Raw genomic sequence first — 55,185 nt, 5'->3', positions numbered from 1 at the left:
CCTGAGCGAACAAATTCAAGGAACGACTTTATGAAATCTAAGCTTAACAGCAGGTCGACAAATGAGAATACTGTTACGCCAGTTTGTATGGCAGAGTAATCTTTATAAAAATCAGATAGGCCTGTGCCGTTTGAGTTTATTAGCTCCTGTAAATAGTCATCATTGTGAATTTTCTCGAACATCGAAGCCATTTTTAAACTAGGATCAAATGCTACATCGATATGCTGACTTGTTTCATTTGCTTTGTTTAGAACTTGTCGGCAGGATCTTTCATTGTATTGTTCTTTGCAGTGCTGAGTGATCTTATTGTGAAGTACTCTCTCGACAGAAAAAATCCAGCGGTATTGGGTTTCTATAGCAGAAACGGCGAATGGCTTTTTATACCACTCCTTAGTAGCTCTTACGTAGTCATTCAAATCGATCTCATAACCAGAGATAAGGAGGAGGCCTAGTGCTCCTGTGTAATAGTATATGTAGTCAAACTTTTTCTCTGATCCCTTCTTGATTTTGATTACTGAAAAAATACAATGCAGAATGTAAGTGGCGCTAAGGAAAAAAATAAAAATATGTACAGATATTGCACGAGAAAAAAATATTGAGACAAATGACATTATTAACAGGGCTATTGAAGCAATCAACGGTACAAATCTTAATGCAAAAAATCGGTGAAGGCTACTGTTGAATGTTATATGTAGGGGCGTGAGTATGTCAATAATTGCGTATGTTGGCAATAGTATTAGACAATAGTTAAAAATTGAGGACTCATGCAAAAAACAGCGGAGTAGGGTCAAGTTGCCTATGCTTCTGACAACTAAGTGTGCCACCAATGCAGAGACACCAAAATAGACAAAAAAGAGCAATGCAGATTTTGCCAGTTTTTTCATTGTTCCTCCGATGATTTCTTCCAATATAGTTGATTCTTGTATGTGTCAATATTATTCAATATTCAATTGTCATTTTTTTAGGGTTTTGTGTTGTTCTCTTCTTCTTCGTTGTATCCGGAGAGGTGGCGGCGGCACTACAACACCGTGCGCCCGCACTCCAGTCTGGGCAACATGCCCCCAGCGGCCTGCAAGGAAACAGCCGCGGCAGGCCAAAACCGGAGCGCCACTCTCAAGTAATCAGTGGTCCGAAGAAGGCCGGCAGATCAGCGGCGATGGCGGCGCTGATGGACGCCATGGGGTACACCAGGATACGCTTGTCTTTGCTCATGGCGGACGCTCTCTTGCTACGGAGGTATGGGTTGGTGTGGAGGGCATGCAGCCGCTGGGCCGCGTCCGCCGCCTTTTCCCCCTCCACCAGGAGCACGGCCTTGGTGTCAGGCAGGCGGTCCAGGCCTTAGAGGGGGCGCGGGGCCGGCCAGCTCTTCCACTGCCAGCGCGGAGCCCGGTTCTCCACCTCGCAAAACACCTGGGGTACAATCTGCTTGCCCTGGGCCGTGTCGAACCGCAGCACCCGCCCCAGCAGCCGGCCCAGCTGGTCCCGGTACTCCCAGGCCATGCTGCACCGGCCATGTCGGGGATGACTGTCCGGCGGCCTGGGAGCGGCGTCCGGCACCAGGGAGAGCACGCACACCTGCGCCGCAGCCTCGCCTGTGGAGGCCCCTGTGACTGATCCCGTCGCCACGGGCCGCGGGGTCCGCCCTGCCCCGCGGGACCCGCCCTGCCCCAGCTCCCGGGCCAGGGCCTTGGCCGCCGCACCCTGGGACAGCTGGTAGATGGCAGCATAGAGGGAAATCAGGTCTCCGCCGCCCTCGCCTGTGCCGAAATCCTTCCAGAATCCCTTTTCCAGGTGCACGGACAGGGAATGGCCAGGGCTGCCGGCAAGATCGCCGCAGACATAGTTTTTCCCCTGCTTCTCCCCTCCAGGCAGCCAGCCCTTGAGAATCTCCGGGCAGGCGGCCAGGGCGGCGGCGTTGATGGCGGCGAAGTCGAGGGCCATGCTCACAGCACCGCCTCGCCATAGCGCGCCAGCTCGTCTTCCGCGGCCAGGGCACGGGCGCGCCACGTGTCGCGCTCTTGAGCCAGATCATACGCGTGCGCCATGAGCTGCGGCAGATTCAGCACGCTGGCAACGATGTCCCGGGCCTCCTCCAGCTCGCGTTCCAGTTCCTGAATGCGCGTCTGAAGCTGGCTGATGGTGTCGCGCTTGGAGTCTTCCGGGCGCCACCGTGGGACCAGCCGATTGCCCCGGCCTCGCGCCCTGCAAAGGAGGCACACCGTGCCGGATTCGAGCAACGCAACTGCCTTTTCCACGGCCGTCGCGGTGGCCAGCGTGCCGAGTCCCTGGCGCAGCAACCTATAGCCCGTGGCCCTGCCAATGCCGGCGAGGTCGGACACGCCGATAAGCGGCACGCTCAGGGCCTCGATGCGATCTAAGAGCGTGGAGGAGGTCGAGGTCTGGTGTGGCATACTACACCTGTTCCGCCAGCATCTTTTCCCTGAATTTCTCCAGCGTCTCATTTATTTCCATCTGCAGTGCCTCGTACTTTTCGAGCACATCCGGGTAACTGGGCTTGGGACTGCAGATAGCCGCATGCAGGGCAGCGAGGGCCGGCAGGTCGTCCACACACTCGCCCTCGACCGTGGGCCGGTTCGGGTGCGCCGGGGCCATGTCCACCAGCCGGCAGCCCACCTGATGCACCCATCGACCGGCCACGAGACGCGCCGTGTGTAAATCGCCGGAGTTGACCAACGCCTCGACAAGGTCGTCCACGCGGGCGAACACGCCGGGGCTCCACGGGGTGTCGGGGTTATGGTTCGGCGCAGTGGTGTAGCGATAAAATTGCGCCAGGCTCTTCCCGAGGATGGCGGCGACGATCTTCGCCCCAAGGGACATGCTGACCAGCTTCATGAGTTCGTGCGCTTTCACAGAGAAACCCCGTTAGATATTCTCATTTTTATTGACTGGAAGATGATCCATGGTGAAGGCATGAAAAAGCCGACTCACTCGCCATGGTCGCGCAGGTCGTCCTCCAGGCCGTGGAGGAAGCGCAGGAAATTGCGGTGCGCGGCGCGGATAGCAAACCCGGCCGCCACAATCGCCAGGGCGAGGATGTCGAGCTCGGTCATGGCCGGGCCTCCTGGGTGGGGGGAGAGGGGGGCAGAGAGGGGCGCTTGTCGCCATAGAGGTCCGGGCGCAGCTCTTCCAACGGGATTCCTAGCCGTGCATTGTAGCGGAGTACGTATTCTGCCCCGATTGGCTTTTTTCCTTGGCAATGCTTGTGGGTATTCCCGGTGTCAGTACCCGCCATTGACGCGAGGGCCTCATAATTGAGGCCTCGTTCCCGTCGAAACTTTTCGAGTGCGTTCATAGCTTGATTTTGTCGCGAGACAAAACAAAAGTCAACAGGAATTATGGTCGCATGACAAATGCTAAACTGCTAACAGCGGCAACTATGAACGCGGACAAGGTTTTTTTGTTGGCATGGTCTGCTGTTATCGATGCGCTCAAAAAGCTCAGAGATGACGGCGAGACCCTTGCGTCAATTGGGAAAAGGCTCGGGGGGGTGAATCCAGCAACGATCAAGCGGTGGATCGACGGTGAGCGTGGCGGGCAAAAAACAGCAGCAATCGACTTGTTTCGCTATATGAACAAATTAGGGATAGACACCGTAGAGATACTAAGCGAAGGCAAAGAAATTAAAGAAAATTTTGAGTTTGTCCCAAAAGTTTTTGCTCGTCCTGTCGGGGGAGATGGTGGCCTTGAGTTTGACTCTTCATATGAAGATTTGTACGCATTCAGGAAAGACTGGTTGGTAAAAAAGGGGAATCTGGATTCTATCGTGTTGATGGATGCCCGTGGGCATTCAATGGAACCGACAATAACGAATGGCGACATGTTGTTGGTCTCGACTCGCCAAGATGAAAGGCTGTTCACAACAAGCGGGGATATTTACGCTGTGCGACATGATGGGCAACTTATGGTAAAGCGCCTTTTCCGTGAAAAGGGGCTTATTATTTTGAGGAGCGACAACCATGACAAGCAATTATATAGGGATATAGAAATAAATCCACACGATGAGTCTGTAGATTTTGAAGTGATCGGCCATGTGAAGTGGCTTGGTCGTGACCTGCAAATGCTGTGAGGTAAAAACATGGACCCCGCTACAATCGAAGCATATGGAACGACATAGGTAGAATCAAAATAAACGGAGTAAGAGGCATGAAAATTCAGATAATTATGGTGGGTATATTTGCTTTTCTTGCTGTTGCTCCGGGATGTGTTCCGCATCAGACATATGAACCGAAAGCAAAGCAGCCACCAAAAGAATATCAAGTCAAGTTTGAAGGCAACAACACGGCAGATAATAATATATTTTTTGCATCAATCGAGCCAGTTCAAGATATAAAATTTCTTCCTGCAAATGCATTCAGAATAAAAATACAAAACAAAACAAGCAGGGATATTGAGATTTTATGGGATAAGACATACTACATACATGGCGGGCAAACACAGGGAACGTTTATGTTTGACGGGATCATGTATTTGAAGAAAAACGACAGCAAGCCAAATGATGTTGTCTTCGCAAATAGTGTTCTTGATAAGGTAATATACCCATCGGCGCTTGCAACTTTCAACCGGCGCTGGTCAAACCACTCATTACCGGGTGGGGATAATGGGATTTATATAACAGTTGTTGATGGTGATATGGAAATAAAAGAAAAGATTGTTATTTTTGTTTCTCTAGACTCGGCAGCGCCCAAGAAAAGAAAACGAATAGTCCAGTAGCCCCATGCGCCCCCGCTTCCTCTTCCTCGCCATGTTTTTCATCGCCCTCCCGGCCCATGCTTGGCAGGGGAGCCTGAGCCGGTGGCGGTTCTTCGCGCCCGCCATGGGCTTGCTGGTGGGAAGAAATGGATTATCGGCAAGGGAGAGGATGGCGTCGCGGAAAGCCTGCCTGGCGTCAACGGGCAGCCGCTTCAAAGCATGCGTCGCGCTGCTCTGGATGACCAGGGAATAGCGCGTCACAGGCCCAGGGACTTGGAGAATTCGTCAGGGGTGAAGAACGTGTCTTCGCCGCGTTCGATCCGGTCTTGCGCCAGCATGACCGCAGCGATGTCCGCGGCGTCTTCCCGGTCTTTCACGTCTGCAATCGCCGCGTCGATGCGTGCGCGCAATTCAGGGTGCTGGAGGAGGTAGGCCGCGTCATAGGCGTCTTGCCATTGCCAGGAGAGGGCAAGGCATGACTTGTAGATGTAACGAAAAGGCGTAGCGTCTCGAAGCATGATGGTCATGCGGTCCATGATGTCGAGCCCGCCTCGCGCCAGCCCCAGCACGTCGTTACGCAACTCGCAACCGTGCGGATTGCGGCAGCGCTCGCACATGGCGATGGACCCTTTGAGCATGTCCAAATGGCTGGCCATTTTGTCACGCGTCGCTCGTAAATCCCTGGCGCAGCGCCACGTTTCCGGAACAATAAACCAAAAGAAGCCCCACTCCACACGAAGGCGATCCAGGCACGCCGCAATCATCGAAAGGCGGGGGGCAATGGATGGATCAAAAGTGGCAATGTGGCTGCTCATGACTATGAAATAACCGCTTGCCCTCGCTCTGGCAATATCCTCTCTTTCCCGCCCCGGCGGGGTTTTCTTTTGCCCTACCATTTCCCCGGCGCCGGGAAAATGGTTCCTCCCCCTCACGCCGCCTCGTCCCGTAGCGCGTCATACCCCTTGCAAACCAGGCCCAGGCCATACGGAATTATCGTCTGTCCGGCCTCGTAATATGCCCATTGCCGTCGGCTGACGCCCGTGACCTCGGCAGCCTAGCCCAACGTCAACCCTCTTGATTCACGCCAGCGCCTCAGCGCATCAGGGGTCAGGGGCACCCCGCGCTGTCCCTGCTCCATGAGCCACAGATGCAGCCCGTCAATGGCCGGCTCCTCTTCGCCGTCCTCGCCCCAATGAACGAACCCGCCGAACTCGCCCACCTGGACGCGGGCGAAGGTGTCGGGGGTGCGAAGCCCGGCCAAGTCTGCGTGGGCGTCGAGCCACGAGGCGAGATCGATGCGGCTGGCGCTGCCGTTTTCCCAGACAACCAGCAGCACCGTGCCGCCTTCTGCGGTCGCCTCGGCAATTCGTGCGTGGGCAGTGTCAGGATAGGCAATTCGTTTCATGGGTTCAGTTCCTCCCAAAGTTGCAACAGCGCCTGACGATTAGCCTCAACCCAGGCCAAGGCCTCGCCGCTGGCCCGGATAGCCTTGCGCGACCCAAGTACCGTCATGTCATTCAGGAACACCCGCACTGGCCCATTCGGGCCATCAATATGCACATGCGGCGGGTTATGCTCCCTGCCGCGGACATCAATCCGAATATTGCCAATGCGGTGCGCCGTGACCATGAATTGCCATAGTGCAATCATTGCACCATGGCAAGGCCAAAGCGCTTCATTGCCGACACTGGGCAGCCCGCACTCGGTCGCCACCTCTCTTCCCCTCCCCCCCAGCGGCGGGATTTTTGGGGGCCACCGCGAGGGAAGCTTTGCCCCCAACGTACGATGCCCGGCCGTGCCGGTTTTTTTTGCGCTTTTATTGTCATGAGACAATTTTACTTGCCTTTGTCTTTGTCTTGTGACAATACATTTTCACCGGCGGACGTACTGCCGAGGCGGCGGCGGGTTCGCCGCAACGGACGGAATGCAAGGAGAGGTGGTCCATGCCTGAACTGGTCTTCGCCATCTGCCTCCTCCTGGCCGCCGTCTGCATCTCCCTGCACGCCTTCACCGCGGCGGATCGTAAATTCACCCGGGACATTGCCGCCATGGACAAGCGCCTGGGCCTGCCGCCCTGTTTTTCCCTGGAAGAACGCCTCAAACACAAGGGGATCATGCCATGACCACGCCTGCCGAATCTCGTACAGACTTGGCAGTGCGCAACGACGCCGTGCCCATGCCTGCCGTCTACGCCCCGGCCTCGGCCGAGGCCATTGTCGCCCAAAAGCGCGTCATCCAGGAAGCCATGGGCCAGGTGATGCGCAAGGGCGAACATTACGACAGCATCTTCGAAGGCCGCGACGGGTCCAAGAAGCAGCGCATGGTCCTGCTCAAGGCCGGCGCCGAAGCCCTGAACCTGCTGTTCCGATTCAGCCCCAGTTTCCAGATCCAGGAACGGGACCTGGGCGGCGGGCACCGGGAATACCAGATCGTCACCACCCTGGCCTCGCCCGCGGGCGAGTTCATCGGCCAGGGCCTGGGCACCTGCTCCACCATGGAAAGCAAGTACCGCTGGCGCAAGGGCGAGCGGCAATGCCCCAAGTGCGGCGCCGCGGCCATCATCAAGGGAAGGGAAGAGTACGGCGGCGGCTGGGTCTGTTTCAAAAACAAGGGCGGCTGTGGGGCCAAGTTCCAGGACAAGGACCCGCTTATCACCGGCCAGCAGGTGGGCCGCGTGGAAAACCCGGACCCGGCCGACGTCTGGAACACCGTCCTCAAGATGGCCAAGAAGCGCTCCCTGGTGGACGCCGTGATCACGGCCACCGCGGCCAGCGACATGTTCGCCCAGGACCTGGACGAAGACCCCGAGGCCATGGGCGGGGGCCACGGGGCCTACGACGATCCCCAGCCTCCCGCGCGTCAGGGCGCGGCCCGCCAGCCCCATAGCGCCCCCGCGGGCGGCAACGCCTCCAGGGGCAGCCAGCGCCGGCAGGATCGGCAGCCGTCTCCTCGCCAGGAGGCCCGGCAGGAAGCCCGGCAGGTCGAGCCCGCGGCCAATTCCACGGCCGATCCCCTGGCCACCATCTACGACGACATCGACGCCTGCCGCACCGAATCGGACATCCTGGCCCTGTGGAAGCGGCATGGTCACTCCATCCAGGGCCATCCCGACACTTCGGCCATCTGCCGCTACTTTTCCCAGGCCCGCGCCAGGCTCCAGGCCGCCGAGGCCAAACGCACCCCAGAGCCCGGAGACGCCGGAGACCCCGAATACATCCCGCCGCCCAACACGCACCAGGAACACACCCACCACGCCGAGGAGGCCGCGTAATGCCCGAGCTGTATCGATCCACCATCAAGCACTACGTCACCGTGGACATTGAAACCATTCCCGGCCCCATCCCGCCGGTCCTGGACCTGGACAACATCAAGGTCCCCAAGACCCACAAAAAGCCCGAGGCCATTAAGGAATACATCGAATCCAAGCGCGCCGAACTGGAAGCCGGCAAGGACGACGAATGGGCCAAGCAGGCCCTGCATCTGGCCCAGGCCCAGATCGTGTGCATCGGCTGGGCGGTCAACGACGGGCCGGTCAAGACCGTGGTCGCCCCACCCCCGACGCCGGCGGACAACCCCCGCATCGACGAACGCGCCGTGCTGACCGCCTTTGTCCGGGACCTGCAGGCCATGGGCCGCTTCGAGGATCCCAAGATCATCTGGGTGGGCCACAACTTCGCCAGCTTCGACGCCCCGCGCCTGCTGCTGCGCGCCTGGAAGTACGGCCTTTACTGGCTGCCGGAACACCTGCACGCCGACCGCTACAAGAGCAACATCGACGATACCATGGAGATGGCCCGCGGCGGCGCGTGGAAGGACTTCGTCAAATTGGACGACCTGGCCGCCTTCTTCGGCCTGCCCGTCAAGACCTCCCACGGCTCCGAAGTCTGGGGCATGTGGAAGGAGGGCCGCCGGCAGGAACTGGCCGACTACTGCGCCCACGATGTGGCCCTGACCCGGGCCGTGCACAACCGCCTGAAGCCGGTCTCCCCCAGGGTGCGGCAGATGCTGGAACCCGAACATACCCCCGAAGCGGAGGAGGTGCTGTGATGTCTGCCGCTACCGCTGCTGTTCGTGTCGCTGTGCTCGTATCCGAAGTGACGGAACACAATATCCTGGCCCGCCCTGTCGAGGCTCCCGCCGACATGCCCACGGTCATCGACTTCGAAGACATCGAGGCCATCAACCCGCCCCTGGAGGTGCTGCAGACCCTGCCGCCCAACAGCCGGGCCCTGCTGACCATCCCCCAGGACCTGGCCGTCTTCGCCGGCTTCACCCTCGGCACCGACACCCCCGAACCCTTGCTGCAGGAGACACCCGACCATGCCCTTGCCGCCTCCGCCGAACACCATGCCCCCGCTCTGGAAGCTCCTCAGGATGCGCCTGCGCCGCTGGCTGTGGCTGCAGTGGATGCAGCTGCGCATGTGGCTGACCCTGGCCTTCCGGCGCTGACCGAGCACGCCCTGCAGCTGGAGGCAGCGGACGTGTCTTTGCAGGCCGAAGCCCTGCCGCCCCCCGTGGTTCACTCCCTGGACGGCCCGGCCTGGGAGGATACGGGCAATCCGGCCCCAGCCCATGATGACGCGCGCCTCCAGCCTGCAACGCACCTGGAGGGCCTCTTCATCACCACCAGAGACATGTGATCCGCTGGACCGAAGGCGAGCTGGACGAAGACGGCTTCCCGGTCGGGTATTGGGATGATCCCCAGGACGTTGCCCAGGCCGAGGAAACCCCGGCCTTCCCCGAGCTGGAGCCCCTGGCCGACGCGGAACACGCGGAACACGCGGAACACGCGGGACAGGCGGGACAGGCGGGACAGGCGGGACAGGCGGGACAGGCGAGACAGGCCGACGCCAGCGAAGCCCATGACGCGGACGGCGACGGGGAAGATGACCCCCAGCCCCACGCCGGCCCCCACACCCTGCACTTCGAAGGCACCACCGACGTGGAAGTGGAGCACATCTTCACCCGCGCCGAGCTGGAGGCCATGGGCCAGGAGCTGGCCAAGCTGGTGGTCCACATCGAAGACCTGGAGGCCGAGAAGAAGAGCCATGTGGACCACTTCAACAGCCGCATCAAGGTGGTGGAAAAGGACTCCACCACCCTGGCCCACCGCATCAGGCGCGGCAAGGAAATGCGCACCCTGCGCTGCTATGAGGTCCGGAACTTCGACCTGAACCAGAAGCAGTTCCTGGAGATTGAGACGCGTGAAGTCATCAAGCGCCGGCCCCTCACGGAAGAGGAACGCCAGTTCCCCCTGCAGTGCAAGCCCATCCCGGAAAACGGTCGCATCCCCCAGCCGGCAGGGGGCATGAAGGACGACGACGCCCCGCCCGCACCGCCAGCCATCCCGGCGCCTTCGAAAGGCCCTGGCATCCCGCCCGGATGGCGGCTTTTTGCCCTGGAGTTTGACGACGAGGCCGACGGCACCCTCTACGTCTACGACGCCGCCCAAGGCGTCCAGGCCGAAATCGCCAAGGAACAGGCCCTCGTCTTCAGCGACCTGCAGGCCCTGGAACCGGGCGATGAAATCCGCCTCGCCCTGCCCGAAGCCCTCGCCCGGGAGCTGGGCTTCCTCCTGCCCATGGAAGACCTGGACGCCCCCGAAGCCGCAGAAGCCGAAGCCCATCCCGCCGCACTCGAAACAGCCACCGCCTAGGAGCGTACACCGGGGCCTCGCGGCCCCCACCGCAGCCGCGCATGCAGCGAGGTTGCCCAGGGATCGCGAAACACCATACAGCGTGGGGACGCAACCAATTCCCCAATAGCCGCCCGCACCGTGTCCGGGCTGAGGAGCACGCCATGAACCTTCCCGCCATCTGCCGCAACAGGAAAAACGGCAAACGCTACCGTGCCTTCAACCTCGTCATCAACTGCACCAACGCCCAGGATGGGCAGCAAATGGTGCTCTACCAGGCCTGCAGCGACCCCGCAGCCGGCCCCTTTGTGCGCGAGCTGCAGGAGTTCCTGGCCAAATTTGATATCCTGCAAGAAGCCGACTCGGAGGAAGAAACCGACGCCGGAGGCGCCCGGCAATGAGCCGCCCCCTTTCCGCGCCCCAGGAAGACGTGCTGACGGGGATCGACGCGGCCGGGTGCTCGCTGGCCGAAACCCTCGCCGCCGCCCTGGGCCGCACGCCCGGTCAGGTGGAGCGCACCCTGTACGCCCTGAGTGACCGGGGACTGGTAGCGGGTGTGGCCTGCCGCGGCCGCTGCGGCTGGGTGCTCACCCCGGCCGGCACCGAGGCCGTGGACGCCATCCGCGCTGCCGGCAGTGCGACGACCCTGGCCGACAGGTGGTGCTGATGCAGGGCCCCTACCTCAACCTCAAGGAGGCCGCCGAATATTGCGGCTACTCCGAGAGCCAGTTCGGCGCCCTGCTGCGGCAATACCCCCTGCCCCGCTACGGCCCCAAGCGAACCCGCTACCGCCTGGCCGACCTGGACGCCTGGATGGAACGCCCCGAAGACTTCAAACCCACACCCACGGCCAGACGGCCGAGGGCAATGGAATGGAAGCCGGTGCAGGTGTGAGGGGTTATTTTTGGGCCTCGGCGGCCTTGGTTTTCGTCACCAGCGTTTCCAGTGCCGCAACCTGCTCCGACGTGGGGCTGCCGATGCGGTACTCGGGGAGTTCAGCGAGGTCTATGCCAATGGCAAGGGCCTCACTCAGGGCGGGGTCGTCAAAGTATGCTTTGGCTAATGCCTCACATTCGACGTTGGCGTACTTCAACAACGCATTAGTAACTATCGCATCGTGGAGGGTCGCACGGCGGAGGTCCGCACCGCTGAGGTCCGCACCGCTGAGGTCCGCACGGCCGAGGTCCGCACCGCGGAGGTCCGCACCGCTGAGGTCCGCACCGTTGAAGTTCGCACGGCGGAGGTCCGCACCGCGGAGGTCCGCAAAGCCGAGGGCCGCAAGGCCGAGGTCCGCAAGGCCGAGGGCCGCAAGGCCGAGGGCCGCACCGTTGAGGTCCGCACCGCGGAGGTCCGCACCGCTGAGGGTCGCACGGCGGAGGTCCGCACCGCGGAGGTCCGCACGGCTGAGGTCCGCATGGTTGAGGTTTTCCCCCTGTAAGTTCTGTTCCTCAAGCACCAATCCCTGCAGTAGGCGACCTGTCAAACCAGTCCCCCACACTGGCTCAAGCCATGCCAACCATGCGTGGAAGCCTTGTTCATCAGGCCATGGGAGCGCTGTCCGCTGCTGCGTCTTCGTTGCACAAGCACAATGCATGGCCAGCAACGCTATTTCTGCATTGCGAGCCTGCTGGCACTGGGCCTTGAAAGATAGGCTCTCCGGTCGAGCCCCCATGGGCATCCCATGAACCACCGTATAGCTCAAGAGCGCAGCGCACAGCTCTTGCCACTTCACCAGTGTTTTTTGAGGCTCCTCAGCGACAAGTTCCTTGACATAATCATACATATCTTGGTCCATGTTTTGGGCACAGCAAAGCCCAATCCACGTTTCCAAGGAGGCTTGAGGGTTCCACTTTGCGGAACCAAGGTTCATTTTCTCTTCATGCATCTGTCGGAACGTCCTCACAATACTTCTGGCTGTCAAATACTCCCAAAAGGTCTTGTGCGTAAATTCGATGGTGGAGGTGTCACCAAGGCCGTGCCGAAAATAGAATGCCAGCAAAATCGTCCCAAGGGACTGTTTCTTTGCCCCATCGGCAATCGTCTCCAAGGCCTTGACGCACTGGGAATTCCCGCAGACCCTTTTTTCCACGTCCTTGAGTGTCGCGATGCCTGCGCCATTGTGCCAGACGCACACGGCAACTTCCTCCAACACCTGGAAAAAAGAGTCCTTGTCCAAGGGATGCCCAGGCCCTCCCTCGTCCCAATCCCGCCTGTGGACTTCCGCAAGCAGTTTTTCGTAAATGCTGACCCGGCTTTCCTCCTGGCTGAGGGGGGTTCGGGCATGGAGGCGAGCGACCAGATAGCCAAGCAATGGCCGTCTGGTCATTTCGAAGAGCCCTTCCGTATCAAGTTCCTCAGGCATGCCAGTCGCCGCACGACCTGTGGCCTTGCCGTAGTGCTCCCACCACACCGTGCGCTGGTCTTTGCCTCGCAGGTCATCAGGATCCACTGCGTTGGGGACATCTTTGGAGGTGATTACATATGGCAAGACATGCAGCATGGACTGGTCCGTCCCCATATTCGCCTGACGCAGCTCCTGCGTTGCACCCTGAACCACCAGGTCCCGACCTGATACCAACACCTTCAGCCGTGCCCGCTGTGAGTTATATGCTTTCAAACTCTTGATGACCTTGGCAACATACAGCTTGGCAGCCTCGACCCCACGGGTGCCATCTTCCATGGCCAGCTCATCAAGCCCGTCCAGGATGACCAGCAGGGGATCGCGTGATTCGTTCAAGGGGTCGAACGGCAGCAATTCGGCTGCCTGCACATAGCCCCTGAGCGCCTTGTCAAAAGATCGTTCCAGGTTCTGCAGTCTATGCAATGGCACAAACAGCACCCGCCAGCCAGTGGTGGCATACGATGTTGCCAGACGCGCCGCCAGCATCTTGGTGAAGGAGGACTTGCCGCTTCCCGGACCGCCGCAGACGATGCGAAGGGCATCGCGTATGTTGGGAGATGCCAACCAAGCATCAATGGATTTGTCCAGCCAAACCACATGCTGCTGTTTTTGGTTATCCGTGTCATTTCCCTCGTAATAGCCCCGCAACGAAATGTAGACGGCGTCCAACCCAAAGGCTTCACCCATCATGGGCAGCCGGGGCTGCAGCTGCAGCAGGGCGTTGTACCGGTTCCACGCAAGCGCGTTCGGCGTGGCCCTGGAGGCGATGTCATTTTCTGAAACCCCGACGCCCTTGAGAATGGTCGTGTACCGCTCCAGATCCTTCGCACAGACAGCAAACCACATGGCTTCGAAGGTGACGGCAAAGCGCGTGACCGTCCACTCCGCGGCCAGTTTGTCCCCCAGACGATCATGTAGCCAAGGCTGCAAGACGGTATGCACCGCGCTGAATGGCAGATGCTCCCGCGGGGTTTCGAGAAATGCCTGGTCCACTGCAAGGGTCTGTTGTTCCGCCTCCTTGGCAATGGCTTCGGCCATGGCAGTGGCCAGGTCGCTACGGGCTTCATGGGGAGTATGTTGCAGACGAGGGGTATCAAATAGCAACTTCTGCGCCGCCATGGTTGCGGCGGAAAGGAGAAACTGGAGCAGGCACTCCCCGGCCGAATCCTTCAGGCCGAAATCTTTGAGCGCTTCCGTGCCCTGGGTGAGAATGTTTTCAGGATCCAGGCGGGCAATGTTGAATGCCCCCTTCACCACATGCTTGAGCACGACTTTCAAGTCGCCCGTGACATCCTTGCGCCAGATTGAGGCTGGGCACTTGGCTTCGAGCTGGTTCCCCATCGACATCCCTCACCTACTGCTGGTTCCCGTTTCAGAGGAAATGGCAGAAGCCGCAACAAACCGCAATCCCCAATACAGACAATCCCCAGGCAGGGCAGGCACCCCCCACGGCCCGCATTCTCATTGTCCACTCGTTCCACCTGGAGTATGCTCATCCCTATGCCCATCTACCAAACCAAGAAAGGCGTCTGGTTCGTCCAGTATTACCTGCCCGGGCAGAAGAGCCCCGAGAAGGAGTACACGGGCGTGGGCGAGGCCGGGCGCACGCGTGCCAAGGTGCGCGATGCGGAAATCCGGCTGCTCAAGGCCAAGGGCGCGCTCAAGCCCCAGCGCCGCGGACGGATGCACCTGGATGAGCTGGCCCAGCTTTACCTGGACCACGCCAAGAGCCAGGGGAAAAGCGAGCGCTGGCGCAAGGAGTTGGGGCAACTGCTCAACGGTGTGGTGTTGCCCCGCCTTGCCACGCGGCCCGTGGACGACCTTGCCTATGCGGACGTGCTGGCCCTGGTCAATGCCGCGTGGCCAGGACGCAGCCCCGCCACCATCAACCGCTATCTGAGCTACCTTCAGGCCATCTTCCGCTTTGGGATCATGCAGGAGCTGACCGGCAAATCACCGCTGGCGCACTGGAAGAAGGCCCGCGAGGACCGGCGCCCCCTGCAGCTCACGCTTGAAGACCTGGCCCGCATCAAGGAGCATGCCCCGGAGCACCTCGCGTGGGCGCTGGAAGTCATGTGGGAACTGGGCGCACGCCCGGGGGAATCCGAGCTGCTGGCCCTCAGGTGGGAGCACGTGGATTTTGTCGGGCTGACCATCCACGTCCCAGGCACGAAGACAGAAGGCGCCGACAGGGTGATGCCCATCACGGAAGACTTCCGCGCCCGGCTGCTGGTCATGCGCCAGCGGTCGAGGTGCACCCATGTCATCGAATACCAGGGCAAGCCCGTGAAGAAATTTCGCCGCAGCCTGACCTCCACCGTGGAACGGGCCGGCATCCCCTACCCTGTTCGCATGTACGACATCCGGCACCTGTTCGCCTCTGTGATGATCAAGGAAGGGGCAGACGTGGCATTGGTCTCCAAGCTGTTGGGGCATTCGACGGTTCAGACAACGCTGAAGCACTATCGCCACCTCCTGCATGGTGAACTGGCCCAGGCCATTGCCAAGAAACCGGCGCTCCCGGGCCCGAAGCAGAAGGCTGTCATCCATCGCGTGAAGTAGCTGTTTTTTCTGGATGCGCGGGTGTGGGCTGGTAGGCTGTTTGGTAGGTTGTTTCAGGCGAAAAAAAGCCCGCAGACAGCTACTCTGGCGGAAAAATATCAAGCAATTTCCATGCGTAGATGCACGACCCCATGAATGGGGTTCAGGGGGTCGGAGGTTCAAATCCTCTCATCCCGACCACAGATTTCCCCAAGAAAATGGGCCGGTTAACTGACAAGGTTGACTGGCCCATTTTTCGTTGCTGTCAACCTCCTGGTGAACCTCTGGTTGACCGGGGTGTTGGAGAGAACTGTTTAAGCAACTGTAATCACTGTGTCTGGACCTGTATGAAAGGGATGAAGGCTGCCCCCTAATTTCCCGGGTGCTTCATACATCCTTCTGCAATTACCTCAGACACCCTCAAACACCGTATGAGACTTGATGTACGGTGGGCTGTTTCATTTGGGGCGTATCTTTGAAATAAAAGGAGGGACATTGCTGCCCCTCCGTGTCCAGCTAACCCGCATATTGCACGAACGCCCTCATGTCCTTGGCGCAGACGTTCGGGCAATATGCGGGCTAGGCGGAAGCGCCCTGATTCGTTGGATACGTATCCGGCGAGAACTGGGAACACTGGCAGGAGTGGCCCGCAGAACGCGTCACAGGAACCACCATGCACGCGACATTGCACGGCAACGCGCCCCCTCTCGAAATCCGAAGCGCCATGGATGCAGACTCGCCAGCGGTGCATGCAGTCGCCCTGGCGGCGTTCGGCAAGGCGCAGGGCCCGGAAATCGTGGACCTCATCGACAGCCTGTCCAAGGATGCCAGCGCCATGCCTGTGCTGTCGTTCGTTGCCACCTGCCAGGCGCGAGTTGTCGGGCATATCCTGTTCTCGAGTGTACGGCTCACGGGCGCGCGCGAACAGGTGGCGGCGTCCATTCTGGCGCCGCTGTGTGTGCATCCGGACTTCCAGCAGCAGGGAATCGGCGGAAGCCTGATCCGTTTCGGACTCAGCCGCTTGCAGGCCATGGGCGTTGGGCTGGTATTCGTGCTGGGACATCCAGGCTATTACCCTCGCCACGGCTTTGTGCCCGCCGGCGAGCGCGGTCTGGCGGCCCCCTACCCGATTCCGCCGGAACATGCCGACGCCTGGATGGTGCAGGCACTGCGACCGGACCTGCTCGGCACCGTGACGGGAACGGTGGCCTGCGCCCAGACGCTTACCGATCCCAGGCATTGGCAGGAATGAGTCCAGGTCCATTTTACTGGGGGCAGGAGCCCGCCGACGGGGCTGCTGGCCAGGGCGGCAGGCGCTGCGCGTTCGCTTGACGGTCGGGGGCCATGCGGCTATGTTCAAAATAGGGTGAGCTGTCGCCCCCTTGCACGACCTTTCGCACCGTCCTTGAGGAACACATGCATATCCTCCTCACGCAGCCCCTGGTGTCCCTTGTGTTGGAGCCGCCGCATCTGCCCGATCTGGGCCTGGGTTATCTCGCGTCCTCCCTGCAGGCGGCCGGCCATGCGGTGCATGTGCGGGACTGGAACGCCCCCGGCGACGAGGCCTCTTTGCTGGAAGACTGCCGACGCCTCGCCCCCGGACTCGTCGGCGTCAAGGTGTTCACCAAGGATACGGCCGCCGCCATGGCCACGGTGCGCGCCATCCGCCGCGCCCTGTCGGGCACGCGCATCATCCTGGGCGGGCCGCATCCCTCCTGCGCCGAACCGGCGGAAGTGATGGCAGACTTTCCCGAGCTGGATTACGCCTTCCGCGGCGAGGCCGAAGCCGCCCTGCCAGCCCTGGCCAGCCTGCTGGAGCACGGATCTCCTGACGATGACTCCCTGGCTGCCATCCCCGGGCTGGTGTGGCGCAGCGCCGACGGCGTGCGGGCCAACCCGCCGGCCCTGACGAGGGATCTGCCCGGTCTGCCGCAGCCTGCCTGGGATCTGCTGGCTCCGGAATCCTATAATGTCCTTGGCCTGGCAGATGCGCTGGGGGGAGCTGCCGCGCCCATCATCACCACCCGGGGATGTCCGGGGGCCTGCAGCTTCTGCAGTGCCTGGATGGTCAGCGGCAAGCGCATCCGTTTCCGCGATCCCGAAGAGGTGGTGGACGAAATGCGCCGCCTGCAACGCGACCATGGCGTGAAGAGTTTCATGATCATGGACAACTGCTTCACGTCCTCCTCTGCGCATTTCACCGGCATCTGCGAAACCATGCTGCGGGAGAACATCCAGGCCACCTGGGACTGCTGCAGCTACGAGCGGCTGGATCATCTGACCGAGGAAACCGTCTCCCTCATGCACCGCGCCGGCTGCCGCATGCTGCACCTGGGCATCGAGTCCGCCGCGCCGCGCATTCGCACCGGCTTGCAAAAGCATTGCAGCCTGGAGGACTACCGCCGGGTGACGGCGCTGTGCAACGCCCACGGCATCGCCCCTGTGGGGTGGTTCATCCTTGGCTTTCCTGACGAAAGCCTGGCGGAAATGCACCAGACCCTGCGCTTTGCCTTCTCCCTGGATCTGGCCATGGCCACGGTGACGCCCTGCTACCCCCTGCCGGGCTCCCAGGTGTATCAGGCCCTCAAGGCCAAGCACGGTCTTGACCGCCTGCACTGGGACACCTTCGACACCAAGCGCTCCCCCTGGCCCATGCACCAGGGCAGCACCGCCCGGCGCAACAGGCTGCTCAAGCTGGCGCGCCTGGGCATGAAGATCATGCGCCGCTCCCCGCGCCTGGGCCGGCTTTACGGCAGGTTGATGTTCCCCGCGTAGCCTTCACTCCGGGGACAGCCGCCGCCACGGGAAGCCCCCCATCGCCCGGTGTGCGGAGCCCGACAAAGGCCGGGGGCGCGTGTGCAGAATTCCCTGCGCCACGGGCTGTCCCTGCCCTTGCCCCCTCCCCCTCCCTTCTGCTATGCCTCCTTCCACCTGATTTCCCTTTTTGTACGGAGCATCCTTCATGGCGCGCAAACCCGCCGCACCTGTCGATCCCCTGGCCGCCCGGCAGGAGGCCCTCTCCACCGCCCTGGCCACCATCGAGCGCAAATACGGGACCGGCTCGGTGATGAAACTCTCCGACGAGCATCATGTCGCCATCCCGGTCATCCCCACCGGCTCCATCGGCCTGGATCTTGCCCTGGGCGTGGGCGGCATCCCCCGCGGCCGGGTGAGCGAGATATACGGGCCGGAGTCCTCGGGCAAGACCACCATTGCCCTGCATGTCATCGCCGAATGCCAAAAGCTGGGCGGCACCGCCGCCTTCATCGACGCCGAACATGCCCTGGACGTGAACTATGCCCGCCGCCTGGGCGTGAAGACGGATGAGCTGCTCATCTCCCAACCCGATTACGGCGAGCAGGCCCTGGACATTGCCGACATGCTGGTGCGCTCCAATGCCGTGGATCTGGTGGTGGTGGACTCCGTGGCCGCCCTCATTCCCCAGGCGGAACTGGAAGGCCAGATGGGAGAAACCCAGGTGGGCGGTCAGGCGCGGCTCATGAGCCACGCCATGCGCAAGCTCACGGGCACCATCCACAAGTCCCGCACGTCCATCATCTTCATCAACCAGATCCGCATGAAGATCGGCACCATGGGCTATGGCAGCCCCGAGACCACCTCCGGCGGCAACGCCCTCAAGTTCTATGCCTCCATCCGGCTGGACATCCGCAAAATCCAGACCCTGAAGGACAAGGAAGAAGTCTACGGCTCCCGGGTGAAGGTGAAGGTGGTCAAGAACAAGGTGGCCCCCCCGTTCCGCGAGGCCATCTTCGACATCCTCTACGGCCAGGGCATCTCCCGCGAGGGCGAACTCATCGACCTGGGCGTGGAAGCCAAGATTGTGGACAAGAGCGGCGCGTGGTTCGCCTTCGGCTCGGAGCGCCTGGGCCAGGGCAAGGAGAAGGTTCGCGACTTTCTCCAAGAACATCCGGACATTCGCCAGCAGGTGGAAGAAAAGCTGCTGGCCCACTTCGGCATGGAAGGCCCGCCCAAACTCACGGGCGCCATGCCCGCCGCCGACGACGACAGCCCTTTTCCTCCGGACGCCGGCTACGACGACGACACCATGCCCGACTAGCGTCAGCCATTTTCCCCAGTATCCGAGTTCACTTTTCAGGAGCCCCACATCGTGTTCACCGCCGACGAAATCCGCCGTCGTTTTATCGACTTCTTTGCCGCCAAAGGCCATGCCCCCGTCGCCTCCTCCGGTCTGGTGCCCAAGGACGACCCCACCCTGCTCTTCACCAACGCCGGCATGGTGCAGTTCAAAAATGTCTTTCTGGGGCAGGAAGTGCGGGAGTATCGCCGCGCCGTCACCTCCCAGAAATGCCTGCGCGTGGGCGGCAAGCACAACGACCTGGAAAACGTCGGCCGCACGGCCCGGCACCACACCTTCTTTGAAATGCTGGGCAACTTCTCCTTCGGGGACTACTTCAAGCGCGAGGCCATCAGCTTTGCCTGGGAATTCCTCACCCAGGAACTCAAGCTGCCCAAGGACCGGCTGTATGTGACCATCTTCCGGGACGACGACGACGCCGGCCAGCTCTGGCAGGACGTGGCCAACGTGCCCCCAGACCGCATCTATAAGATGGGCGAGAAGGACAACTTCTGGAGCATGGGCGACACCGGCCCCTGCGGTCCCTGCTCCGAGATCCTCTTTGACCAGGGCGAGCAGATGTCCTGCGGCGAGGACTGCGGCATTGGCCTGTGCGACTGCGACCGCTTCCTCGAAATCTGGAACCTGGTGTTCATGCAGTACGACCAGCTGCCAGACGGCACCCGCATGCCCCTGCCCAAGCCCTCCATCGATACAGGCATGGGCCTGGAGCGCATCAGCGCCGTGTGCCAGGGCGTGCAGTCCAACTTCGATATCAACCTGTTCCAGGACATCATCCGCTTCGCCGCCTCCCTGGCCGACACCCGCTACGGCGCCACCGACGACGGCGACACGGCCCTGCGCGTCATCGCAGACCACGCCCGGGCCACGGCATTTCTCATCGCCGACGGCATCCTGCCCTCCAACGAGGGCCGCGGCTACGTGCTGCGCCGGCTCATCCGCCGGGCGCTGCGCTTCGGCACCCTCATCGGCCTCAAGGATCCCTTCCTGCACAAGGTCTGCGGCGAGGTGGTCCGCCTCATGGGCGTCGCCTTCCCCGAACTCCTGGACAACGCCGACTTCATGCAGCGCGTGGTCCGGGAAGAGGAAGACCGCTTCTCCCAGACCCTGGGCAAGGGGCTGATCATGCTGGAAGAGGAAATGGCCGCCCGCCGCACCGCAGGCGACATGACCATCGCCGGCGAGTTCGCCTTCAAACTGTACGACACGTTCGGCTTCCCCCTGGACATCGTCAAGGATGTGGTGGAACGCCAGGGCTTTTGTGTGGACGAAGCCGGCTTCACCGCCCACATGCAGGACCAGAAAACCCGCGCCAAGGCGGCCTGGAAAGGCTCCGGCGAGGCCGGCCTGGCCGGCCAGTTCCGGGCGCTGCTGGAACAGGGCATCTCCAGCCGCTTTGTGGGCTACGACACCCTGACGCACCAGAGCGAGATTGTCGCCCTGCTGGACGAGGCCGGGCAGCTCGTCGAATCCCTGCCGGCCGGTGCCAAGGGCTATCTGGTGGCCCGGGCCACGCCCTTCTACGGCGAATCCGGCGGCCAGTTGGGGGATGGCGGCGCGTGCGCCACCGCCACCGGCCAGGCCACGGTGACGGACACCCTCAAGCCGTCCCCGGACCTCACCGTGCATGTGGTCGAGGTGCGCCAGGGCAGTCTGGCCGTGGGCCAGGATGCAACCCTGGACGTGGCCGAGGGCAAGCGCACGGCAACCGCCCGCAACCACACCACCACGCACCTGCTGCAGGCCGCCCTGCGCAGCGTGCTGGGCGAACACGTCAAGCAGGCCGGCTCCCTCGTCGGGCCGGACCGCATGCGCTTCGACTTCACGCACATTGCCGCCCTCACGGCCGAAGAAATCGCCCGGGTGGAAGAGCAGGTCAACGCCGCCATCCTCAAAAACATCCCCGTCAGCATCTGCACCATGGACTATGAAGCGGCCGTGGCCAGGGGCGCCATGGCGCTATTCGGCGAAAAATACACCGATCAGGTGCGCGTGGTGGAAGCCCCGGGCGTGTCTGTGGAGTTGTGCGGCGGCACGCACCTGACGGCCACCGGCCAGGCCGGCAGCTTTGTTATTCTTTCGGAAACCGGCGTGGCCGCCGGGGTGCGCCGCATCGAGGCCGCCACCGGCTGGAACGCCCTGCAGCATCTCATGGCCCAGCGCCAGGAGCTGGGCGAAATCGCCGGGCAGCTCAAGGCCCAGCCGGGCGAATCGGCCCGCAAGGTCCAGCTGCTGCTGGAGGAAGTCAAGGCCCTCAAGAAAGAGAACGAAAAGCTCGCGGCCAAGGCGGCCACGGCTGCTTCCGGCGGCGGCGGGTCCATCATGGATGCGGTGGAGACCATCGGCGGCGTGCAGGTGCTGGCCGCCAAGGTGGACGCCCCCAGCGTGAAGGTGCTGCGCGACCTGATGGACGACGTGCGCTCCAAGCTGCCCTCCGGCGTGGCCCTGCTGGCCGCGGAAGCCGAAGGCAAGGCCCCGCTGATTCTGTATGTGTCCAAGGATCTGCACGGCCGCTTCACCGCGCCGTCGCTCATCAAGGATGTGGCCGCCGTGGTGGGCGGCTCCGGCGGCGGCCGGCCGGATCTGGCCCAGGCTGGCGGCACGGAGCCGGGCAAGATTGCCGAAGCCATCGCCAAACTGAAAGAGCTGGTGGCGGGATAACTCCACGCACCGCACCCTGCCACGCAATGAGCGCATGTTCCTTTTGAAAAAGGACGTTGCGAGAGGGGAGAACCTTTTTGCAAAAGGTTCTCCCCTCTCGCGCTCTCCCCTTCCAACACTTTGATAGTTCTTTGTAATTATACCAAAAAAAGTCTTTGGAAAGGGGGTTCGGGGGAAGAACCTTTCTTCAGAAAGGTTTTCCCCCGAGAACTCCTTTCAAAGATACCTTGCCCTATTCGTCCACCGGGGCAAAGCCGCGGCGCATGGTGTTTTCGGTGGTGTTCACGGGATCCACGAACTGCAGCAGGTAGTCCGGGCCGCCGGCCTTGGAGCCCACGCCGGAGAGCTTGAACCCGCCGAAGGGCTGGCGATGCACCAGCGCGCCGGTGGTACCGCGGTTGATGTACAGGTTGCCGGCTTCCATCTCCTGCTTGAAGCGCTCGATGCGCGCCGGAGAGCGGGAATACAGCCCGGCCGTAAGGGCAAACTGTGTGCTGTTGGCCCAGTCCATGGCCTGGTCAAAATCCTTGGCCCGCATGACGGACAGCACCGGGCCGAAGATTTCCTCCTGGGCCAGACGATGCTGCGGCGTGATGCCCTCCACGATGGTCAGGGGCACGTAGCACCCCTCAGCCCACAGGGGCTGCGGCGCGGTGTGCATGAGCAGCACGTTGCCTTCGGTGTGGGCCAGTTCCACGTACTGGTTGACGTTGCGCTGCTGTTTGGGATCGATGACCGGCCCCATGACATTGGACGAGTCCTCAGCCGGACCGATCTTGACGGATCGCGCCGCCGCCACCAGCCGGGGCACAAAGCGGTCGCACACGCCATCCAGCACGATGACCCGCGAGCACGCCGAGCACTTCTGCCCCTGGAAGCCGAAGGCGGAATACAGCGTGCCGGCCACGGCTTCGTCCAGCTCGGCGTCGTCGTCGATGACAATGGCGTTCTTGCCGCCCATTTCGGCGATCACCCGCTTCACATGGGCCTGACCGGGAGCCGGGACGGCAGCCGTCTTGATGATGTGCAACCCCACTTCCATGGACCCGGTGAAGGCGATGCCGTGGATGTCCTTGTGGCCCACCAGATGATCGCCCATCACGGAGCTGCGGCCGGGCAAGTAGTTGAAGACGCCGCCGGGAATGCCCGCGGCCTGGAAGACTTCCTTCAACCCGTACCCCACCACCGAAGACAGGCTGGACGGCTTGTACAGCACCGCATTGCCCGTCACCAGCGCCGCGGCGCACATGCCCACGGAGATGGCAAAGGGGAAGTTCCAGGGGGCGATGACGGCCACCAGCCCCTTGGGACGATACGCCAGACGGTTGGACTCGCCGGGCAGGGAGGCCTCGGTGCGCGGCGCGGCCAGCCGCTCGGCCTCGTTGGCGTAATAGTCCAGGAAGTCGATGGCTTCGGCCACGTCCGCATAGGCCTGGTCCCACTGCTTGCCCACTTCCAGCACCTGCCAGGCGCTCAGTTCAACGATGCGCTCGCGGCAAATGCCCGCCGCCTTGCGCAGGCAGTCCGCACGCTGGGACGCCGGCAGCCGGGCCCAGGCCTTCTGCTGCGTCCGGGCGGCGGCGATGGCCGCTTCCACCTCTTCCACGCCGGCCTGGCAGACATGGCCGATCACCTCGTCCTGTCTGGCCGGGTTGCGGGTGGCGATGGTGTCCGGCGTTTCCACGTCCTTGCCATCGATCCACAGCGGGTACGTCCGCCCCAGCCGGCTGCGGACCATGGCGATGGCCGCCGGGAAGGCCTGCCGGCTTTCCGGCACGGTGAAGTCCACCATGGCTTCGTTGTCGAACGGTTTCCTGACGCAGGCCGCAGCGGGTTCGGCAGGTTCCGGCGCAGGCAAAATCTTGGTGGCCGGGTCTGCCAGCAATTCTTCCTGGCTGGCTTCGTCCACAAAGCTCTGCCGCAAAAAGCTCTCGTTGGCCGTGTTTTCCAGCAGGCGACGCACAAGATAGGCCATGCCGGGGATGAGATCGCCATACGGGCAATACAGCCGCACGCGGCCGGCCACGTTCTTCAGGCCCTTGCGCACGGGTTCGGCCATGCCATAGAGCACCTGGAATTCGTAGCGGGACTCATCCACGCCCAGGGCCTTGGCCATCTCCATCACCGCGCTGATGGTGCGGATGTTGTGGGAGGCGCAGGCCAGGTGGCAGATGTCCGCATGCTGGAGGATCTTCCAGGCACAGCGTTCGTAGCAGGCGTCGGACTCGGGCTTCTGCAGCCAGACTGGTGCTTCCCAGCCATTCTGCCGGGCCACGACGGTCTCGTAGTCCCAGTACGCGCCCTTGACCATGCGCAGGGAGATGGGCCGGTTGTGCTGCCGGGCCCAGGCCAGCAGATCGTCCAGGTCGGCTTCGGTATCGCGCAGGTAGGTCTGGAGCACCAGACCCAGGTGCGGATAGTCCTTGAGTTCGGGATGCAGCAGCAGGCGCTTGTAGGCCTCGATGGTGATGTCCTTGACGCTGAGCTGCTCCATGTCGATGCACAAGAACCCGCCGATCTCCTTGACCTTCAGGGCCATGGGCAACAGGCGCTTGAGCATGCCCTGCACGGAGCCTTCAAAGTCCCGCGGGGTGGCCTGGGAATAGAAGGCCGTGGGCTTGACGGCCAGGTTCACCTTGGGGGCGTGGCCCCAGTCCAGCTCGTTGCCGGCGTTGCCCAGGGGCTTCCACTTTTTCTGCGCCGCGCCCAGGGCATCCAGGAGCTTGAGGTGATCTTCCAGATGCTCGTCGGCCTCCTCCTCGCTCATGGTCGCTTCGCCCAGGCTGTCGATGACAAAGGCGAAGCCGTCCTTGCGCAGCTTTTCAATGGAGCTCACGGCCTCCTTGGCGTCCTGCCCCACGATGAACTGGCGGCCCATCTTCTCGATGTTGGAACGGATGCCCTTGGCCATCAGCCCCAGGCCGAGGGACCCGGCCAGACTGGCCCCCTTGAGGCCGGCAGACATCACCGGCGGCAGCTCGCCGCAGCCGTCCTGGAAGTATTCCTTGATGTGGCGGACCAGGGAATCGGTGTCGTGGATGGCCGGGATGACGTCCACAAAGCGGAACATCTTCACCTTGAAGTCTTCGTGCTTCATGGACCAGTCCATGACCTTGCCGGTCCACCAGCCCTTATCGAAAATGGATGGGGCCTCGCCGCTGATGCTGGCGAAAAATTCCTTGCCGCGGGCAATGACGGCGGGTTCGAGGGTGCGAGGATCCATGCGGATGCTTCCTTATGCCTGGCGGCCGCCCTCCCCGGCCTCAAGGTCGGGAAGGGGCAAGGGGTTGGATTCACAAACCGTGGTCAGCACAATGGTGGTGCGGGTGTCACGCACCGTGGGCACGGCGCCAAACTGCTTGAGCAGCTGGGCCAGGGCGGTGGTATCTGCCACGCGCAACTTCACCAGGTAGCAGTCCTGGCCGGCGGTGTGGTGCACCTCCTGCACGCCGGGGAGCCGGGCCAGCTCCTCGCCGGCTTCGGTGGCGCCCACGGCCTCCTCGGTGCGCACGTTGGTGAAGGCGGTGAGCCCCCGGCCCAGGGCCGCAGGGTTGAGCTGCGCCGTGTACCCGAGGATGACCTGCCGCCGCTCCAGCTTGCGGATGCGCTCCAGCACGGCCGACGGCGCCATGCCCACCTCGCGGGCAATGGCGGCGTTGGAAATGCGGGCGTTCTCCTGCAGTAGCCGGAGTATCTGGACGTCGATTCGATCAAGATCGTATGCCATGGCCGTCAATACGTCTGCGTAATGGCAAATGTCAAGACGATCATTCGGAATCGGTCCCTGGCAACGCCAAAAAAAGCCCTCCCCGACAACGCCGGAGAGGGCAGGCAGCAACAGGACCGGACACCCCAGATGCACGGGGGGCAGGCGCACGCGCGCGTGGGCGCGTGGGACGAACTCAGCGATGCGGCAAGGTGATCAGCAGTTCCTTGGGTGAGGTCTTCTCCACCACCACCTCCTTGGGACCCGTGGTGGAGCCGCCGGCCAGTTCCACCACCACCCGCACCCGGTCCGCGTGCCGGCCCAGGCGCAGTTCGCGCACGCACAGGCCGTCGCCGCGGTCGCGGGTCATGGCGTTCACATCCCAGCTGCCCACCAGATCCAGGGCTACCCGGGGCGGATTCTCCAGCTGCAGCCATTTGTAGCGCAGCAGGGGCCTGGCCGAGGTGACGCGCAGCAGGCAACGACCTTGGACCTTCTCCACCTGGGCGGCCACCAGACTGTTCTTGTGGGCGCGCTCCTCAGCCGTGATGGGGGGATCTTTTTCCGGTGTCGAGGCGACGGCCGGAGCAGGCTTGGCCGCGCGGTCCGGGGTCGATTTTCTGGCTGGTGCGGCGGGCGGGGGCGGACTGGTGGAAACGGCTGCCAGACGGGCGGCATCCTGCAGGGCCTGCTGGACCACATCCCCGGGCTTGCCCTCGCTACGGGGTTTGCCCTCGCTGCGGGGCTGGCCAGATGCAGGACTGGGCGCAGGACTGGGCGCAGAACTGGTCGCAGAACTGGGGGACGGAGGGGCAGCAGGATTGGGGGGCGGAGGGGCAGCGGGAGGCGTTGGCGCCGCCGGCACAGGCGGCGCCGGCATGGGCGCCGTGGCGGACCGCGCCGGCACGGGCGCGAGATCCACAGCAGGCGGCAACACCGGTGGCGCTGCCGGCTGCGGCAGAATAGTTGTCTTGGATTGCCCGATGGGGGGAAAAGGCACCAGGGGCTGGCGCTCTTCGGCATCAGGCGGCGGGGAGGGGGAACGCGACGGCAGCGGCGGCAACAAATAGCTCGCCGCGCTGATCAGCAACGCCGTCACCGCCACGGTGGCGAGAATCAGATGAATCGGCTTGCTGGGGGGTGCACCGCCGGCGTGGTTGGATCTTTTGCCGCCGGAGCTTCCGGTCTGCTTTTGCGAACGCTTGATTTTCACCGGCGACGCCATTGCGTACCTCCCTGCCGTGCCCTTTCCTGCCCAGTCTTGCCCACTCCTGCCCAATCCTGACTTGTCGTGACTTGTCGTGACGGGTGCGCCGGATCTACTCCTTGGGCAACACAAGCCGCATGAGATTTTCGTACAAGTGCGTCATGTGCTGCGTGGTGTTCACGGCATAGTCTCGCACCGTGTACAAGAAACTGGTGGAATACAGATTCAAGGCAAGGGACACGGCCAGAATGACCAGCAGCCGGTTGTATCGCTTGCGGTTTTCGTTGATCAACACACGGGTCTCATCAAAGAACGTCTGCAGCTGGTACTCTGTATCTTCCTTCCACTCCTCAAGCTGCTTCGTGAGGGCGCTGAATTGTTCCGGCGTCATCTGGTTCATGGTCGTCTCCAGGAAAAAAAGCTGGACGGCAGGGCAGCGTTGGGGGGATGCGGAATCGGGCAAGGCCGCAGCTGTAACCCGCCGCAATCATTTCCACACAGCATGCGGTGCGCCCGGACTGGGCGGCCGTTTTCAAGAAATTCTATAACCAAGTCTAATTCTTGTCAAAACCAAATCAGAATCCGGCCTGCGCCGGGCGCTCGCCACACCCCGGCATTGACCATGCAAGCCCGCGGGGATATATGATGCGAAGCATTGAATGCTGCGGCGCCACCATGGCCAGCTTGCATTGGATGCCGCCAAAGCGCAACCGCTCGCACCACATTTTTGGACACGCCATGCGCATCTTCTGTGTCATCGCCTGTGTTGCATGCCTGCTGACTGCCGGCTGCGCTGCGTCGCGACAAGGGGACGACAAGGCAGCCCTGGCAGCCGCTGTGGCCGAATTTGAAGCTGTCTGCCGGCAGCAGGCCGCGCGGCATCTGGACAAGCGCCAGGCCGACAGCCTGTGTCGCTGCGTGGCCGAGAACCACCGGCTGCAACTCCATCCCGACGAACTGCGGCTGCTCATCCGTGACTACCGCGGCGAGTTTTCCGAAGACGCCCGCCTGCAGAACAACGATCTCAATCAGTTGGCCATGCACGATGCGCTGGTGGCGGAAGCCTGCCTGGAAAATCCATCCTTCCGGGCCGGCCCCCGTGCCTACGCCGCCCCCTGGGAGCGTCCAGGCCGGGCCAGGATGACCGCCAGCGCCCCCTGAAACAGGGAAGCCCGCTCCAGGACCTCGAATCCCGCCGCCTGCAGCACACCTGCCGCCGCGCCTCGGGCCAGGAAGTCCCGAAACATGGCGTAATGCCGTCGCCCGGCCAGCCGTTCCGGCAGGTGCGCGGCCAGCAGCGCCGCCCGGCCGCGCCAGTCTGCCGACTCCGGCAGGGCATAGTCCGCCGCCACCACCATCCGGCCCACACGGCCGGCTTCCGCCAGGGCTGCCTGTCGGACATGGTGGGGCATCTCGTGCAGACACAAGGAAAAGACCACGGCATCCGCGCCGGCGGCGGCCAGGGGCAGGCATACGGCGTCCCCCTGCAGCACGTCCAGCAGCGCCATGCGCCGCCCCCGGGCCACACGGAGCATGCCCGGGGAGCGATCCACCAGCAGACACGAGACCCCTGCGGCGGCCAGGGCCTGGCACTGCCGCCCCGTGCCGCCGCCCACATCCACCATGCGCGTCCAGCCCCTGGCGCGGGCCATGGCCGCCACCGCCCGCCGCAGGGGCGCAAGCAGCGGATCCAGCAAGGGATCATAGATCCCTGAAACCACCCCGTATTCGTCTTCCGTCATGCCGGATTATCCCAGAAGTCCGGCCGGATGACAGCCCGTGCGCTCCAGCCACCGGGCCAGACGCTGCAGGCCTTCCTCGATGCGTTCCAGGGACGTGGCATAGGAGAAGCGCAAGTGCCCTTCCCCGCCGGGACCGAAGTCGATGCCCGGCGTCACGCCCACATGGGCCTCTTCCAGGATGCGATTGGCCAGGGCCAGGGAATCCTGCCCCAGGGCCTCGCAAATCCGGCGCACATTGACGAACACATAGAATGCGCCGGTGGGCTCCGTGAGCAGGGAGAAGCCCATGCCGGTGAGGCGATCGATCATCAGCCGGCGGCGCTGGTCGTAGGTGGTGCGCATGGCCTCCACGTGGGACGCGCACTCCCGCAGCGCCGCCACCCCGGCCCACTGGGAGACGGTGTTGGGGGAGATGAACAGCGTCTGCGTCATGGAGGAGACGGCCCGGGCCAGCTGCGGCGGGAAAATCAGGTAGCCCAGCCGCATGCCCGTCATGGCAAAGCGTTTGGAAAAGCCGTCCAGCACCAGGGCCTGATCCGTGGCCTGCAGGGCGCTGACTTCCTGCAGCGCGGCGCCAGGGGCCGCATACACCAGGCCGTTGTAGATCTCGTCACTCACCAGACAGGGAGCGGCATCGGCCAGGGCCTGCAGGCGAGGCAGATCCAGGCACGTGCCCGTGGGGTTGCCGGGGGAGTTGACCAGCAACGCCTTGACGCCCGGTCCTCCCGACTGCATGGCGGCGCGCACGCCCGCTGGCGTGGGCTGGTAGCCTTCCTCCTCGCGCACGGGCACGAAGACCGGCTCGCCGCCGGCCAGGCGGATGAAATTGGGGTAGCAGGCGTAGTGCGGGTCAGCCAGGAGCACCTTGTCGCCGCTGTCCAGGATGGCGCAGAAGGCCAGGAGCATGGCTGGCGAGACGCCGTTGGTCACGGCGATGCGGTCCGGCGTCACTTCCACCTTGTACCGGTCGTGATACCACTGGCAGATGGCCTCGCGCAGCTCGGGCAGGCCCAGACTGTGGGTGTAGTGGGTGTGCCCGTCGCGCAGGGCTTTTTCCGCGGCATCACGAATGGGCTGCGGCGTCTCAAAATCCGGCTCGCCCACTTCCAGATGCACCACGTCGAGACCGGCGCGCTGCATGGCCTGGGCCTTCTCCAGAATCTCCATCACATAAAACGGCTTGACCAATGCGGACCGGCGGGACGGCGCCGGAGCGGAAACAGCATGCATGATGATCACCCATGACGCGCCGCGCATCGGTCCGCCGCCGGGCAAATTGCGCCCATCTGCTTGACCGACGCCCAAGGCGCGGTTACATGTTCATTGAAGAGGGAAACGCCGGCGGCTGCCCCCAATGGCCACTCGCGGAGAAATTCATCATGGCAATGAACACCGATCTTGCATGGCAATTCGTTCTGGATGGGGAACAATTCTCCAGCAACAACATCTCCCACTCGTTGCGCATGCAACACGCCACCTACGAGCAGACCAAGCATCTTGGCGAAGCGGTACCGCTGGCGGTGGAGATGGGCGAACGAAACATGAAACCCCTCATCTTCACCACAGCCGGGGAGCTGCTGGAGCAGCTTGCCGGACGGCTGATCAGCCAGCGGGCCTAAGCCCGCCGCTCAACATCGCCACTGCCGCAACGCCTGTGCGCATGCAGGCTCGGGCAGTGGCGATGTCAACAAATTCAGGACCATTTCCCGCAGCTGGCGCAAGGCTGCAGTGTCCGGCAGGGTTCCTAGCAAGGTCTGGATGTGGCCCTGCTCGCTCAGGAGCGTTCTGCTGCGGGCAAAATGCAGCTGGCCCACCCATCCACATAGCAGGATCTTGAAGTCGTTTGTCCACTGCATGGCCGTGTAATCGCCTGTTTTTCCCGAAAGAATGACTGCCAGCAGATCCGGGGAGTACTGCTCCGGATCCTCCTTGACGTGCAGCGTGACCACCGGATTGGACGTGTCCGCCGTGCTGAAATGCCCGGCCATGACCCGGATGATGTCCAGCTTGTCCGCATCGCGCACCACCTCCGCCAGACACCGCAGCGCCGGCGAGATGCCCCGGGGTAGCTCCCGACGGTTGTGCAGCATTACCGCGGCCTGCACCTGCCGGCGGGCAGCAGCCGGCATGACGGCGCAGGCCTGCTCCGTGCGCAGGTGCCGCACGCCCAGGCGGGCATGGTTTTCGGACTTGCCGTCGTGAAAGGTCCGGTAGCGCAGATATTGCGGAAACCTGCCGAAATCGTGCAACAATCCCGCGGCCAGACACAGGCGGCGCGGCACATCGGGCAGGGTCAGGGAATCGGCAATGGCGCGGGCATTGGCCATCACCAGCCAGGAATGCTCGCGCTTGAGCTCAATGTTGCGCGCATCCTCAGCCGTGCCCAGACGGTGCCGGGCCACATAGGCCTCAAACAGTTCGGGCAGCGCGCCCAGTTCCGGCTGCTGCAGCATGCTAACGCTCCGGGGTATCCGCGGCCCGGGCCTGTTCCTGCCCCTCGGGCTGGCTGCCGTCCTGCGCCTGGTCCACCACGGCCTGGCGCTCGCGTGCCTCCCGGGCCCGGGCTTCCTGGATTGTCTCCAGTCCCTCGGGGCGAAGCCGCCCGCCAGGGCCAAACAGTTTGCGCAGATACAGCACCACCCCCCCGAAAATGAGGGCCACAAAGCCAATCTTGGCCAAAAATGGCCAGAAGTTTGAGGGGTAGATGGCATCGAAGGGCCAGAACTCCCAGCCGGAGGCGGCCGCGAGGGTGAAAACGAGTGCAATATGCATGAGATATTTGCGTGAACGCACGCCGAAAATGGGTTGCGGGGCAGAAACGGTACCCCTCCTGTGCTGTAGCCCCTGGCGGCGGCAAATGCAAGCATCGCCGCAACCGGCCCCAAACAGACAACTATGCCACATTTTTACCGCGCATGGCAATTGACGCACTCCCGGATCCGTGGTTACTATTCGTTCGGCCTGATTTTTTGCACACTTCCTTACCGGAGCCGGGTGCATGAAGTTTCTGATTGTAGATGACGACTTCGACAGCCGCAAACTTTTGCAGAAGATCCTCCATCCTTTCGGCTATGTGGATATCGCCGTGGACGGGGAGGAAGGCGTGGAGGCATTCCGCGCCGCCTGCAAAGAAGGCGAGCCGTACGATCTGGTGTGTCTGGATATTCTCATGCCCAACATGGACGGGCAGAAAGCCCTGCGCGAAATCCGCGAGGTGGAGCGCGAGCTCCTGGGCGAGGCCTGCCGGCACGCCAAAGTCATCATGATCAGCGGCCTGGATGACAACCGCGAAGTGCACGACGCCTTCTTCCTGGGTGACGCAACTTCCTATATTGTTAAGCCAATCAGAAAGCAGCTATTACTTGAAGAAATCGCTGCCCTGGGCCTGACCCTCGCGCCCCTGAGCGAATAATCTGCCTGCCCTCCCCTGTGCTGACTGCGGCCATTCCTCTGCCGCGGCGACAGCGCCTTCGGGGTCGCTCCAAAAAACTTCTCAACTTGCCAGCCCAGACGGCTTGCAGTTGCGCCGCGGCGCACGTATGAAACGTCACGGGCCGGGACATCTCGCCACGGAAGACCGGGGGCGCGTTCCCCTTTTTCCTTATCTTTTAGGAGGAATGTATGATTCCTGATGATCTGCTGTATACCAAAACGCATGAATGGATCCGCATGGAAGACGACGAGGCCGTGGTGGGCATCACCCAGTTTGCCCAGTCCCAGCTTGGCGATCTCACGTTCGTGGAGCTGCCCAAGGTGGGCGACACGGTGACCGCAGGCGAGGAAATGGGATCCGTGGAGTCCGTCAAGGCAGCCAGCGAGATCTACTCCCCCGTGGATGGCGAGGTAATCGCCGTCAATGAGGAGCTGGTGGATACGCCCGAGGTCATCAACGAAGATCCGTATGGTGAAGGCTGGATGGTGCGCGTGCGTGTGACCGGGGGCCAGCCCTCCGACGGCCTGCTCACGCCCGAAGAATACGCCGACCTGCTTGAGGAATAACCAAACCCAAAGGATCGGCCACCTGCATGCCATACATCCCCCATACTCCGGAGCAGACGCAAGAGATGCTCAAGGTGGTGGGCGTTGAATCGCTGGAAGCGCTCTTCCAGGATATTCCCGCCTCCATGCGGCCCAAGTCCTTCAACCTGCCCCCTGGCATGAGCGAGCGCGCCGTGTGCGCCCGTCTGGAAGAACTGGCCCGCGCCAACAAGACGGACGTGGTCAGCTTTCTGGGTGGCGGGTTCTACGACCACCACATCCCGGCCATCGTGGATGCCCTTTCCTCCCGCGGCGAATTTCTCACCGCCTATACGCCCTACCAGGCCGAGGCCTCCCAGGGCACCTTGCAGGCCATCTTCGAATATCAGACTGCGGTCAGCCGGCTCCTGGACATGGATTGCGCCAACGCCAGCGTGTACGATGGCGGCTCAGCCCTGTTTGAGGCCTGCATGATGGCCGTGCGCGCCACCAAACGATCCCGCATTGTGGTGGATGAGAGTCTCTCGCCCATTTACCGCACCATGCTGGCCACCTACACCACCAACCTGCAATTGGAGCTGGCCACCGTGCCCCACGGCGGCGGTGTTTCCGACATGCAGGCGCTGCTGGCGGCCATTGACGACAAAACCGCCGCCGTGGTGGTGCAGAACCCCACCTTTTTCGGCACCATCCACGACTACACTGCCCTCTTCGCCCAGGCCAAGGCCAAGGGCGCCGTGAGCGTGCTGACCTGCTATCCGGTGCTGCAATCCATCCTCAAGACGCCCGGCCAGATGGGGGCCGACGTGGCCGTGGCCGAAGGCCAGAGCCTGGGGCTGCCCCTCTCCTTTGGCGGGCCGTACCTGGGCATCATGACCTGCACACGGGAGATCGTCCGCCAGATGCCCGGCCGTATCGTCGGCCGCACCGTGGACCACCAGGGCCGCACGGGCTACGTGCTCACCCTGCAGGCGCGCGAGCAGCACATCCGCCGGGCCAAGGCCACCTCGAACATCTGCTCCAACCAGGCGCTGTGCGCCTTCCGCGCATACGTCACCCTGTGCGTGCTTGGTCCCCAGGGGCTGGCCCGCATGGCCGAAGACGCCGTGGACAAGGCCCACTACGCCGCCGCCCGTCTGGCAGCCCTGCCCGGGGTGCGCCTGCTGTCCGATGCGCCCTTCGGCAACGAATTCGCCGTGGTGCTGCCCCGGAACGCCCACGAGGTGGTGGACAAATGCGCCAGCCGCGGCCTGGTGCCCGGCTTCCCCCTGGGCGGCTACTTTGCCGGGATGGACAACGTCCTGCTGGTGGCCTGCACCGAAAAGACCAGCCGGGAGCAGATTGGCCACCTGGCAGAAATGGTGGGAGGCTTGCTGTGAAAACCATCTTCGCCAAATCCATCCCCGGACGTCAGGGCCTCATGCCAGACGCGCCGGCAGCGCCGGCGGCCGCGCATCTGCCGCAGGACCTGCTGCGCCCGGCCGCACCACGGCTGCCCGAAGTCTCGGAACTGGACGTCATGCGCCACGTGAGCGAGCTTTCCCGCCGCAACTTCGGCGTGGATACCAACTTCTATCCCCTGGGCTCCTGCACCATGAAGTACAATCCGCGCTTCATGGAACACGTGGCCAGCCTGGACGGCTTCACCAAACTGCATCCCCTCATGGCCCAGCTGCGCGGGGCCGGGCACTTTACCCAGGGCGCGCTTGAGGTGATGTACGAGACCGAGCAGCTCCTGTGCGAAATCACGGGCATGGCTGCCTTCACCCTGCATCCCATGGCCGGGGCCCACGGCGAGCTTACCGGCGTCATGTGCATCGCGGCCTACCATCGGGACAAGGGCAACAAAAAAACCAAGGTCATCTGCCCGGATTCCGCCCACGGCACCAACCCCGCCACCGCCGCCCTGGCCGGCTATGATGTGGTGAACATCGCCTCCGTGGACGGCATGATCGATCCCGAGCACCTCGAAAATGCCCTGGACGACGACGTGGCCGCGGTGATGATGACCTGCCCCAACACCCTGGGGCTCTTTGAACGCCATCTGGAGCGCATCGTCGCCCTCACCCACGCCAAAGACGCCCTGCTCTATTACGACGGCGCCAACCTCAACGCCATCCTGGGCAAGATGCGCGTGGGCGACGTGGGCTTCGACGTCGTACACCTGAACCTGCACAAGACCTTCGCCACCCCCCACGGCGCCGGCGGCCCGGGCGCAGGACCGGTGGGCGTGGCCGAACGCCTGACCCCCTTCCTGCCCGTCTCCCGTGTGGTCAAACTCAAGGACGGCCGCCTGTTCCTGGACTACGACTACCCCAAGTCCATCGGATACATGGCGCCCTTTTACGGCAACTTCGGCGTGGTGCTGAAGGCGTATGCCTATATCCTGCGCCAGGGCCGCGAAGGCCTGACCCGCGTGAGCGAATATGCCGTACTGAACGCCAACTACATGCGCAAGCGTCTGGAATCCCATGTGGAGATTCCCCACGACCGCCTGTGCATGCACGAATTCGTGGCCTCGGCCGTGGCCCAGGCCAAACAGGGCGTCAAGGCCCTGGATGTGGCCAAGGCCCTGCTGGACAAAGGCCACCACGCCCCCACGGTCTACTTCCCGCTCATCGTCAAGGAATGCCTGATGTTTGAGCCCACGGAGACCGAAAGCCGCGAGACCATGGACCAGTTTGTGGATGATCTCATCGAGATCCTCTCCCTGGCCGGGACGGATCCCGCCTTCCTGCAGCACGCCCCGCACACCACCCCCGTGGGCCGCCTGGATGAAACCAAAGCCGCCCGCGACATGGTGCTGACCGACGACGCGTAGAGCACGTTGTTTTTGAAAAGAACTCTCGGGGGAAAACCTNCCTTTTTCAAAAGGGTTCCCCTCTCGCACAGATCTTTTTCAAGGGTATTCTCTACTCTCCCAGCACCTGCGCCAGGCGGGCCACCAGGGCGCGCCCGTCGGCCTCGTCGGGCTGCAGGGGCAGGTGTCCCAGGAGCCCCAGGCCCTCGGACGCCTCGTGAAACGCCTCTTCGTCCCGCGGATCCATGACCGCGGCGTTGATCAGTGCATTGATCTGCAGCAGCTTGCCGGCAAACTCCAGGGGGTTGCCGTCTGGCAGGACATGATCAAAGACGATGAGCTGCGGCGGCGTATCTGCGGCCACGGCCAGGGCGGCGGCACCGCTTTCCACGTGGCGCAGGGCCTTGCCGCTGCTGCCCAGGCCCTGAAGGAACTCGGCCAGATCCGGCAGGCGGGATGTGGCCACCAGAATTGTACTCGTCATGGGATTGGACCTCCGGGGCGCGCTGGCCTGCATGACCCCGCCCTGCCAGGAGGAGATGGCCTCCCCCAGGGTGTTCAGCGCCAGTCTGGCGCAGTGCAGATGATCCTCCGGCAGGCCGCCCAGGCTTTCATCCAGGTGTTCCGGCTCAATCCAGAGGGCTTCTTCCACGGTCTTGCCCACCACCATATCCCCCAGGGCTGTGGCGCAGGCAGTGGTATACAGGCACCCGCGGACCAGGGCCTGCATCTCTCGGATCACGTTGCCGTCCATGCGCAGTTGCACCAGCATGGAATCGCCGCAGGAGCCGGTCATCTCGGCAATGCCGTCCGGCTCGGGCAGCAACCCCATGTGGCGGCGGGAGGCGAGCTTCTCCAGCAACTGATACGGCAACGAAGCCAATTCTTCTTCACTCGGGACATCGTGGGACATGCGCGGACACTCCTTGCTCCCGCCTTGATTATCCGTGCTGAAACCTGGCGTCGGATCGTGCCGCCTCGGCTGCGTCGTGGCTTGCGGCCAGCCAGCCGATGCGCACGGCATCCACAGGCACGTCGAATGACGGGACAAAGGGTTTTATATCCAACAGGGGGGAACCGTCCAGCATATCCACATCCTCAAGCAGCAACCTGTCTTGCTCCACACCCAGCAGCCGCACCACCGAAAGGCCGATGGGATTGGGCCGGCACGGCGCGCGGGTGGCAAAGACGCCGTGGGCCTGGGAGTCCAGAAACGGCGTCACCCGCAGTTTGGCCGGGCCGACCTCGTGGAAGACATACAGCAGAATCAAATGACTGAAGCCGTCCAGATGCAGGAGCCCGTCCCCCACGTGGGGGGCAAGCAGCGCTTCTCCGCGCACGCCGCGGGCTCCTGCCGGCTGAATGGGCATGGACTCGGGCCGCAGATGCGGTGTCCTGAGCACGCCAATGGGCGAAAAGACAACCTCGTTCACGAACAGCCGCCACCGCAGGTGGCTTCCGGTGCGAATGGCCGCAGGGCTCCTTCCAGCAAGGCCTGCACCGCATGGCCCACGCTGGGTGCGCCCGCGCCGTGGAACACGGTGATGCCCACCTGCTGAAAGCCCATGAGCGGGCGCATGCCCATGCCGCCGGCAATGAGCACCTGCACGCCGTTGGAGGCGAGATGATTCACCGGCGCCATGCAGCCGCCCTGCACGTGGGGCATGTTTTCCAGCGTCTCCACGGCCTGCACGGCGCCGTCCTGGGCGGTGATGATGGTGTAGATATCGCAATGACCAAAGTGTTCGCCCACGGCGGCATCAAGGCCGCCAGGCAGGGCAGAGGGAACAGCGATGCGGATCGCGCTCATGACATACGCTCCAGAAGGCCGCCGCTGCGGGTGTTCCGGGCGGCGGGTGGCAGGGTTTTCAAAAAAGATTCCACATGTTCCCAGGCGTCCACCAGGGGCGGCGTGATGGCCGCGGCGGCGCATTCCGTCACCGCCTTGCCCTGCAGCATGGCCTGGACCACGGTTTCGTCGAAGGGCAGATGCGCCAGCACGCGATGCCCCTGCCCGCGGCACCAGGCGCCCATTTCCAGGGCAGCCTGGGGGTTCAGATCATATTTGTTGATGATGACGCCCACGGGGATGCGAAAATGCCCGCTCAGGGCGGCCACCCGCTCCAGATCGTGCCGGCCCGAGGGCGTGGGCTCGCTGACGATCACGGCCATGTCTGCCCCGGTAAGGGAACTGATGACCGGACACCCGATGCCGGGCGAGCCGTCGCTGAGGATCAGCCCGCAACAGTGCGCCGCCGCCACCTCCCGGGCCTGGGCGCGCAGCAGCGCTACCAGCCGGCCGGAATTTTCCTGCCCCGGGAACAGCCGGGCATGCACCAGCGGGCCAAACCGCGTGGAGCTCAAATGCCGCACCCCGCAGTGCCTGGGCTCGGAAATCACCGCCCCGGCCGGGCACAGGGCCAGACACACCATGCAGCCCTCGCAGCGCAGGGGATCGATGGCGAATACCCCGTCCTGCTCCGTCACCGCGTCAAAGGCGCAGCGATCCCGGCAGATGCCGCAGCCGGTACAGGCCTCGGCATCGATGCGGGCTTCCTCGCCGGAGACGAAATCCTGCGTCTCCAGGATGGACGGCTGCAGCAGGATGTGCAGATCCGGGGCATCCACATCCAGGTCGCAGAGGATGGACTTGCGGGCCAGATGGGCAAAGGCGGCGGTGATGGACGTTTTGCCCGTGCCACCCTTGCCGCTGAGAACCACGACTTCACGCACTTCGGCCATGGCTGCCTCCTTCGGACATGGGAACAAGCCGGGTGCGGATGGCGTCCCGGAGGGTGCGGAACATGGCCGCGTGCGACTCGGACAGTTCACTGACCCGGCCGCCCCGGGCGTAATGCTCGGCAATGGCCCGCTCGTGCGGGATCTCCGCCAGAATCGGCAGTCCCTGTTCCTCGCACAGGCGACGCACGGAGTCGTCCCCCAGGCCGGCGCGGTTGATCACCACGCCCATGGGCTTTTGCAACGGGGCAAAGGCTTCCAGCGCCAGGGCGAAATCGTGCACGCCAAAGGGGGTGGATTCCGCCACCAGCAGCACGGCGTCGCTGTCCATTACGGCCTGCATGGCCGGGCAGCTCACCCCGGGGGGGCCGTCGATGATGGCGTCCATGCCACTGCCGGCCAGGCTGCTGCCGTCCAGCACCTCCCGCAGCCGATGCTTCACCGCGCGCATAAGCGGTGGGCTCATGGCCTCGCCCACCCGGAGCCGACCCATGAGGAAGGGCCGGGGCTGGCCGGTCTGCTGCTCCAGATCTGCCACCCGACCCTCCTCCAGCACGCCCAGTTCCCGTTGCCCTTCCTGCAGCGCATCTGCCGGACACACGGCAAAGCAGCCGCCGCAGCCATGGCACATTTCCGGGAAGACCATCAGCGTCTGCCCCAGCAGGGCCACAGCCTTGAAGCGGCACAACTCCGCACAGGCGCCGCAGCGGGTGCAGCGGCTCATATCCGCCACGGGCACGCGCATGGGCACGGGCGTGCGCGCGGCGAGGGTCGGGTTGAGGAAGAGGTGGAGGTTTGGCTCTTCCACATCCAGATCCACGGCCGCGCAGGGCGTGTCCCATACGCTGACAAGGGAGGCGGCGACAGTGGTTTTGCCGGCGCCGCCCTTGCCGCTGGCGATGGCGAGAATCATTCGCCCCGCCCTATTTGTTGGGACCGGCAGCCATGGGGACCTGCCCGTCCAGAAAACGTTGCACGGCCTGACGCACGGTGAGGCCCTCCAGATCCTGCCCCACCTTGATGCCCGCGGCCTGCAGGGCCTGGAAGGCCTTGGGGCCCACATATCCCGTGAGCAGCACGCCCGCGCCGGACTTGGCCAGCACCTGGGCGGCGTTGATGCCTGCGCCGTGGGAAAGGGTCTGCGAGGCGCCGTTGTCCACGTATTCCGCGGCCATGGTGGCGGCGTCCACCACCACAAAGCCGGCGGCGCGGCCGAAACGGGGATCCACAAGACCATCCAGACCCGGACCCTCTGCTGTGACTGCAATGCGTTGCATATTTTGCTCCTGTGGTGCGGCATGTTCCGGAATGGTCCGGACAACCTGGGCGGCCTGGGCGGCCACGCAAGCATCGCATACCGACGCCAGTTGATATTCTCCACCCTCAATGCGCAGGGCATGCCCTTCCACCAGGGCCGTGGCCAGGGCCTTGCGGGCCTGGGCCAGGATACGGCCAAAGGTGTGCCGGGACACCTGCATTTGGGCGGCGGCCTCCTCCATGGTCAGGCCTTCGTGGTCTGCCAGACGCAGCGCCTCGAAGCATTCCACAGGGAGGTACACTTCCACCAGCTCCCGCAGGGGCGTGCCTTGCGGCTTGAAGCACACGGTCTTGGGGGCGGCCTGCACCAGCCGACATTGTCTGGGCCTGGGCATGTCTTCCTCCATTTTGCTCAAATGAGCAGATATGCCCCATTGGGGAGACTGTCAATCCCCAACCTGCAAGTTGGGGATTTTTTCCACATCCTGATCACACGAAACCGCTCAGGCCTGGGATGCGCCGCGCATGCAGGACCCATCGCGTCGGCGGCGCTGCATGCCCTGGCCGGCCTGTTGTTGGGCGGGCACCTGCTCGGCTGTCGCCGGCAGGGTCGTCTCCGGGGCGATTGGTTCCCACTGCGCCGTGCGACCCATGCCCTGGCCTCTGCCCTGTCCTTGGCCTCTGCCCTGTCCTTGGCCTCTGCCCTGTCCTTGGCCTCTGCCACACCGATTGCCGTTGCCGAATCCTTTCATGACTCCTGCTCCTCGTGTTCTGTTGGTTCGATTGGATGCAACATGGCTGCAGCCCGGGCGCAGCATGCCCGCCGCCGGCAGCCATGCGGCGGCGCTCCCGTCTCGCACGGGGACGACTCCGACATCTGCCCGTCCTGCCCGTCCTGCCCGTCTTCCTGCTCAATGCGGATGGCCCAGCCCGACGCCAGCGCCCGGGCCACCAGCCCCCGCGCCTGGGACAGCATTCGCCCCAGGGTGGGCCGGGAAACGCCCATCTGCGCCGCGGCTGTTTCCTGATCCAGGCCCAGATCGTCCACCAGGCGCATGGCCTCCAACCCCTCCAGCGGCAACACCACTCCCTTGAGCAGGCCGCCAGGCACGCCCTGGGGCTTGTACAGGGTGGCGACGGGGCGATGGCCTATGGCCTATGCGGCGACATTTTCGTGGTCTGGGCATGTGCGTGCATCCTTTATGAGCATATGTTCAAAATAAGCAGGATATGGATACTTGTCAAGCGGGGAATTCTGACAAGACGCCATCTGCGCGGCAAGGTGAGGGAACGGGCGACGAAATCAGTGCGAGGAGGAGGAAGGCGTCATGGCCGCCAGGGCGGCGGCCTGCTCGGCATGAATGTCCAGGCCTGCCAGGGCGCTGTTCAGGGCGCGGAGGACGGCCTCCCCCGCGGGCCCCTTGCGCAGGCAGACATGCAGGGTCTTTTCTTCGAGGCGTTGTTCCTGCAGCCGGAGCGTGCCGGCCAGGGGGGTGAGGGAAGGATCCAAGGCAAGCAGATAGTTGAAGACCATGACATCAATGACGGCCAGACGCAGCCGCCCCGAGGCCAGTTTGCGCAGGTTGGTGCGGTCGTCCACCACGGGTTCGGTCTGGAGCACGTTTGCGGCCACCAGGGCGTCGAACTCCCGGGAATTCACATAGCCCTGCACCACCCCCACCCGGTACGGGGCCAGCTGCTCCAGCCGTGCCCAGGGCACGGGCCGGGCTCTCTGTTCGGCAAAGGCCAGGACGCTTGCACCCATGGGCTGGGAGAACAGGAACAAATCTTCCTGGGCTTCCGTATAATATTCAGGAAAATAGCCAAGATAGGATGTGTCGGCGCGCACAGTTTCCAGCACCCTGGCCCAGGGCATGAACTCTATGTGCAGCTCCAGGCCCGCAGCGGCCAACGCCTTGCGCAGCACCATGGCGGAAGCGCCCTGGCCCGGCAACTGCTCCCCGACATACGGCGGCCACTCCAGGGAGACCAGACGCACCACCCGCGGCGAGGCATTCGCCGAAAGGGCCATTCGCAGGGTATCACCATCCATCCACCACAGACAGGCCGTCAGGCCTGCCGTGCAGAGGAGGATGCCGAGGATCCAGGAACGAGGCAGCGCCATGTGCACGCCAGTCTCCTTGCAAAATCGATCCTGTCGGCACCCGCCCGGCATGCGGGCCTCCCGGCGCGTTGTCGCCGGGAGCCGCATGCGTCGGCTCAGGCCAGACCGGAAACGTCGCGACCGGAGGGCGCAGGCGCGGCGGAAGATTTTTCACGCAGCTTTTCGAGCGCTTCCTTGTATGCCTGCTCGCCCCGATACGTCCGCACCCACGCACCGTCCGGCCCGCGTTTGACCTGATACCAGCCGTCGGTTTCGGCGTCGTATTGCTCAAACCACCCCGCGGTGCCGAATTCCGAATCAAGGGGAACCGTTTTCCGGACGCCGGGCTCCACCATGGTGAATTGCACTGCCTGGGGCAGCGTATCGAACATGGCGCAGGCGGTGGCGCACAACGCAAGCACGCCAAGGCAGGCAGCGCGCGACATCTTGCCGAAGAGCTTCACATTCCCAAGCATGGACAGACCTTGCAGAATTTAAGGTGATTGAAGAATAGCGGCAGTCTAGCCTATCCTGTCATTCTCCGCAACGAGGCGACAGGCCAGGTCAGCGGGAGAGGAGGCAACGCGCCAGGGCCTTGGCGGCGGTCCGGCATTGTGCGGCGGCCAGGGCCAGCCGGCCGCGGGCAGTACGGGCGGCCTGCAGGGTGATCGTCATGCGCGGGACGGCACCGGTCTGGTATTTGTACGGCTCGTCGCCCCACAGGAAATGGAATTCCTCGATCTCGCCCAGGGACGCTTCGATGATTTCCATCTGCAGCATGTTCCCGGCCTTGACCTTGGAGCCGGCCTCGCTGCGGCCCGACTGGAGGAAATACTGCTTGCCGGCGAAGGCAAGACCAAACTCCATGGCCTCCATCTGCCCGTCCACCAGCATGCCGAAGAGCCGCAGCCGGCCCAGGGCCATGCAGGTGGCGGCGGTGTGCTCGAAAAAGCTGCGCCGCCGGGGCTCGGCAAAGGAGCTTGTCTGCCCCAGGGCGTCCCAGCGGGCGGCATGGAGTTCGAAGAATCGCGCCAGATCCGCCGGCAGGGATTCGGCATCGGCACGGTGCATGCGCATGCCGTGCTTTTTGGCAAAGCGATCACGGTCCTTGAGGATGATCTTCTTGTACACCACGTCCGGCATGGCCCGGAAGGTCTCCACCGTGGCCGGCCGCACCGTCAGCACGGGGCAGATGTGGCAGTGGTGCAGGTGGAACGGCACGTCATTGGCGAACAGCCAGTGCCGCAGATGCGTCAGGGGCAGATCCCCGGCCGCGGCGTTGCCGTATTCCAGCAGATCCCAGTCTCCCTGCTGCCACAGGTGTTCCATGCACAGCCTGGCAAGCCGCTCCTGTCCGGGTTGGAGGATCATCCCCAGAAAATCGCCGCCGGCATCGTGATCGCCCACAAGGCACAGGGTGCGCAGGTGCATCCCGACATGCCTGCGGCGGGTGACGTACCACGGCGCAAAGCCCAGCAAATCGCCTTCTGCAGATTCCAGCACCAGCAGACGCAGGGAATCCTCCGCGCCAAAGTGCTCCCACCAGCACCGCAACCAGTCGTAGGTCATGAAGATGTGCCCGCCGGCGCGGGCCACCAGGGCATCCCAGGCGGCGGCCAGGGGTCGGGCGTCCTCGAAGGACTCCAACTGCCGGATGACTGGGGGGGCGTCTTTGGACACGAGATCAGCGTTTCACCGGGTTGAATTCCTGGACAAGCTGCCGGGCCAGGGCCACGCCGGCCACGTTCCAGCGGAGGAACTCCAGGACAGTGAGCTGCAGCGCCAGCCAGGGCTTGCGCCGGGCCGGACCGGACCAGACGGACACCACGGACGGAGCCAGCCACAGAAGCCCCAGCCAGGCCATGCCCTGCGCCGTGCCCAGCCCCAGGACGCAGGCCAGCATGACCACCAGACACCACAGATGCCCGGCCGCCATCAACGGCTGCCGCAGGGTGCGGCTGCGAAAGCGGTGCTTTCTGGCAAAGGCCAGGCTGCCGCCCTGTCGCCAGAATTCCTTGCGCACGAACTCGGACACACTTTTTTCATGGCCGGTGTGCACGAGTACGACGGCATCTGAGGAGATCGCCCCCAGGCCGGCATCTCTGGCGCGCAGGGTCAGATCTTTGTCTTCGCTGGTGTGCAGCGTCTCGTCGAACCCGCCCAGGACGGCAAAGGCGGCGCGGGGGATGTTCATGTTGCGGCCGGGCAGAAAGTCCACGTCCCGCACGCCGGCGCGACGCAGCACATAGCGTTCCCCCCAGATGCGGGCCACCCAGGGAACCGCCGCGTCCTGCGGCGTGGTTTCCACAAAGCCCAGCAGGCCAGTAAGGCCGGCGGCGTATGCGGCATCCACCGCATCCAACCAGCGAGGCGGCACCCGCATGTCTGCATCCAGAAAACACAGAATCTCCCCACAACTGGCGGCGGCGCCACGATTGCGCAGGGCGGCGATGGCCACGCGCCGGCCGTTGGTGTTCTCCAGCACCTGCACCCCCAGCTTCCGGGCAATGGCCTGGGAGCCGTCGGTGGAGCCGTTGTCCACCAGGATGATTTCCACGGCATGCCGGTCGGCCGCGGCAGCCCGGATGGAGCCCACGCAGGCGGCGAGGTTGGCGGCCTCGTTCCAGCAGGGAATGACGATGGCGAAGCGTGGCGCTGGCGGATGTTGGGCCATGGCTACACGATGCTCTTGTGCAGGAAGTATTGGTCCACCAGGTACTGATTAAGCTGGCTGATGGGCTTGTAGCGAATGATGTACACGAAGCGCAGTTCTGCATCGGGCAGCTCACGCTTGCGGACCACCTCTCCCATCACGGTGCAGCGCTTGCGTTTTTTCTTGCCCAGGCGGCGGGAGACGTTGCCCAGCCTGTAAATGCGGATGCTTTGATCTTCCAGATCCACATCCGAATAGATTTTCAGACACTCTTCGTTCATGTCCACCAGGGTGAAATCGCCCAGGCAGAGCTCGCTGGTATCGCTGAATACCCGCATGCACAGGGAGGCGTGGCGCTGGGTCACCCGTTCCAGCTCCCGGCGTTCCATGTAGTCCTTGAGCAGCCAGGCCCTGATCGCGTTGCGCCAGAAGTAGGCGCCGCCCTTGACGAACACCGAGCGGGTAAGCACCACGCCGGTGAAGACGACGATGATCAAATCCCAGATGATGCTGCGCTTGAGGTGCACATATTTGTTGTCGATGAACGCCCGGATGCGTTTGGGGCAGCTGTGCGGGGTGAACAGCTGGGCATAGCCGATGAGCCCGGGGCGAACCATGAACCGCTGTTCGTAGTTGGGAATCTGCTTGCACAGTTTGGCGTACACTTCCGGCCGCTCTGGCCGGGGGCCCACGAAATCCATGTCGCCCTTGAGCACGTTGACCAGCTGGGGCAGCTCATCAAGCCGTGTGTCGCGCAGCAGCTTGCTGAACGGGGTGGTGAGCTTGTGCTGATGGGAGAGCAACTCTCCGCCGATGAGCTTGTCCGCCCCCACAGGCAGGGTGCGGAATTTTATCATCTTGAACGGCTTGCCCCCCAGCCCCATCCGGGATCCGAAGTACAGCACCGGCCCGCCATCGCGCAGTTTGATGGCGATGGCGATGACCACCATGATGGGCAGGGCCGCCAGCAGCATGACGCTGGAAAGCACCATGTTGAACAGGGTGATGGAAAGGAAGGACCCCCGCGAATACCCGAATTGGCGCACACCCTGGGCGGTGGCGAACGGGCGGCGGGCGCTCTGCGAGACTGGTGCATACGGCTGCATGATCAATCCTTATGCAAACGTGCCGGCGCGCCCCCGGCCCCATGCCCGGAGCGCCAAACGCTGGGGCGCGCCGCACTCTCTATCACACGTTGGCCTGCGCCGTCTATTTGACATTCCAGTTTGGAATGGACATAATTGTAGGCAAATCCGCGAACTTGGCCACATCTTCCGGCTTTTTGAAGGTGTGGTCAAAGTATTCCCGCAAGAATCCGAGGCTAAATCCGGTGATGAGTCCCACCAGCGCCCCGACGAACAGCAGGTTGGACCGCGGGAACACGGGCGCGCCGGTGAAAAACGGCCGCGAGAGCACGCTGACGCTGAAGAGCGTATCCCCGCCGGAGCCGGAAATCCGCGCTTCTTCCCGACGCCGGGCAAAGGTGTCGTACGAAAGTTTGAGCAGATCTGCCTCGCGCTGCACCCGCTGGTTGGCGATGACGGTTTCCTGCAGGGTGAGGTTGCGGGTATTGATTTCCTCAAGCCGCACTTCAAGGCTCTCAATCTGGTCGCGCAGGGTGTTGAGCTGTGTTTCCTGATTGGTGGTGTAATCCACCACTTCGGACTTCAGCGCGGCATACGCCGATTTGACGTGCTCGTCCACACGGCGCACCTTCTCGCTGGTCTCGCTGTAGATGCGCAGCAGCTGCCCGCGTTCCAGCACCAGCGTCTGCACCTTTTCGCCCAGCAGTCGGATGGACTCGTTCTCGATGAAGGCATAGAACTGCACTTCCTGCGAGGCCAGCACGTCCCGGAGATGCTTGACGAACAGGTCTTTTTCTATCCACAGGCTGCGCGTGGTGTCCAACTGCTGCTCCAGCATGCGCCGGAGCTGCATGTTGCTTTCGATTTCCTGGATGGGATTGGCGGTGTTGCCATCCCTGGCGAGCTGCACCAGCAAATCTTCCTTGGCCTTGAGTTCCGTATCGAACCCTTTGGCGGTCTCGTTGAAGAACCCTTCCGCACTGGCCGGACTATAGACCCCGGTGTGGAACCCGATGTACTGGATGAAGAGATTTTCCAGAATCTTGAGGGCGCGTTGCGGATTCTTATCCATGTACCGCACCTTGAGGACGCTGGTTTCCGGCAGGATTTCCGTGGTGAGGCCGCCCTGCACTCGCCCCACCTGTTCCTTGAGGGCGTCGCCTTTGGTGTCGGCCTCGGTGAAGAAGAGCTGCTGTTCGGCCATGCGCTTGATGGTTTCCCCCACAACATCGGGCGAAAGCAGCATCTCTTTTTCCGTATTCAGCTCGCGCATGGTGATTTCCATCACCCGCGCCTGCACGTTTTCCAGGGTGCCGGGGTCCACCTGCACGCGGTTGCCCTTGACCAGCAGGGAGCCATCCGCCGCAAAGGTGGGGGGATAGAACTGCCAGATGACGGCCGCCGCCAGGGTGAACAAAATGGTGGTGCCGATGATGATCCGCTTTTGCGCAAAACAGATCTGCACGAACTCTCGCATGTAATCTTCGGTGCGTATCATACTGAAACCCGCCTGGTGTTGGAGGGGTGCATCCCGTGAATTCCTGCACGGTTTCCTGCACGCCGGGGAGGTTCGGGAGCGCTTTGCAGCGCATGCGACCTCCCCGGTGCGCAGGGGCACGTGTTACTGGTTGTTCTCCAGCTCTGCCCTGCCGTCGGGGGACTTGGAGTAGTTCTGCGACTTGCCGGGCACCAGGTCGAGGAGCGGATCGTCCAGCAGATCTGCCCCGAAACCGATGCCCCAGCCGTTGAACAGGAAGATATCCGCCACTTCCCGCATGATTTCGCCCCACTTGGCTGTTTCCCGCCGGGGGATGAAGACGATGTCGTCCGGCTTGAGCCAGAAGTGTTCGCCTGCTTCCTGGCCATGCATGGCTCGTTCCAGGTCGTAACCGCGCGCCATGAGGGTGCGGTCTGGCAGTTGTTCCTTGGGGTCCACCACGCGTGCGGGCGGTTCTTCCACATCGTTGCCCGGGCAGCAGAGCACCAGACGCTTGGGCTGCTCTGCCGGGGGCAGTTCTTCCACGCGGCGGTTGGGCAGCGGCTTGCGGAACACCACCACCTTGGAGGGCCGGGCCTGGGTGGTGAGCCCGCCGGCGCGCGCCACGGCATCCAGCACGGTAATGGGAGTGCGGATCTCCAGGGATCCGGGAGTGGTCACCGCACCCATCACGTACACCACTGCGCCGGTGGACTGCTCCAGAAAGAGGTCCACGTGCAGGCCGGTGAGGAAGTTGTCGTACATGACGTCAATTTCCTTGTGCAGCTCAGGAATGCTCTTGTTCGCGGCCGCCACGTCCCCGATAAGGGGCAAGGTGACGATGCCGTCCGGCCGGATGGTCACCAGCCGGGAAAGCCCGCGGGGAGCGGTGTGCAGGTCTGCCTTGAGTTCGCGGATATGAGAACTGAATTCCGGCACGGTGATGTAGATTTCCGGCGTGCGCAGGATGGAGGAGAACCGGCCGCGGATTTCCTGGGTCACGTCATCCACAGTGCGGCCAGCCACCTGAATTCCGCCGATATAGGGCAAATAGATGTAGCCGTTGGGGGTGACGTTCTGCTCTTCGTTGAGCTCCGGCAGGTCCACGAACTTCACCTGCACCAGATCATCCACGGTAAGGGTGAACTTGTCCTTGAGTTCCCAGGTACGAATCTGGAAGAGCACGTCCAGCACGTCGCCGGGCTTGAGTCGGTATTCCGTAAAGATGAAGTCCGGCGTGGGATAGGTGGCCTTGTCGCGCTCGAAGGTTGTAGAATTCATCACCCGTTCCTGGCCATCGCCGAGTCGAGGTCCGCATGCGGAAACACTCAACACGACAGCGGCAAGCAGGAGACAGAAAACACACAATCGGCGGTGCATGGTCATGATGTTCCTCCGTGCTGTCGCCGTTAGATTTTGCCGTACAGCGCTGCGGGAATATAGTAGCGCCGCTTGTTCAGCACCACGCCCAGCACCTTTCCATTCACCAGACGCAGGCGCTCCACAGCGCTTTGCACCACTTCCCACTTGGTTTTCTCGCACTCCACCACCAGCACGACACCGTCGAACTGGCCGGCCAGCACGTTGACCTCTGAGGAACTCATGACCGGGCCGCCGTCCATGATGATATAATCGAAGTGCTCCTGCAGCTGCGTGAGTCGCTCCTGCAGCAGATTCGCCTTGAGAATATGGCTGATTTCCAGTCCGCTGGACCCAAACGGCATGACTGCCAGATTGCGGACGTCGGTGCCGCGAATCAAATCCGCCAGTTGCACGCCGCCCTGCAGAAACTCGGTGAACCCGGGAGCCGTCTCCACCTGAAACAGCTGATGCAGCAACGGGGCAGTGGGATTGCCGTCCACCAGAAGCACTGTGGCAGAGCCGTTGATGGTGAGGCCGTAAGCCAGGGACAATGCAGCAGTGGTTTTTCCCTCACCCTTGAAGCTGCTGGTGACAAACAGTGACCGCGCGCCCTTGCCGGCGCTCAGGAGATTGCCCTCCGCCAAGGCCATTTCCCGCGTGTTTTTGACGAGCTTTGCCTTGATGGCTTCCGGAAGTCTCCCCATTGTCTGTGCCGCCATGACGTCTCCCTTCCTTCGCTCTTGCCGGAACTGCAATGAGCCTGAACGTATGCAGACCTGCCCCCCAGCAGGACTGGATCCCCCCGCTCCACCCTCTTCAGCATGTCATGATGCGATGCCGCTGTTGCAGCATGGCCGCCTGCAACGCCGGGAGTGACGCTGCAACGCAGCCCCAAGCCGTCACGGCTTGCCTGGGCAGCCAGTCGCCATCCCCCGCAGCCGTCGCCAACTCCTTGCGCGCTGCGACCCCCAACATATCCATGATCAATGATCACCGAGAGTGCTTTGTGATGGCATACCTTGACATTCACTCTTGCGTCAACACAGAAAATAAATTTTATGCGTACAAAACTGTACTTTGCAATAAAATATTTTTTTGCTACACAAAAAAACGTACTGAATAAAAATCTACCACTGCAATACTCGCCCAAACACAAGTCTATTGAATTGAGAATAAAGTCTAGAAAATTTCTAAGACACTGGTTTTTGTCCACCTTGAGGTGCTTTTACAACAGGGCAACAGAAATAATGCATCCATAAAGAGCACTACAACAGAATACAATCTACATCCATTTCCATCCACTGCGGGCTTTGCCTATCAGCACTGAAGCACCAACCATACGGAAAGATGATTTCGAAAAGTACAATGTTTTGACAATTCATTTAACACACACATTCATCGTATTGTCGCAGCAAGTGCGCCGGCATGCATCATGGCCATTCCAGATACACATGCAACGCACTTTCAAAATTTTTTCTACACGGCAGTGCATGTCAATACATCATGTAAACATTTGCCTTTCTTGCTCTGCATTCCATCCCCTGCAGCAATTTATCTGGCAACACCACGAAGCATGAAGATCAATCGCAGTCTAGAATTTGTATATTGACTAATAGCGCTTGCCAATTCGCAAAAAAATGGACATCATTGGCACCAAAAAGAGACACACTCCATGGCGTTCTTTTTGCTGCATTCGAAGGAACGCGTGAAATAAGGACGGCTGCTGCGGCACCTCGGCAGGATATTGAAGACGCCTTCCCGTGCCGGCGCATCGGATGCACCATCGCCTTGCGCCTCGCAAGGCACGCGCTGCGCACGCCAGGGGGGCGTGTCGCATCCGGGCATCCACCGGGAAACGTGCACTTGATGCAACCGTCCCTGCGACTGGAACGCCCAGCAACGGCGATTCCAGCACTCTGCGAGGGGTCACATGATGATGCGCAAATGTGTTCTGGTTCTGTCCGTCAGTCTGTTTCTCACTGCGGGATTCATCGTCTACAAGGCCTCCCTGGAGCAGGACATCACGGCGTTGCTGTTCGCCTCTGCTGCGCCGGAGGCCACCGCGGCGGCTGCGCCTGCCGCGCCTTCGGCGGCCGCGCCCCATCAGGCCGAAGCGGCTGACGAGCCGCCCCTCGACACAGACGACGTCTTTCGAAAAGTGGCTGCCTTGCAGATGCCCGCCGCCACCAAGACGCCCACCCTTTCCGACGCCACCTCTGCCCAAGGGAACCGTCACACTGGCGACTCCCCGCTGGACGAGCTGAACAGGCTGGCCGAAAAACGCAGCCTGTACGCCACGCAGATTGCCGAAATCTCCGCATCCCTGGAGGCCATCCAGACGGAACAGGCCGCCTTGAAGGCCAGGGCGGAATCCCTGCACTCCCAACGCGGCCAAACCGCCAAACTGCGTGAGCAGCTCGACGCCCTGGAGCAGGAGCGCCAGACCCTGGAAAAAGCCCTGCTGACTGTGGAAGACGAGATCATCGAACAGGAACACCTCGTCGCCGACAGCCGCAAGGCCATGGGCAGTCTGCAGATCGTGCGCGAGCGCAGTGCGGCCGTCGCCAAATCCATCGAAAAGATCAACGCGCAACAGAACCTGAGCAAGCGCCGTCTGGTGGAGCTTGATGCCGCCCTGAGCGCCAAGGATGCAGACATTGCCGGCCTGGAGGACGCCATCGCCGCCTTGCTGCGGACCGAGGAAGAATCCGCCCGCGTGGAAGCGTCTCTGGCCGGCATGCAAAGCCAGGCCTTGACGCCCGAGCTGGAGGCCCTGCGCAGGAGCATCTCCCAGACGCACAAGGCCGCCGCCGCGGCCCTGGTCCAAAAACGCGCGGCACGGGAACAGGCCGAGAAAGCCCGCGACGCCCTGCGCAAGGACAAGGCGGCCATCAACGATGCCCTGGAAGCCCAGCGCAAGGAGCTGGAGCCGCTGCGTCAGGAGGCAGAGTCGCTGCAACTGGCGAGCGGTGGCAAGCAGGTGACCAAGGAACAACTGGCCGCGATGGAAGCAACCTTGAACCAGGCCAAGCACCAACGCCAGCAGCTCGCAGACAAGCTGGCGGCCCTGGCCGAAATCAAACGCGGCATGGAAGACGCCCTGCACTCGGCAAGCAACACCCAGGCGGAGATGGATGAAATCGAGTCCGCCCTGGCCGAGTCCGAGCTGCAGATTTCCCGCTTTCTGCGTGATCGCGACACGTACCACTCCCAGCTCTCCGCCCTCGACGAACGCCTGTACTCGCTGCAGGACGATATCCGTCAGGCCCTCACCACTGCCGAGTCCACCCTGCTTGGCGGGCCGCAGCCAGACGCCCAGGGGCGGGCGCGTTCCCTGGTGGCCGCCCTTGGGGACGGCGCCTTTGCCCCTGGCAAGGCCGTGCTGCAGGACGCCGTCAAACCGCAGGTGGCCAAGGCCCTGGCCGCCCTGCTCCAGAACCAGGGCGCTCGCGTGAGTGTGGAAGGCCATACCGACGACTCCCCCCTGAGCGGCCCGGCAAAGGACCAGTACGGCGACAACATCAACCTCTCCTACCACCGGGCCAAGGCCGTTGCGGACGCCCTGGTCGAAGGCGGCCTGCCGCCCGCCGCCGTCGTCGTGGCGGCCCACGGCGCCAGCAGACCATCGCACCCCAACGATACCCTGGAGGGCCGCTCCCGCAACCGGCGCGTGGAAATCTGGCTGGTGACGCAGTAGTCCCTGCACGAATGTTCGACCGACGCCGCGTCTTGGCCAGCACGTTGCATCAAGACGGCAGGAGGGTTGCATGTATACCAATTACTTCGGGCTTTCCGCCCTGCCCTTTGAAAACTCACCAGATCCCGGCTTCTTTTTCGATCATGGCCGCCATGCGGAAGTACTGGATCTCATGCAGGATTTCGTCACCACCAGCCGCGGCTTGCTGGTGGTGGCCGGCCCCATCGGCACCGGCAAAACCACGCTGAGCCAGATGCTGGTCCGGGAACTGCCGGAACACATCAAACTCATCTGGCTGGTGGAACCGCCGGCCACGGCCAAAGACTTCGTGATGTTTGTCGCCCAGGAACTGGGCGTGGCCTACACCTATGAGACGCGGCTGTTCATCATCCGCGATCTGGTAAAACGACTGGTGGAGCTGCACGCCAGCGGCAAGCGGACGCTCATCATCGTGGATGAAGCGCACCTGATGAGCGCCGAAGTGCTGGAAGGCGTGCGCATCATGAACAACTTCGAAAAAGGCGCAGACAAGCTGGTGCATGTGGTGCTCATCGGGCAGGAAGAACTCCTGGCCACCCTGGAGGATCCGGCCATGCGTCCCCTGCGGCAGCGAATCTCCACCACCATCAACCTGGGGCGCATGTCTCCTCCCATGGTCCGGGCATACATCGAACACCGGCTGGCCCTGGCGCAGGCGCCGCAGGATCTCATGAGTCCCCTGGCCATCGATACCATCGCCCACGTGTCCGGTGGTGCGCCCAGGCTGGTGAACACCCTGTGCAACATCGCCTTCCGCAATGCGTATGTGAAAAAAACCAAAGTGGTGGATTACGAAGAAGCCTTCCGCGCCGCCGAGGAGCTGGGCCTGGGCAAGGCGGCCTTGCATCACTTGATCAACCTTTCCAGCGATGCACAGCTAGAGACCCTCAAGGCGGTGGACCTGGAGGCCTGGGCCTCACGCATCCGGGAAGAAGTGGCCCGGGAAAAGGCGGCCGCGCGGGAATCCGGCGGCGCAGTCGTGTCTGCCGCCGGCGAGGCAGGGGCCTCCTCTTCCGCCACGGCCCCTGGCAAGCTGCGCGACGCCCGTCGCCACGGAGCCGGCATGGCCCAAGCCGGCCAGTCCGGCCAGTCCGGCCAATCCGGCCGCACCACGCGCCCCTGGCTCATGCCGCTGCTCTTGCTGGGGCTGTCCCTGGCCACCCTTGCGGCCAGCGTGTATTACTATGGCCCCCGCCTGGGGCTGGACGTGACGCAGCACCTCATGGAATTCAAGCGACTGGTGAGCCTGCTGCATCCCTGACCCCATGCCCCCATGACGCGTCTCGGGGGAAGAACCTTTCTAAAGACTTTTTATTGTGATTCAAGGCCACTATGANCTCTCGCAATGTCCTTTTTCAAAAACAACGTGTTCTAAAAATAGGCTGATACGCCATCAGAAGATGCTTGGTCCCTTGTCTTCCGTGCGCTTGCGGGTCACGTCCTTGCGGCGGCCGGAGTAGTCGTCCCGCTGCCGCTCCTGCCTGGCCTTTTCCTGCAGCGTGTACATGCGCTTGTTGTATTTGAGAACGCCCTTCTCCCAGACCTGATGATAGCGGTCTCCCGTGGGGCCAATGCGCACGGCCGGACCATTCTTGAGGCCATCGCGGAATTCGCCGATATACACCGCGCCGTTTTCCAACTGCACGGTACCACGGCCGTTCATGCAGTCACCATCACGGCAGCGGCCTTCCAGGTGCGGGTCCGTATCGAACTTGAGCCCCAGGAATTCCTGACGGAAATGGTCCTCGCGCTGTGCGCAGGCCTCGCCAGACAGGCCTGGCGCCATGGTCACGGCAAGGCAGGCCAATGTCAGAATGAGTCCGGAAAACGGGAAATACATGGGCCGGATACGCATGGGCCACCTCGTCTGGCTATGGAGCGGCATCTCCAGGAGCGAGCACGCCATGTGCTACCATGGAGAACAGATAGAACAGCATACCACACCTGCCCCTGCAATGCAATGCATCACAGCGCAGCGCACACTACCACATGGCGGGCGATGCAGTATTGAACACCTCGCGCAAGGCCTGCAGCACCAGGGCGCGTTGCGCTGCGGTCAACGCATGAGGCGTGCCATTGCACACGGCATCCAGCCGCCGTTCAAACTTCAGGACAAAAAAATCCGGAACGGACAAGGTCTCCACCTCAGAGACGAGCATCAGTTGCTGCAAGGCGATTTCGTGTTCCATGACCGTGCGATTTTGTTACAATATGGTAACACCTTGGAAAGGGTCTTGCCTGGGGGCAACCTTGTGTTACCTGTGGGAAGGTCAAGGGTCAAGCCGCAATGCGCCTTGCGCGCACGGCGATGCCATGCAGTAAACATCAGACAGGAGGTCTTTTTCGGCATGGCCAATCAACTGAAAACGCTGCTGCTTCTGGGCCTGCTCTCGGGGCTCATCCTGTTCATCGGCGGCGCTGTGGGTGGCAAGGGCGGACTCATCATCGCCCTGTTCTTCGCCCTGATCATGAATGTGGGCAGTTATTGGTTTTCCGACAAGCTGGTATTGCGCATGTACCGCGCCAGGGAAGTTTCTCCCAGCGAGGCGCCGGGGCTGCACCAGATGGTGGACGAGCTGGCCCGCGAAGCCGGCATCCCCAAGCCGCGGGTGTGCATCATTCCCGGCGACGCGCCCAACGCCTTTGCCACGGGCCGCAACCCGGAAAACGGCGTGGTGGCCGTGACGGAAGGCATTGTGGGCCTGCTCTCGCGCGATGAACTCAAGGCCGTGCTGGCCCACGAAATCGGCCATATCAAAAACCGGGACATCCTGGTGCAGACCGTGGCGGGCGTGCTGGCTTCGGTGGTCATGTTTCTGGCGAACATGGCGCAGTGGGCGGCCATTTTCGGCAGTTTCGGTTCCAACAGCGACGAGGACAGCCCCAATCCCATCGCCGGCCTGCTCCTGGCCATCCTGGCGCCCATCGCCGCCACCCTCATCCAGATGGCCATCTCCCGCTCCCGGGAATACCTGGCAGACAGCACCGGCGCCCGGCTCTCGCACAACCCCCTGGCCCTGGCCCGGGCGTTGGAAAAACTTTCCGCCTACAACGCCCGCGGCGGCATGACGTCGGGCAGCGAGGCCACGGCGCACATGTTCATCGTCCACCCGTTCACCGGGTCCCGCGTGGCCTCCCTCTTCAGCACCCATCCCCCCACCGAAGAGCGGGTGCGCCGCCTCAGGGAGATGGCTGCCGGACGATAGGGCAAGTACTCTTTGAGCGGAGTTCTCGGGGGAACACCTTTCTAAAGAAAGGTTCTTCCGCCCTTCAA

At 62.8% G+C, this 55,185-nt stretch carries 60 protein-coding genes (1 of these 60 only partly in view); 25 read left to right on the top strand and 35 right to left on the bottom strand.

Annotated elements, in window-relative coordinates:
* Positions 1 to 908 carry the 5' portion of a hypothetical protein gene (locus DGI_RS18375; protein ID WP_144284156.1) on the bottom strand. It extends 115 nt beyond the left edge of the window, so only the first 908 of its 1,023 coding nucleotides appear in the window; its start codon is at positions 906 to 908; the stop codon falls past the left edge of the window.
* A gap of 63 nt (positions 909 to 971) precedes the next feature.
* On the opposite strand from DGI_RS18375, the gene DGI_RS19575 reads away from it, so the two are divergent.
* Positions 972 to 1,121, top strand: coding sequence for an integrase core domain-containing protein (locus tag DGI_RS19575; protein ID WP_081696690.1), 150 nt, complete (start codon positions 972 to 974; stop codon positions 1,119 to 1,121).
* Positions 1,122 to 1,338: 217 nt separating this feature from the next.
* On the opposite strand, the gene DGI_RS09320 is transcribed toward DGI_RS19575, so the two are convergent.
* From DGI_RS09320 to DGI_RS19435, 4 genes are all read right to left on the bottom strand, one after another.
* Positions 1,339 to 1,947: a hypothetical protein gene (locus tag DGI_RS09320; protein ID WP_027192806.1), complete on the bottom strand. Its 609-nt coding sequence runs from the start codon at positions 1,945 to 1,947 to the stop codon at positions 1,339 to 1,341.
* Positions 1,944 to 2,411: a hypothetical protein gene (locus tag DGI_RS09315; protein WP_021760684.1), complete on the bottom strand. Its 468-nt coding sequence runs from the start codon at positions 2,409 to 2,411 to the stop codon at positions 1,944 to 1,946. Before DGI_RS09315 ends, DGI_RS09320 begins: the two co-directional genes overlap by 4 nt.
* Before the next feature lies 1 nt (position 2,412).
* Positions 2,413 to 2,871 (bottom strand): hypothetical protein, encoded by a 459-nt coding sequence (locus tag DGI_RS09310; protein WP_021760683.1) that lies wholly within the window; start codon positions 2,869 to 2,871, stop codon positions 2,413 to 2,415.
* Positions 2,872 to 2,945: 74 nt separating this feature from the next.
* The gene (locus DGI_RS19435; RefSeq protein ID WP_021760682.1) at positions 2,946 to 3,071 is read right to left on the bottom strand and encodes a hypothetical protein; all 126 of its coding nucleotides are present in this window, start codon (positions 3,069 to 3,071) and stop codon (positions 2,946 to 2,948) included.
* A 293-nt stretch (positions 3,072 to 3,364) separates the two neighbouring features.
* On the opposite strand from DGI_RS19435, the gene DGI_RS17200 reads away from it, so the two are divergent.
* On the top strand, positions 3,365 to 4,087 hold the full coding sequence (locus tag DGI_RS17200; RefSeq protein ID WP_021760681.1) for a S24 family peptidase: 723 nt from the start codon (positions 3,365 to 3,367) through the stop codon (positions 4,085 to 4,087).
* A 77-nt stretch (positions 4,088 to 4,164) separates the two neighbouring features.
* Positions 4,165 to 4,731 (top strand): hypothetical protein, encoded by a 567-nt coding sequence (locus DGI_RS18370; RefSeq protein WP_021760680.1) that lies wholly within the window; start codon positions 4,165 to 4,167, stop codon positions 4,729 to 4,731.
* 236 nt (positions 4,732 to 4,967) lie between these two features.
* On the opposite strand, the gene DGI_RS09295 is transcribed toward DGI_RS18370, so the two are convergent.
* From DGI_RS09295 to DGI_RS09285, 3 genes are all read right to left on the bottom strand, one after another.
* The gene (locus tag DGI_RS09295) at positions 4,968 to 5,525 is read right to left on the bottom strand and encodes a hypothetical protein (RefSeq protein ID WP_021760678.1); all 558 of its coding nucleotides are present in this window, start codon (positions 5,523 to 5,525) and stop codon (positions 4,968 to 4,970) included.
* Between the two features lie 239 nt (positions 5,526 to 5,764).
* Positions 5,765 to 6,115: a DUF2442 domain-containing protein gene (locus DGI_RS09290; RefSeq protein WP_021760677.1), complete on the bottom strand. Its 351-nt coding sequence runs from the start codon at positions 6,113 to 6,115 to the stop codon at positions 5,765 to 5,767.
* A complete protein-coding gene (locus DGI_RS09285) occupies positions 6,112 to 6,423 on the bottom strand; it encodes a DUF4160 domain-containing protein (RefSeq protein WP_144284154.1) in 312 nt (103 codons plus the stop codon). Before DGI_RS09285 ends, DGI_RS09290 begins: the two co-directional genes overlap by 4 nt.
* Before the next feature lie 230 nt (positions 6,424 to 6,653).
* On the opposite strand from DGI_RS09285, the gene DGI_RS09280 reads away from it, so the two are divergent.
* The 8 genes from DGI_RS09280 (at position 6,654) to DGI_RS09245 (ending at position 11,239) form a co-directional block, all read left to right on the top strand.
* Positions 6,654 to 6,833: a hypothetical protein gene (locus DGI_RS09280; RefSeq protein WP_021760676.1), complete on the top strand. Its 180-nt coding sequence runs from the start codon at positions 6,654 to 6,656 to the stop codon at positions 6,831 to 6,833.
* Positions 6,830 to 7,981, top strand: a complete 1,152-nt coding sequence (locus tag DGI_RS17195) for a hypothetical protein (protein WP_021760675.1) — start codon at positions 6,830 to 6,832, stop codon at positions 7,979 to 7,981. Before DGI_RS09280 ends, DGI_RS17195 begins: the two co-directional genes overlap by 4 nt.
* On the top strand, positions 7,981 to 8,757 hold the full coding sequence (locus DGI_RS09270) for a 3'-5' exonuclease family protein (RefSeq protein ID WP_027192810.1): 777 nt from the start codon (positions 7,981 to 7,983) through the stop codon (positions 8,755 to 8,757). Before DGI_RS17195 ends, DGI_RS09270 begins: the two co-directional genes overlap by 1 nt.
* Positions 8,757 to 9,350 (top strand): hypothetical protein, encoded by a 594-nt coding sequence (locus tag DGI_RS09265; RefSeq protein WP_021760673.1) that lies wholly within the window; start codon positions 8,757 to 8,759, stop codon positions 9,348 to 9,350. Before DGI_RS09270 ends, DGI_RS09265 begins: the two co-directional genes overlap by 1 nt.
* Positions 9,347 to 10,366 (top strand): hypothetical protein, encoded by a 1,020-nt coding sequence (locus DGI_RS09260; RefSeq protein ID WP_021760672.1) that lies wholly within the window; start codon positions 9,347 to 9,349, stop codon positions 10,364 to 10,366. Before DGI_RS09265 ends, DGI_RS09260 begins: the two co-directional genes overlap by 4 nt.
* A gap of 143 nt (positions 10,367 to 10,509) precedes the next feature.
* A complete protein-coding gene (locus DGI_RS09255) occupies positions 10,510 to 10,746 on the top strand; it encodes a hypothetical protein (RefSeq protein WP_021760671.1) in 237 nt (78 codons plus the stop codon).
* Positions 10,743 to 11,012 carry a helix-turn-helix domain-containing protein gene (locus DGI_RS09250; RefSeq protein ID WP_021760670.1) on the top strand — a complete coding sequence of 90 codons (270 nt, stop codon included), beginning with the start codon at positions 10,743 to 10,745 and terminating at the stop codon, positions 11,010 to 11,012. The genes DGI_RS09255 and DGI_RS09250 overlap by 4 nt, the downstream gene beginning before the upstream one ends.
* Entirely contained in the window at positions 11,012 to 11,239 is a 228-nt protein-coding gene (locus tag DGI_RS09245; protein ID WP_021760669.1) for a helix-turn-helix transcriptional regulator, read from the top strand. Before DGI_RS09250 ends, DGI_RS09245 begins: the two co-directional genes overlap by 1 nt.
* A gap of 4 nt (positions 11,240 to 11,243) precedes the next feature.
* On the opposite strand, the gene DGI_RS19235 is transcribed toward DGI_RS09245, so the two are convergent.
* The gene (locus tag DGI_RS19235; RefSeq protein ID WP_235619899.1) at positions 11,244 to 14,015 is read right to left on the bottom strand and encodes a pentapeptide repeat-containing protein; all 2,772 of its coding nucleotides are present in this window, start codon (positions 14,013 to 14,015) and stop codon (positions 11,244 to 11,246) included.
* 231 nt (positions 14,016 to 14,246) lie between these two features.
* Between DGI_RS19235 and DGI_RS09235 the strand changes: the two genes are divergently transcribed.
* The 5 genes from DGI_RS09235 to alaS all read left to right on the top strand — a co-directional run bounded on the left by DGI_RS09235 (position 14,247) and on the right by alaS (position 22,065).
* Positions 14,247 to 15,308, top strand: coding sequence for a tyrosine-type recombinase/integrase (locus DGI_RS09235; protein WP_021760667.1), 1,062 nt, complete (start codon positions 14,247 to 14,249; stop codon positions 15,306 to 15,308).
* A gap of 652 nt (positions 15,309 to 15,960) precedes the next feature.
* A complete protein-coding gene (locus DGI_RS09230) occupies positions 15,961 to 16,539 on the top strand; it encodes a GNAT family N-acetyltransferase (protein WP_027192814.1) in 579 nt (192 codons plus the stop codon).
* Between the two features lie 164 nt (positions 16,540 to 16,703).
* On the top strand, positions 16,704 to 18,062 hold the full coding sequence (locus tag DGI_RS09225) for a B12-binding domain-containing radical SAM protein (protein WP_021760665.1): 1,359 nt from the start codon (positions 16,704 to 16,706) through the stop codon (positions 18,060 to 18,062).
* 187 nt (positions 18,063 to 18,249) lie between these two features.
* Entirely contained in the window at positions 18,250 to 19,365 is a 1,116-nt protein-coding gene (recA, locus tag DGI_RS09220) for a recombinase RecA (RefSeq protein WP_021760664.1), read from the top strand.
* Positions 19,366 to 19,416: 51 nt separating this feature from the next.
* Complete coding sequence (gene alaS / locus DGI_RS09215; RefSeq protein ID WP_021760663.1) at positions 19,417 to 22,065, top strand: alanine--tRNA ligase; 2,649 nt, start codon at positions 19,417 to 19,419, stop codon at positions 22,063 to 22,065.
* A gap of 232 nt (positions 22,066 to 22,297) precedes the next feature.
* Here the strand turns inward: alaS and DGI_RS09210 are convergent, their stop codons facing one another.
* The 4 genes from DGI_RS09210 to DGI_RS09195 all read right to left on the bottom strand — a co-directional run bounded on the left by DGI_RS09210 (position 22,298) and on the right by DGI_RS09195 (position 27,378).
* A complete protein-coding gene (locus DGI_RS09210) occupies positions 22,298 to 25,288 on the bottom strand; it encodes a proline dehydrogenase family protein (protein WP_021760662.1) in 2,991 nt (996 codons plus the stop codon).
* 12 nt (positions 25,289 to 25,300) lie between these two features.
* Positions 25,301 to 25,792 (bottom strand): Lrp/AsnC family transcriptional regulator, encoded by a 492-nt coding sequence (locus DGI_RS09205; RefSeq protein WP_021760661.1) that lies wholly within the window; start codon positions 25,790 to 25,792, stop codon positions 25,301 to 25,303.
* A 175-nt stretch (positions 25,793 to 25,967) separates the two neighbouring features.
* Positions 25,968 to 26,996 (bottom strand): AMIN domain-containing protein, encoded by a 1,029-nt coding sequence (locus DGI_RS17185; RefSeq protein ID WP_021760660.1) that lies wholly within the window; start codon positions 26,994 to 26,996, stop codon positions 25,968 to 25,970.
* A 94-nt stretch (positions 26,997 to 27,090) separates the two neighbouring features.
* Positions 27,091 to 27,378 (bottom strand): hypothetical protein, encoded by a 288-nt coding sequence (locus DGI_RS09195; RefSeq protein ID WP_021760659.1) that lies wholly within the window; start codon positions 27,376 to 27,378, stop codon positions 27,091 to 27,093.
* A 338-nt stretch (positions 27,379 to 27,716) separates the two neighbouring features.
* On the opposite strand from DGI_RS09195, the gene DGI_RS09190 reads away from it, so the two are divergent.
* Positions 27,717 to 28,139 carry a hypothetical protein gene (locus tag DGI_RS09190; protein WP_021760658.1) on the top strand — a complete coding sequence of 141 codons (423 nt, stop codon included), beginning with the start codon at positions 27,717 to 27,719 and terminating at the stop codon, positions 28,137 to 28,139.
* Here DGI_RS09190 and DGI_RS09185 read toward each other — a convergent pair.
* Entirely contained in the window at positions 28,082 to 28,720 is a 639-nt protein-coding gene (locus DGI_RS09185) for a class I SAM-dependent methyltransferase (RefSeq protein ID WP_021760657.1), read from the bottom strand. The genes DGI_RS09190 and DGI_RS09185 overlap by 58 nt on opposite strands.
* A 6-nt stretch (positions 28,721 to 28,726) precedes the next feature.
* Positions 28,727 to 29,950: a pyridoxal phosphate-dependent aminotransferase gene (locus DGI_RS09180; RefSeq protein ID WP_021760656.1), complete on the bottom strand. Its 1,224-nt coding sequence runs from the start codon at positions 29,948 to 29,950 to the stop codon at positions 28,727 to 28,729.
* Positions 29,951 to 30,036: 86 nt separating this feature from the next.
* Between DGI_RS09180 and DGI_RS09175 the strand changes: the two genes are divergently transcribed.
* A complete protein-coding gene (locus DGI_RS09175; protein ID WP_027192818.1) occupies positions 30,037 to 30,339 on the top strand; it encodes a hypothetical protein in 303 nt (100 codons plus the stop codon).
* 9 nt (positions 30,340 to 30,348) lie between these two features.
* On the opposite strand, the gene DGI_RS09170 is transcribed toward DGI_RS09175, so the two are convergent.
* On the bottom strand, positions 30,349 to 31,173 hold the full coding sequence (locus DGI_RS09170) for an HD domain-containing protein (RefSeq protein WP_021760654.1): 825 nt from the start codon (positions 31,171 to 31,173) through the stop codon (positions 30,349 to 30,351).
* 1 nt (position 31,174) lies between these two features.
* A complete protein-coding gene (locus tag DGI_RS18365; RefSeq protein WP_034606822.1) occupies positions 31,175 to 31,492 on the bottom strand; it encodes a hypothetical protein in 318 nt (105 codons plus the stop codon).
* 226 nt (positions 31,493 to 31,718) lie between these two features.
* On the opposite strand from DGI_RS18365, the gene DGI_RS09160 reads away from it, so the two are divergent.
* The 4 genes from DGI_RS09160 to gcvPB all read left to right on the top strand — a co-directional run bounded on the left by DGI_RS09160 (position 31,719) and on the right by gcvPB (position 35,519).
* Positions 31,719 to 32,132, top strand: a complete 414-nt coding sequence (locus DGI_RS09160; protein WP_021760652.1) for a response regulator — start codon at positions 31,719 to 31,721, stop codon at positions 32,130 to 32,132.
* A 209-nt stretch (positions 32,133 to 32,341) separates the two neighbouring features.
* The gene (gene gcvH, locus DGI_RS09155) at positions 32,342 to 32,719 is read left to right on the top strand and encodes a glycine cleavage system protein GcvH (protein WP_021760651.1); all 378 of its coding nucleotides are present in this window, start codon (positions 32,342 to 32,344) and stop codon (positions 32,717 to 32,719) included.
* A 26-nt stretch (positions 32,720 to 32,745) separates the two neighbouring features.
* A complete protein-coding gene (gene gcvPA / locus DGI_RS09150) occupies positions 32,746 to 34,077 on the top strand; it encodes an aminomethyl-transferring glycine dehydrogenase subunit GcvPA (protein ID WP_021760650.1) in 1,332 nt (443 codons plus the stop codon).
* Positions 34,074 to 35,519, top strand: coding sequence for an aminomethyl-transferring glycine dehydrogenase subunit GcvPB (gene gcvPB / locus DGI_RS09145; protein ID WP_021760649.1), 1,446 nt, complete (start codon positions 34,074 to 34,076; stop codon positions 35,517 to 35,519). Before gcvPA ends, gcvPB begins: the two co-directional genes overlap by 4 nt.
* Before the next feature lie 91 nt (positions 35,520 to 35,610).
* On the opposite strand, the gene DGI_RS17180 is transcribed toward gcvPB, so the two are convergent.
* The 16 genes from DGI_RS17180 to DGI_RS09060 all read right to left on the bottom strand — a co-directional run bounded on the left by DGI_RS17180 (position 35,611) and on the right by DGI_RS09060 (position 48,894).
* On the bottom strand, positions 35,611 to 36,411 hold the full coding sequence (locus DGI_RS17180) for an iron-sulfur cluster assembly scaffold protein (RefSeq protein WP_051286223.1): 801 nt from the start codon (positions 36,409 to 36,411) through the stop codon (positions 35,611 to 35,613).
* Positions 36,412 to 36,439: 28 nt separating this feature from the next.
* Positions 36,440 to 36,931 (bottom strand): tRNA (N6-threonylcarbamoyladenosine(37)-N6)-methyltransferase TrmO, encoded by a 492-nt coding sequence (gene tsaA, locus DGI_RS09130; RefSeq protein WP_021760647.1) that lies wholly within the window; start codon positions 36,929 to 36,931, stop codon positions 36,440 to 36,442.
* Positions 36,928 to 37,308: a NifB/NifX family molybdenum-iron cluster-binding protein gene (locus tag DGI_RS09125; RefSeq protein WP_021760646.1), complete on the bottom strand. Its 381-nt coding sequence runs from the start codon at positions 37,306 to 37,308 to the stop codon at positions 36,928 to 36,930. Before DGI_RS09125 ends, tsaA begins: the two co-directional genes overlap by 4 nt.
* Complete coding sequence (locus tag DGI_RS09120) at positions 37,305 to 38,231, bottom strand: ATP-binding protein (protein ID WP_051286230.1); 927 nt, start codon at positions 38,229 to 38,231, stop codon at positions 37,305 to 37,307. The genes DGI_RS09125 and DGI_RS09120 overlap by 4 nt, the downstream gene beginning before the upstream one ends.
* Positions 38,224 to 39,150 (bottom strand): nucleotide-binding protein, encoded by a 927-nt coding sequence (locus DGI_RS09115; protein ID WP_021760643.1) that lies wholly within the window; start codon positions 39,148 to 39,150, stop codon positions 38,224 to 38,226. The genes DGI_RS09120 and DGI_RS09115 overlap by 8 nt, the downstream gene beginning before the upstream one ends.
* Positions 39,151 to 39,160: 10 nt before the next feature.
* Positions 39,161 to 39,889, bottom strand: a complete 729-nt coding sequence (locus DGI_RS09110; protein ID WP_021760641.1) for a DUF134 domain-containing protein — start codon at positions 39,887 to 39,889, stop codon at positions 39,161 to 39,163.
* 108 nt (positions 39,890 to 39,997) lie between these two features.
* Entirely contained in the window at positions 39,998 to 40,147 is a 150-nt protein-coding gene (locus DGI_RS18880; protein WP_021760639.1) for a hypothetical protein, read from the bottom strand.
* A gap of 95 nt (positions 40,148 to 40,242) precedes the next feature.
* A complete protein-coding gene (locus DGI_RS09100) occupies positions 40,243 to 40,647 on the bottom strand; it encodes a DUF134 domain-containing protein (protein ID WP_081696694.1) in 405 nt (134 codons plus the stop codon).
* 150 nt (positions 40,648 to 40,797) lie between these two features.
* Positions 40,798 to 41,619, bottom strand: a complete 822-nt coding sequence (locus DGI_RS09095) for a substrate-binding periplasmic protein (RefSeq protein WP_158407309.1) — start codon at positions 41,617 to 41,619, stop codon at positions 40,798 to 40,800.
* A gap of 95 nt (positions 41,620 to 41,714) precedes the next feature.
* Entirely contained in the window at positions 41,715 to 42,074 is a 360-nt protein-coding gene (locus DGI_RS09090; RefSeq protein ID WP_021760634.1) for a hypothetical protein, read from the bottom strand.
* An 88-nt stretch (positions 42,075 to 42,162) separates the two neighbouring features.
* Positions 42,163 to 43,278, bottom strand: a complete 1,116-nt coding sequence (locus DGI_RS09085) for a GNAT family N-acetyltransferase (protein WP_021760632.1) — start codon at positions 43,276 to 43,278, stop codon at positions 42,163 to 42,165.
* A gap of 4 nt (positions 43,279 to 43,282) precedes the next feature.
* The gene (locus tag DGI_RS09080; protein ID WP_021760630.1) at positions 43,283 to 44,272 is read right to left on the bottom strand and encodes a glycosyltransferase; all 990 of its coding nucleotides are present in this window, start codon (positions 44,270 to 44,272) and stop codon (positions 43,283 to 43,285) included.
* Positions 44,273 to 44,274: 2 nt separating this feature from the next.
* The gene (locus DGI_RS17175) at positions 44,275 to 45,357 is read right to left on the bottom strand and encodes a sugar transferase (RefSeq protein WP_021760628.1); all 1,083 of its coding nucleotides are present in this window, start codon (positions 45,355 to 45,357) and stop codon (positions 44,275 to 44,277) included.
* A 103-nt stretch (positions 45,358 to 45,460) separates the two neighbouring features.
* Positions 45,461 to 46,834: a GumC family protein gene (locus DGI_RS09070; protein ID WP_021760626.1), complete on the bottom strand. Its 1,374-nt coding sequence runs from the start codon at positions 46,832 to 46,834 to the stop codon at positions 45,461 to 45,463.
* 123 nt (positions 46,835 to 46,957) lie between these two features.
* Complete coding sequence (locus DGI_RS17170; RefSeq protein WP_051286228.1) at positions 46,958 to 48,094, bottom strand: polysaccharide biosynthesis/export family protein; 1,137 nt, start codon at positions 48,092 to 48,094, stop codon at positions 46,958 to 46,960.
* 128 nt (positions 48,095 to 48,222) lie between these two features.
* Complete coding sequence (locus tag DGI_RS09060; RefSeq protein WP_021760622.1) at positions 48,223 to 48,894, bottom strand: CpsD/CapB family tyrosine-protein kinase; 672 nt, start codon at positions 48,892 to 48,894, stop codon at positions 48,223 to 48,225.
* 1,211 nt (positions 48,895 to 50,105) lie between these two features.
* Between DGI_RS09060 and DGI_RS09055 the strand changes: the two genes are divergently transcribed.
* Together DGI_RS09055 and DGI_RS09050 are read left to right on the top strand one after the other, a co-directional pair.
* Positions 50,106 to 51,872, top strand: coding sequence for an OmpA family protein (locus tag DGI_RS09055; RefSeq protein WP_027192821.1), 1,767 nt, complete (start codon positions 50,106 to 50,108; stop codon positions 51,870 to 51,872).
* Between the two features lie 70 nt (positions 51,873 to 51,942).
* The gene (locus DGI_RS09050; protein WP_021760617.1) at positions 51,943 to 53,172 is read left to right on the top strand and encodes an ExeA family protein; all 1,230 of its coding nucleotides are present in this window, start codon (positions 51,943 to 51,945) and stop codon (positions 53,170 to 53,172) included.
* 132 nt (positions 53,173 to 53,304) lie between these two features.
* Here the strand turns inward: DGI_RS09050 and DGI_RS09045 are convergent, their stop codons facing one another.
* Both DGI_RS09045 and DGI_RS09040 read right to left on the bottom strand, forming a co-directional pair.
* Positions 53,305 to 53,766 (bottom strand): hypothetical protein, encoded by a 462-nt coding sequence (locus tag DGI_RS09045; protein ID WP_021760615.1) that lies wholly within the window; start codon positions 53,764 to 53,766, stop codon positions 53,305 to 53,307.
* 127 nt (positions 53,767 to 53,893) lie between these two features.
* The gene (locus DGI_RS09040) at positions 53,894 to 54,100 is read right to left on the bottom strand and encodes a hypothetical protein (protein WP_021760614.1); all 207 of its coding nucleotides are present in this window, start codon (positions 54,098 to 54,100) and stop codon (positions 53,894 to 53,896) included.
* 159 nt (positions 54,101 to 54,259) lie between these two features.
* Between DGI_RS09040 and DGI_RS09035 the strand changes: the two genes are divergently transcribed.
* A complete protein-coding gene (locus DGI_RS09035) occupies positions 54,260 to 55,117 on the top strand; it encodes a zinc metalloprotease HtpX (RefSeq protein ID WP_021760613.1) in 858 nt (285 codons plus the stop codon).
* Positions 55,118 to 55,185 lie beyond the last annotated feature (68 nt).

Source organism: Megalodesulfovibrio gigas DSM 1382 = ATCC 19364, assembly GCF_000468495.1.
Lineage (GTDB): Bacteria > Desulfobacterota > Desulfovibrionia > Desulfovibrionales > Desulfovibrionaceae > Megalodesulfovibrio > Megalodesulfovibrio gigas.
This window is presented reverse-complemented; position numbering and strand designations above follow the sequence as displayed.

Excerpts from the sequence above, each read along its gene's own strand:
- DGI_RS09315 (WP_021760684.1), bottom strand. The coding sequence starts at position 2,411 with ATGCCACACCAGACCTCGACCTCCTCCACGCTCTTAGATCGCATCGAG.
- DGI_RS19435 (WP_021760682.1), bottom strand. The coding sequence starts at position 3,071 with ATGACCGAGCTCGACATCCTCGCCCTGGCGATTGTGGCGGCCGGGTTT.
- DGI_RS17200 (WP_021760681.1), top strand. The coding sequence starts at position 3,365 with ATGACAAATGCTAAACTGCTAACAGCGGCAACTATGAACGCGGACAAG.
- DGI_RS18370 (WP_021760680.1), top strand. The coding sequence starts at position 4,165 with ATGAAAATTCAGATAATTATGGTGGGTATATTTGCTTTTCTTGCTGTT.
- DGI_RS09295 (WP_021760678.1), bottom strand. The coding sequence starts at position 5,525 with ATGAGCAGCCACATTGCCACTTTTGATCCATCCATTGCCCCCCGCCTT.
- DGI_RS09290 (WP_021760677.1), bottom strand. The coding sequence starts at position 6,115 with ATGAAACGAATTGCCTATCCTGACACTGCCCACGCACGAATTGCCGAG.
- DGI_RS09280 (WP_021760676.1), top strand. The coding sequence starts at position 6,654 with ATGCCTGAACTGGTCTTCGCCATCTGCCTCCTCCTGGCCGCCGTCTGC.
- DGI_RS17195 (WP_021760675.1), top strand. The coding sequence starts at position 6,830 with ATGACCACGCCTGCCGAATCTCGTACAGACTTGGCAGTGCGCAACGAC.
- DGI_RS09270 (WP_027192810.1), top strand. The coding sequence starts at position 7,981 with ATGCCCGAGCTGTATCGATCCACCATCAAGCACTACGTCACCGTGGAC.
- DGI_RS09265 (WP_021760673.1), top strand. The coding sequence starts at position 8,757 with ATGTCTGCCGCTACCGCTGCTGTTCGTGTCGCTGTGCTCGTATCCGAA.
- DGI_RS09255 (WP_021760671.1), top strand. The coding sequence starts at position 10,510 with ATGAACCTTCCCGCCATCTGCCGCAACAGGAAAAACGGCAAACGCTAC.
- DGI_RS09250 (WP_021760670.1), top strand. The coding sequence starts at position 10,743 with ATGAGCCGCCCCCTTTCCGCGCCCCAGGAAGACGTGCTGACGGGGATC.
- DGI_RS09245 (WP_021760669.1), top strand. The coding sequence starts at position 11,012 with ATGCAGGGCCCCTACCTCAACCTCAAGGAGGCCGCCGAATATTGCGGC.
- DGI_RS09235 (WP_021760667.1), top strand. The coding sequence starts at position 14,247 with ATGCCCATCTACCAAACCAAGAAAGGCGTCTGGTTCGTCCAGTATTAC.
- DGI_RS09230 (WP_027192814.1), top strand. The coding sequence starts at position 15,961 with ATGCACGCGACATTGCACGGCAACGCGCCCCCTCTCGAAATCCGAAGC.
- DGI_RS09225 (WP_021760665.1), top strand. The coding sequence starts at position 16,704 with ATGCATATCCTCCTCACGCAGCCCCTGGTGTCCCTTGTGTTGGAGCCG.
- recA (WP_021760664.1), top strand. The coding sequence starts at position 18,250 with ATGGCGCGCAAACCCGCCGCACCTGTCGATCCCCTGGCCGCCCGGCAG.
- DGI_RS09210 (WP_021760662.1), bottom strand. The coding sequence starts at position 25,288 with ATGGATCCTCGCACCCTCGAACCCGCCGTCATTGCCCGCGGCAAGGAA.
- DGI_RS09205 (WP_021760661.1), bottom strand. The coding sequence starts at position 25,792 with ATGGCATACGATCTTGATCGAATCGACGTCCAGATACTCCGGCTACTG.
- DGI_RS17185 (WP_021760660.1), bottom strand. The coding sequence starts at position 26,996 with ATGGCGTCGCCGGTGAAAATCAAGCGTTCGCAAAAGCAGACCGGAAGC.
- DGI_RS09195 (WP_021760659.1), bottom strand. The coding sequence starts at position 27,378 with ATGAACCAGATGACGCCGGAACAATTCAGCGCCCTCACGAAGCAGCTT.
- DGI_RS09190 (WP_021760658.1), top strand. The coding sequence starts at position 27,717 with ATGCGCATCTTCTGTGTCATCGCCTGTGTTGCATGCCTGCTGACTGCC.
- DGI_RS09185 (WP_021760657.1), bottom strand. The coding sequence starts at position 28,720 with ATGACGGAAGACGAATACGGGGTGGTTTCAGGGATCTATGATCCCTTG.
- DGI_RS09180 (WP_021760656.1), bottom strand. The coding sequence starts at position 29,950 with ATGCATGCTGTTTCCGCTCCGGCGCCGTCCCGCCGGTCCGCATTGGTC.
- DGI_RS09175 (WP_027192818.1), top strand. The coding sequence starts at position 30,037 with ATGTTCATTGAAGAGGGAAACGCCGGCGGCTGCCCCCAATGGCCACTC.
- DGI_RS09170 (WP_021760654.1), bottom strand. The coding sequence starts at position 31,173 with ATGCTGCAGCAGCCGGAACTGGGCGCGCTGCCCGAACTGTTTGAGGCC.
- DGI_RS18365 (WP_034606822.1), bottom strand. The coding sequence starts at position 31,492 with ATGCATATTGCACTCGTTTTCACCCTCGCGGCCGCCTCCGGCTGGGAG.
- DGI_RS09160 (WP_021760652.1), top strand. The coding sequence starts at position 31,719 with ATGAAGTTTCTGATTGTAGATGACGACTTCGACAGCCGCAAACTTTTG.
- gcvH (WP_021760651.1), top strand. The coding sequence starts at position 32,342 with ATGATTCCTGATGATCTGCTGTATACCAAAACGCATGAATGGATCCGC.
- gcvPA (WP_021760650.1), top strand. The coding sequence starts at position 32,746 with ATGCCATACATCCCCCATACTCCGGAGCAGACGCAAGAGATGCTCAAG.
- DGI_RS17180 (WP_051286223.1), bottom strand. The coding sequence starts at position 36,411 with ATGTCCCACGATGTCCCGAGTGAAGAAGAATTGGCTTCGTTGCCGTAT.
- DGI_RS09125 (WP_021760646.1), bottom strand. The coding sequence starts at position 37,308 with ATGAGCGCGATCCGCATCGCTGTTCCCTCTGCCCTGCCTGGCGGCCTT.
- DGI_RS09115 (WP_021760643.1), bottom strand. The coding sequence starts at position 39,150 with ATGATTCTCGCCATCGCCAGCGGCAAGGGCGGCGCCGGCAAAACCACT.
- DGI_RS09110 (WP_021760641.1), bottom strand. The coding sequence starts at position 39,889 with ATGCCCAGGCCCAGACAATGTCGGCTGGTGCAGGCCGCCCCCAAGACC.
- DGI_RS18880 (WP_021760639.1), bottom strand. The coding sequence starts at position 40,147 with ATGGGTCGCACGGCGCAGTGGGAACCAATCGCCCCGGAGACGACCCTG.
- DGI_RS09095 (WP_158407309.1), bottom strand. The coding sequence starts at position 41,619 with ATGGCGCTGCCTCGTTCCTGGATCCTCGGCATCCTCCTCTGCACGGCA.
- DGI_RS09090 (WP_021760634.1), bottom strand. The coding sequence starts at position 42,074 with ATGCTTGGGAATGTGAAGCTCTTCGGCAAGATGTCGCGCGCTGCCTGC.
- DGI_RS09080 (WP_021760630.1), bottom strand. The coding sequence starts at position 44,272 with ATGGCCCAACATCCGCCAGCGCCACGCTTCGCCATCGTCATTCCCTGC.
- DGI_RS17175 (WP_021760628.1), bottom strand. The coding sequence starts at position 45,357 with ATGCAGCCGTATGCACCAGTCTCGCAGAGCGCCCGCCGCCCGTTCGCC.
- DGI_RS09070 (WP_021760626.1), bottom strand. The coding sequence starts at position 46,834 with ATGATACGCACCGAAGATTACATGCGAGAGTTCGTGCAGATCTGTTTT.
- DGI_RS17170 (WP_051286228.1), bottom strand. The coding sequence starts at position 48,094 with ATGAATTCTACAACCTTCGAGCGCGACAAGGCCACCTATCCCACGCCG.
- DGI_RS09060 (WP_021760622.1), bottom strand. The coding sequence starts at position 48,894 with ATGGCGGCACAGACAATGGGGAGACTTCCGGAAGCCATCAAGGCAAAG.
- DGI_RS09055 (WP_027192821.1), top strand. The coding sequence starts at position 50,106 with ATGATGATGCGCAAATGTGTTCTGGTTCTGTCCGTCAGTCTGTTTCTC.
- DGI_RS09050 (WP_021760617.1), top strand. The coding sequence starts at position 51,943 with ATGTATACCAATTACTTCGGGCTTTCCGCCCTGCCCTTTGAAAACTCA.
- DGI_RS09045 (WP_021760615.1), bottom strand. The coding sequence starts at position 53,766 with ATGCGTATCCGGCCCATGTATTTCCCGTTTTCCGGACTCATTCTGACA.
- DGI_RS09040 (WP_021760614.1), bottom strand. The coding sequence starts at position 54,100 with ATGGAACACGAAATCGCCTTGCAGCAACTGATGCTCGTCTCTGAGGTG.
- DGI_RS09035 (WP_021760613.1), top strand. The coding sequence starts at position 54,260 with ATGGCCAATCAACTGAAAACGCTGCTGCTTCTGGGCCTGCTCTCGGGG.